At 61.5% G+C, this 57,671-nt stretch carries 49 protein-coding genes (2 of these 49 only partly in view); 22 read left to right on the plus strand and 27 right to left on the minus strand.

What is annotated here, in order from left to right; genetic code table 11:
• The 3 genes from VJ109_RS17065 to VJ109_RS17075 all read right to left on the minus strand — a co-directional run.
• On the minus strand, positions 1–340 hold the beginning of the coding sequence (locus tag VJ109_RS17065; RefSeq protein WP_324760558.1) for a DegT/DnrJ/EryC1/StrS family aminotransferase. It extends 755 nt beyond the left edge of the window; the window shows 340 of its 1,095 coding nt (coding positions 1–340); it begins with the start codon at positions 338–340; its stop codon lies beyond the left edge, outside the window.
• A complete protein-coding gene (locus tag VJ109_RS17070; protein ID WP_324760559.1) occupies positions 337–921 on the minus strand; it encodes an acyltransferase in 585 nt (194 codons plus the stop codon). The genes VJ109_RS17065 and VJ109_RS17070 overlap by 4 nt, the downstream gene beginning before the upstream one ends.
• A gap of 198 nt (positions 922–1,119) precedes the next feature.
• A complete protein-coding gene (locus VJ109_RS17075; RefSeq protein ID WP_324760561.1) occupies positions 1,120–2,427 on the minus strand; it encodes a sulfatase-like hydrolase/transferase in 1,308 nt (435 codons plus the stop codon).
• 461 nt (positions 2,428–2,888) lie between these two features.
• Here VJ109_RS17075 and VJ109_RS17080 point away from each other — a divergent pair, with 461 nt between their 5' ends.
• The 4 genes from VJ109_RS17080 (at position 2,889) to VJ109_RS17095 (ending at position 7,792) form a co-directional block, all read left to right on the plus strand.
• Positions 2,889–4,892: a hypothetical protein gene (locus VJ109_RS17080; RefSeq protein WP_324760563.1), complete on the plus strand. Its 2,004-nt coding sequence runs from the start codon at positions 2,889–2,891 to the stop codon at positions 4,890–4,892.
• Positions 4,889–5,824 (plus strand): DUF1616 domain-containing protein, encoded by a 936-nt coding sequence (locus VJ109_RS17085; protein WP_324760565.1) that lies wholly within the window; start codon positions 4,889–4,891, stop codon positions 5,822–5,824. Before VJ109_RS17080 ends, VJ109_RS17085 begins: the two co-directional genes overlap by 4 nt.
• Before the next feature lie 674 nt (positions 5,825–6,498).
• Positions 6,499–7,047, plus strand: a complete 549-nt coding sequence (locus tag VJ109_RS17090) for a DUF7344 domain-containing protein (RefSeq protein WP_324760567.1) — start codon at positions 6,499–6,501, stop codon at positions 7,045–7,047.
• A gap of 190 nt (positions 7,048–7,237) precedes the next feature.
• Positions 7,238–7,792, plus strand: coding sequence for a DUF7344 domain-containing protein (locus VJ109_RS17095; RefSeq protein ID WP_324760569.1), 555 nt, complete (start codon positions 7,238–7,240; stop codon positions 7,790–7,792).
• Between the two features lie 3 nt (positions 7,793–7,795).
• Here the strand turns inward: VJ109_RS17095 and VJ109_RS17100 are convergent, their stop codons facing one another.
• Positions 7,796–8,011, minus strand: a complete 216-nt coding sequence (locus tag VJ109_RS17100; protein ID WP_324760571.1) for a hypothetical protein — start codon at positions 8,009–8,011, stop codon at positions 7,796–7,798.
• A gap of 491 nt (positions 8,012–8,502) precedes the next feature.
• Here VJ109_RS17100 and VJ109_RS17105 point away from each other — a divergent pair, with 491 nt between their 5' ends.
• Both VJ109_RS17105 and VJ109_RS17110 read left to right on the plus strand, forming a co-directional pair.
• Positions 8,503–8,778: an ArsR family transcriptional regulator gene (locus VJ109_RS17105; RefSeq protein WP_324760573.1), complete on the plus strand. Its 276-nt coding sequence runs from the start codon at positions 8,503–8,505 to the stop codon at positions 8,776–8,778.
• Between the two features lie 586 nt (positions 8,779–9,364).
• Complete coding sequence (locus VJ109_RS17110) at positions 9,365–9,952, plus strand: hypothetical protein (RefSeq protein WP_324760575.1); 588 nt, start codon at positions 9,365–9,367, stop codon at positions 9,950–9,952.
• A gap of 70 nt (positions 9,953–10,022) precedes the next feature.
• On the opposite strand, the gene ddfA (VJ109_RS17115) is transcribed toward VJ109_RS17110, so the two are convergent.
• Entirely contained in the window at positions 10,023–10,280 is a 258-nt protein-coding gene (gene ddfA / locus VJ109_RS17115) for a DdfA family disk-determining factor (protein WP_324760577.1), read from the minus strand.
• 449 nt (positions 10,281–10,729) lie between these two features.
• Here ddfA (VJ109_RS17115) and glmS point away from each other — a divergent pair, with 449 nt between their 5' ends.
• Positions 10,730–12,541, plus strand: a complete 1,812-nt coding sequence (gene glmS / locus VJ109_RS17120) for a glutamine--fructose-6-phosphate transaminase (isomerizing) (RefSeq protein ID WP_324760579.1) — start codon at positions 10,730–10,732, stop codon at positions 12,539–12,541.
• 804 nt (positions 12,542–13,345) lie between these two features.
• Positions 13,346–13,597, plus strand: coding sequence for a DdfA family disk-determining factor (gene ddfA, locus VJ109_RS17125; protein ID WP_324760581.1), 252 nt, complete (start codon positions 13,346–13,348; stop codon positions 13,595–13,597).
• Between the two features lie 186 nt (positions 13,598–13,783).
• Here the strand turns inward: ddfA (VJ109_RS17125) and VJ109_RS17130 are convergent, their stop codons facing one another.
• Entirely contained in the window at positions 13,784–14,044 is a 261-nt protein-coding gene (locus tag VJ109_RS17130) for a hypothetical protein (RefSeq protein ID WP_324760583.1), read from the minus strand.
• 199 nt (positions 14,045–14,243) lie between these two features.
• On the opposite strand from VJ109_RS17130, the gene VJ109_RS17135 reads away from it, so the two are divergent.
• Entirely contained in the window at positions 14,244–14,453 is a 210-nt protein-coding gene (locus tag VJ109_RS17135) for a DUF1328 domain-containing protein (RefSeq protein ID WP_324760585.1), read from the plus strand.
• Positions 14,454–14,851: 398 nt separating this feature from the next.
• Here the strand turns inward: VJ109_RS17135 and VJ109_RS17140 are convergent, their stop codons facing one another.
• A complete protein-coding gene (locus VJ109_RS17140; protein WP_324760587.1) occupies positions 14,852–15,577 on the minus strand; it encodes a hypothetical protein in 726 nt (241 codons plus the stop codon).
• A 404-nt stretch (positions 15,578–15,981) separates the two neighbouring features.
• Here VJ109_RS17140 and VJ109_RS17145 point away from each other — a divergent pair, with 404 nt between their 5' ends.
• Entirely contained in the window at positions 15,982–16,941 is a 960-nt protein-coding gene (locus tag VJ109_RS17145; RefSeq protein ID WP_324760589.1) for a mannonate dehydratase, read from the plus strand.
• Between the two features lie 109 nt (positions 16,942–17,050).
• On the opposite strand, the gene VJ109_RS17150 is transcribed toward VJ109_RS17145, so the two are convergent.
• The 8 genes from VJ109_RS17150 to uxaC all read right to left on the minus strand — a co-directional run bounded on the left by VJ109_RS17150 (position 17,051) and on the right by uxaC (position 27,873).
• Entirely contained in the window at positions 17,051–18,799 is a 1,749-nt protein-coding gene (locus VJ109_RS17150) for a glycoside hydrolase family 2 protein (RefSeq protein WP_324760591.1), read from the minus strand.
• A gap of 291 nt (positions 18,800–19,090) precedes the next feature.
• Positions 19,091–20,275, minus strand: a complete 1,185-nt coding sequence (locus VJ109_RS17155) for an ABC transporter ATP-binding protein (RefSeq protein ID WP_324760593.1) — start codon at positions 20,273–20,275, stop codon at positions 19,091–19,093.
• 2 nt (positions 20,276–20,277) lie between these two features.
• Complete coding sequence (locus VJ109_RS17160; protein WP_324760595.1) at positions 20,278–21,192, minus strand: carbohydrate ABC transporter permease; 915 nt, start codon at positions 21,190–21,192, stop codon at positions 20,278–20,280.
• 3 nt (positions 21,193–21,195) lie between these two features.
• Positions 21,196–22,080: a carbohydrate ABC transporter permease gene (locus VJ109_RS17165; protein WP_324760597.1), complete on the minus strand. Its 885-nt coding sequence runs from the start codon at positions 22,078–22,080 to the stop codon at positions 21,196–21,198.
• A gap of 102 nt (positions 22,081–22,182) precedes the next feature.
• The gene (locus VJ109_RS17170; RefSeq protein ID WP_324760600.1) at positions 22,183–23,706 is read right to left on the minus strand and encodes an extracellular solute-binding protein; all 1,524 of its coding nucleotides are present in this window, start codon (positions 23,704–23,706) and stop codon (positions 22,183–22,185) included.
• A 225-nt stretch (positions 23,707–23,931) separates the two neighbouring features.
• The gene (locus VJ109_RS17175) at positions 23,932–25,422 is read right to left on the minus strand and encodes a family 4 glycosyl hydrolase (RefSeq protein WP_324760602.1); all 1,491 of its coding nucleotides are present in this window, start codon (positions 25,420–25,422) and stop codon (positions 23,932–23,934) included.
• 195 nt (positions 25,423–25,617) lie between these two features.
• A complete protein-coding gene (locus VJ109_RS17180; protein WP_276223487.1) occupies positions 25,618–26,403 on the minus strand; it encodes an SDR family NAD(P)-dependent oxidoreductase in 786 nt (261 codons plus the stop codon).
• Positions 26,404–26,508: 105 nt separating this feature from the next.
• Positions 26,509–27,873 (minus strand): glucuronate isomerase, encoded by a 1,365-nt coding sequence (uxaC, locus tag VJ109_RS17185; protein ID WP_324760606.1) that lies wholly within the window; start codon positions 27,871–27,873, stop codon positions 26,509–26,511.
• Positions 27,874–28,573: 700 nt separating this feature from the next.
• Here uxaC and VJ109_RS17190 point away from each other — a divergent pair.
• From VJ109_RS17190 to VJ109_RS17235, 10 genes are all read left to right on the plus strand, one after another.
• On the plus strand, positions 28,574–29,338 hold the full coding sequence (locus VJ109_RS17190) for an IclR family transcriptional regulator (RefSeq protein WP_324760609.1): 765 nt from the start codon (positions 28,574–28,576) through the stop codon (positions 29,336–29,338).
• A gap of 132 nt (positions 29,339–29,470) precedes the next feature.
• Entirely contained in the window at positions 29,471–30,409 is a 939-nt protein-coding gene (locus VJ109_RS17195) for a dihydrodipicolinate synthase family protein (RefSeq protein WP_324760611.1), read from the plus strand.
• A 50-nt stretch (positions 30,410–30,459) separates the two neighbouring features.
• Positions 30,460–31,533 (plus strand): mannonate dehydratase, encoded by a 1,074-nt coding sequence (locus tag VJ109_RS17200; protein WP_324760613.1) that lies wholly within the window; start codon positions 30,460–30,462, stop codon positions 31,531–31,533.
• An 88-nt stretch (positions 31,534–31,621) separates the two neighbouring features.
• On the plus strand, positions 31,622–32,470 hold the full coding sequence (locus tag VJ109_RS17205) for an NAD-dependent epimerase/dehydratase family protein (RefSeq protein WP_324760615.1): 849 nt from the start codon (positions 31,622–31,624) through the stop codon (positions 32,468–32,470).
• A 1,506-nt stretch (positions 32,471–33,976) separates the two neighbouring features.
• Positions 33,977–34,258: a DUF8028 family protein gene (locus VJ109_RS17210; protein ID WP_324760617.1), complete on the plus strand. Its 282-nt coding sequence runs from the start codon at positions 33,977–33,979 to the stop codon at positions 34,256–34,258.
• Entirely contained in the window at positions 34,255–34,437 is a 183-nt protein-coding gene (locus VJ109_RS17215; RefSeq protein WP_324760618.1) for a DUF8106 domain-containing protein, read from the plus strand. Before VJ109_RS17210 ends, VJ109_RS17215 begins: the two co-directional genes overlap by 4 nt.
• Positions 34,438–34,725: 288 nt before the next feature.
• Positions 34,726–35,199, plus strand: a complete 474-nt coding sequence (locus VJ109_RS17220; RefSeq protein ID WP_324760619.1) for a hypothetical protein — start codon at positions 34,726–34,728, stop codon at positions 35,197–35,199.
• Between the two features lie 1,296 nt (positions 35,200–36,495).
• On the plus strand, positions 36,496–37,365 hold the full coding sequence (locus VJ109_RS17225) for a universal stress protein (RefSeq protein WP_324760620.1): 870 nt from the start codon (positions 36,496–36,498) through the stop codon (positions 37,363–37,365).
• 177 nt (positions 37,366–37,542) lie between these two features.
• Positions 37,543–38,358 (plus strand): hypothetical protein, encoded by an 816-nt coding sequence (locus tag VJ109_RS17230; protein ID WP_324760621.1) that lies wholly within the window; start codon positions 37,543–37,545, stop codon positions 38,356–38,358.
• Positions 38,359–38,626: 268 nt separating this feature from the next.
• A complete protein-coding gene (locus VJ109_RS17235) occupies positions 38,627–39,814 on the plus strand; it encodes an ABC transporter substrate-binding protein (protein ID WP_324760622.1) in 1,188 nt (395 codons plus the stop codon).
• A 181-nt stretch (positions 39,815–39,995) separates the two neighbouring features.
• Here the strand turns inward: VJ109_RS17235 and VJ109_RS17240 are convergent, their stop codons facing one another.
• From VJ109_RS17240 to VJ109_RS17255, 4 genes are all read right to left on the minus strand, one after another.
• Entirely contained in the window at positions 39,996–41,528 is a 1,533-nt protein-coding gene (locus VJ109_RS17240; RefSeq protein WP_324760623.1) for a methyl-accepting chemotaxis protein, read from the minus strand.
• A gap of 176 nt (positions 41,529–41,704) precedes the next feature.
• Positions 41,705–43,177, minus strand: a complete 1,473-nt coding sequence (locus VJ109_RS17245; protein ID WP_324760624.1) for a methyl-accepting chemotaxis protein — start codon at positions 43,175–43,177, stop codon at positions 41,705–41,707.
• A 230-nt stretch (positions 43,178–43,407) separates the two neighbouring features.
• A complete protein-coding gene (locus VJ109_RS17250) occupies positions 43,408–44,469 on the minus strand; it encodes a thiamine ABC transporter substrate-binding protein (RefSeq protein WP_324760626.1) in 1,062 nt (353 codons plus the stop codon).
• The gene (locus tag VJ109_RS17255; protein ID WP_324760627.1) at positions 44,466–44,783 is read right to left on the minus strand and encodes a thiamine-binding protein; all 318 of its coding nucleotides are present in this window, start codon (positions 44,781–44,783) and stop codon (positions 44,466–44,468) included. Before VJ109_RS17255 ends, VJ109_RS17250 begins: the two co-directional genes overlap by 4 nt.
• Positions 44,784–44,909: 126 nt before the next feature.
• On the opposite strand from VJ109_RS17255, the gene VJ109_RS17260 reads away from it, so the two are divergent.
• Positions 44,910–45,929: an AIR synthase family protein gene (locus VJ109_RS17260; protein ID WP_324760628.1), complete on the plus strand. Its 1,020-nt coding sequence runs from the start codon at positions 44,910–44,912 to the stop codon at positions 45,927–45,929.
• Between the two features lie 50 nt (positions 45,930–45,979).
• Here the strand turns inward: VJ109_RS17260 and katG are convergent, their stop codons facing one another.
• The 8 genes from katG to VJ109_RS17300 form a co-directional block, all read right to left on the minus strand.
• Positions 45,980–48,112 (minus strand): catalase/peroxidase HPI, encoded by a 2,133-nt coding sequence (gene katG / locus VJ109_RS17265; RefSeq protein ID WP_324760630.1) that lies wholly within the window; start codon positions 48,110–48,112, stop codon positions 45,980–45,982.
• Positions 48,113–48,360: 248 nt separating this feature from the next.
• On the minus strand, positions 48,361–49,539 hold the full coding sequence (locus VJ109_RS17270) for an ABC transporter substrate-binding protein (protein WP_324760632.1): 1,179 nt from the start codon (positions 49,537–49,539) through the stop codon (positions 48,361–48,363).
• Positions 49,540–49,672: 133 nt separating this feature from the next.
• Positions 49,673–50,563 carry an ABC transporter ATP-binding protein gene (locus VJ109_RS17275; protein WP_434737295.1) on the minus strand — a complete coding sequence of 297 codons (891 nt, stop codon included), beginning with the start codon at positions 50,561–50,563 and terminating at the stop codon, positions 49,673–49,675.
• A gap of 5 nt (positions 50,564–50,568) precedes the next feature.
• Complete coding sequence (locus VJ109_RS17280) at positions 50,569–51,681, minus strand: FecCD family ABC transporter permease (RefSeq protein WP_324760634.1); 1,113 nt, start codon at positions 51,679–51,681, stop codon at positions 50,569–50,571.
• On the minus strand, positions 51,682–52,617 hold the full coding sequence (locus tag VJ109_RS17285) for an FAD-dependent oxidoreductase (protein WP_324760636.1): 936 nt from the start codon (positions 52,615–52,617) through the stop codon (positions 51,682–51,684).
• 2 nt (positions 52,618–52,619) lie between these two features.
• Positions 52,620–53,789, minus strand: a complete 1,170-nt coding sequence (locus VJ109_RS17290; protein WP_324760638.1) for an ABC transporter substrate-binding protein — start codon at positions 53,787–53,789, stop codon at positions 52,620–52,622.
• A 63-nt stretch (positions 53,790–53,852) separates the two neighbouring features.
• Entirely contained in the window at positions 53,853–54,866 is a 1,014-nt protein-coding gene (locus tag VJ109_RS17295) for a HEAT repeat domain-containing protein (RefSeq protein WP_324760639.1), read from the minus strand.
• Positions 54,867–54,954: 88 nt separating this feature from the next.
• A complete protein-coding gene (locus tag VJ109_RS17300) occupies positions 54,955–56,088 on the minus strand; it encodes a glycosyltransferase family 4 protein (protein WP_324760641.1) in 1,134 nt (377 codons plus the stop codon).
• Positions 56,089–56,161: 73 nt separating this feature from the next.
• Between VJ109_RS17300 and VJ109_RS17305 the strand changes: the two genes are divergently transcribed.
• Positions 56,162–57,671, plus strand: partial view of a Gfo/Idh/MocA family protein gene (locus VJ109_RS17305; RefSeq protein ID WP_324760643.1) — the 5' portion only. Its footprint extends 230 nt past the window's final position; only the first 1,510 of its 1,740 coding nucleotides appear in the window; it begins with the start codon at positions 56,162–56,164; the stop codon falls past the right edge of the window.

The raw sequence follows: 57,671 nt of genomic DNA on the forward strand, positions 1-57,671 counted from the left end.
CGCTGCGGGCCGCGTCCGGATCGAGATTGTACGTCCGCGGGTCGATGTCGGCAAAGACCGGTTCGGCTCCGACCAGCCGGACGGCGTTCGAGCTAGCGACGAACGAGAACGGCGTGGTGACGACCCGATCGCCGTCACCGATCCCGAGCCCGTCGAGTGCGGCGACCAGCGCCGCGGTCCCGTTGGCTGTGGCGACCGCGTGGTCCGTCTCACAGACGGTCGCAAACTCCGATTCGAACGCTCTGACTTCGGGGCCGTCCGCGACCCTCCCGCTTTCGAGGACGCGTTTCGCCGCCGCCTGCTCGGCCTCGCCGAACTCGGGGTCGGCGATCCCGATCATGCGAGGACGTTCCCCTCGCTCAGCTTCTCTGGGAGCGGGCGGATTTCCGCGGGCACGCCCACGGCCAGACGGTTCGGCGGGACGTCCTCGGTGACGACGGCACCGGCAGCGACGAACGATCCGCGCCCGATGGTCACGCCGGGGAGGATCGTCGCGTTCGCGCCGATCGAGACGTCGTCAGCGAGCGTCGCTCCTTCGAGCTCTGTCTCGACCCGGAGCGGGTACGAATCGTTCGTCAACACGGCGTTTGGCCCGACGAACACGCGGTCGCCGAGCGACGATCCCGGCGGGACGTAGACGCCCGTCTGGAGACTCACGTTCGAGCCGACGACGACATCGCCGTCGACAACGGATTTGGTCCCCAACACGACATCGTCACCGACCATCGTGTGTTCGCGAACGAGCGCGTCGTGTCCGGTCGTGACGTTGGCCCCGAGTTCGACATCGCAGTAGACCGTCGTTCCACTCCGGATACGGGAGCCCCGACCGACGAGTGCCGGACGCGCGTCGGCATCGTACTCGTAGCCGACCGTCGCGCCGGGGTCGACGGTGACGCCGTCCGCCAGTTCCGCCCGCGTCATCGGTGACCGCCCTCTCGATACGGTTTCGTCCGCCGTGGTCGTGGTTGTGTCGGTGGAATCATTGGGTATCTACCGCGGGGAGGATCGGCCGTTCGAGTGACGCCCCTCGGTGTCGGCTGTCACTACCCCGTTCGGTCCCTTCGTTATGCGTCGCATTCGGGCCGAACCCGGGCCACCAGGGAGTGGGACAAAACACGATCACAGTCGCCGGTCGGAGCCAGCGACGACTCGTGCTGCCTTCGAGACGGCTGCCATTTCGAGGCGGTGGCGTTGGACCCGATCCAGTCGCGAGCGGCTCTCGGCACACCGCTCGGGGTACTCGCTCGATACGTCTCGTTCCTCCTCGGGGTCCAGCGGGAGTTCAAAGAGCGATGGCTCACCGTCGTGTTCGAGATATTTGAACTGGCGATCTCTGATCGCCCGGTTGGTCCCACATTCACTGGTCGCGATGGCCGGGGCGTCAGTGAGTTCCCCGGGTTCGAATCGCCCGTAGCGGGCGATCGATAGCGCGACCTCGGGGATGGTCGCCAGCGATGTCGGGTCGGTGATGGTCGCTTCGCAGCGGCCATCGTTAACGATGTACGGGACGTGGACGTTCTCCTCGTAGAGCTGTCGGTGGTGGTGGCCGTAGTTGCCGTGGTCGCTGAAGGACTCGCCGTGGTCCGAATGGACGATCATCGCCGGATCGTCGTCAGCCAGATCAGTGCGGAGCCGGTCGAGGAAGGAATCGACCGAACGGACCGAATCGCGGTAACTCCGCTGCATCGATTCACAGGTCCGGTCGGACATCGTCTGCGCGCGCCCACGCATGACTTTCTCGGAACGGAGCGCGCTCGATATCATCCCGTAGAACGACTGTTCGTGTCTGTGCTTCCGTGCCGGGAGAAACGGGTAATGCGTATCGAGCAGGAACACCCACAGGAAGTACGGTTCGGAGAGTTGCTCCCGGACGGCCTCGATCTGGCCGTAATACGACTCCCAGGGGGTAAAGAAGGAACTCCCGGTGAGCAGGTTGAGTGTGAGTTCGACTGCTTTGTTGGAGTCGTCGACCCCTGGAACCCCACCGGCGAGTCGCCGAATCCAGCTATCGTCGGATTCGCCGGCGAGGTCGGCGAAGTGGTCGAACCCACGATCGAACCCCGATGCAGTCGACGTCCAGGGGTTCGGGCTGAACCCGGCCGTCGAGTATCCCAGTTCTTGGAACTGCTCGGCCACCGAGGTGTATCGTCCGAGATGGTCGTCGATCGCGGTGAGACGGCGTTCCCAGTGGGTGTCTCCGAAATACTCGTCGAGCGAGCCGAGTTCCCGGTGATGACCGGTGAACGCGGCCGGCATCGAGGAAAACGTCTGCGGACCGGGCGCGACAGCCGCCTCGAAGGAGGTGCCCGTCGAAGCGAGGTGGTCCATCGTCGGTGTGAGCCCACGATCGTCACCGAGAAACCCACAGTGGTCGGCGCGAAGGCTATCTATCGAGACGAGGACGACGTTGCGGGCAGTGTCACTCATGATCATGACACCTGGTTGATAGTGGGTCCATCTGCGCAACTGAACAAAGGGGGCGGGGTTGTTTTGTTACGGGTTACCATCCGGAATGCCGAGGGATGGTCCGGGCACCGACAGTCGTTGGGTTTCGGAACCACAGGATAGCGACGAAACGTATGGAGACCCTTACGGACGCTCGACGGTCACGATTACCGGAACGGCAAACCACGGCGAGGACGAGGCGGATACCCGGCCGGATTGGACAGCGTCACCGTTCTGTCTCCAGTATCGGCCCGCTAACCGCGACTGTGCTCGACGACACCACGCTCCCGAGACGGAGTAGGACGAACATTACAATCCCTGTTTTCGCTGAAGGGTCTGCCAATGTTACCGGAGATACCGACTGACACCGCTGCCGGGGCGAACCCCCCTCTTACAGCCGATGACCGCAACGCCGTCCCCGGTACTGCCGGACAACTGGTCCCATGAGCCACCACGGGCTTCCTGAATGGATCTCGACGAGCAGGAGAGACGTGTCCCTCGCTTGGATCGTCTCCGTGCTCTCCGTGCTCCTGCTCGGGCTCAGTCTGTTCGCCTCCCAGCCGTTTCTCCTCGTCATCCCGATCGCTGCGGGCGTGGGGAGCGGCCTGTATCTGCTGACCCAGTCCGACCGCGGGTCGGACGCCCTCTCCTGGGACAGCCAGCGCCAAGACACGTCGACCCCGAGACTGCCCCGAGCAGTCGCCGGCTACCTGCCGTCGATCGTGCTGTTGGGACTCTCCGGGCTGGTGCTCTCGATCAACCAGATCGGAACCCGGACCGCTCCCGTTTACCTGCTGACCGGCGCGATCGCGGTCGGGATCTTCGCCCAGATACTGTTTGTCGACGACGACCATCTCACGCCGGGGCTGGTACTCGCACAGTTGTTCCTGGCCGCACTCGTCATCCGGCTCAGTGCACTCTACGCGACACCGGGGTTCGTGGGCGTCGACATCTGGACACACGCAACCGTCTTCGTCGAGGGGATCGCGCGTGAGGGATCGTTAGCACCCCTCGCCGGTGACAAGTACGTCATGGCCCCGCTGTATCACGTCACCGGAGCGATCGGTGCGCTCCTGCTGGGGGGCGTACGCAACGGGATCTACCTGACGATCGGCGTCCTCGTTCCGCTGTCGGCGTTGTTCGTCTACGCGACCGGACGGATGCTCCTCTCCGCACGGTGGGCCTTGCTCGCGGCGGGGTTCTACACCTTCTCCGATCAGTTCATCCGCTGGGGACTCCACATCATCCCGACGAGTCTCGGGCTCGTCCTCTTTCTCGCGGCACTCTACGCGGTAACGAGAGTCCTCGCCGCGGACGCGGAGCTGTGGGCGGTCGGACTGTTACTCGTCTCCAGTCTCGCCATCGTCTTCACCCATCAGGTCTCGACGGTGATCGCGCTGGTCGTCCTCGGGGTTACAACGCTGGTCTCCGTCGTGATGGCGGTGATCCAGAGGGATTCCTCGACGGCCACTGGACTCCGGAAAGCGGTCGCACTGAGTGGTGTCTTCGTCACCGTCCTCGCGACGACGCTCCTGTCGTGGTCGATGACGCCCTTTACGGGCGGGACCTTCCTCTCGCGAGAACTCGCGATCATCAGGGAGTCGATCACCGAGAACGCCGGGTTCCTCAACCTCGTCAGTGGGAGCGACGCGGCCGCGAACAGTATCGGTCCCGTCGACTCCGGCGGCCTCCTCGCGGCAGCGATCCCGTACGTCGAACTGTTCGGGTTCGCAGTGTTGCTCCTGACGACCGTGCTGGGCGGACTGTACATGCTCTACCGCGCGGGGCCGGTCGACCTCACGTCGACGTATCTGCTGACCGGCGGACTCCTGTTTACGCTCACTTTCGGCCTCTCGCTGTTCGGGGTCCGCGCGCTGCTGCCCGGGCGCTGGATCGCGTTCCTGTACGTCCCGATGGCACTGATCGGCGCTGCCGGCCTGTACTACGTCTCCAGGAGTGCGTCTAGTCGTGTCGTGATCGCGGTGTTTCTCGTCGTCACGTTGGGATATCCGACGACGATGGTCGTCGCCGAGAAAGCGACGCTGGACAGCCCGGCTTTCGACGACGAGTATCCGCGGTTCACCTACACCAGTCCGGAGATCGCAGCCGTCGAAACCATCAGCGCGTCCGATCCCCCTGCCAGTGAGGCGACCATCGCGACGGATCACCCGTACGTGAGCCTCTTTCGCAGGGTCGGGGGGTATGGCTACGATGCGTCCATACTGGAGCTGGGACCAGCCGGTCCCGAAGACGCCGATGCGGTGGTCTATCGAACGTACCAGTCGACAAACCCGGTGACGTTCCATCGGGCGCCCACCGCCCCCGGCTTCGAACTCGGAGCCGACGTGGAAGCGAGTGTCTGTCCGGCGGGATGGAACAGTGCGTACACGAACAGCCAGGTGAAACACTGTACTCCGTCGTCGCTCACCGCGGAGGGGGACCGATGAGGGGACCCGGACGGGTGACCGACCTCTCGGTGGTCGGTCTGTTCGTCGTGGTCGCTGTCCTGGTCCTCACCGTCCTGGACGCTCCCCGAGCCGCAGTGTGGGCCGTCGCCATCCCGTTGGTTCTGGTTGCGCCTGGCTACACCATCGTCGCGGCGCTGTTTCCCGCCGGTCCGTCCGCGGGGCGATCGGCCGGCAGTCCGTCACGGTCGCCCGGGTGGGCCGCGCGAGTCGGGATGGTGCTGGTCACGAGTGTCCTCGTCGTCGCCGTCATCGGGGTTCTGTTGAGTTTGGGTGGCGTCCTTCGGCAAGTGCTCGTTGTCCGCGCGCTCGCCGCCAGCGTCGTCGTTGGCCTCGTGATCGCGTGGTACCGTCGCCGACAGATCGCCCCCGACCAGCGTTCGGACCCGTTTCTCGGGGTGCGATCGCTCCCTGACCGAACCGGTCTTTCGGGGTTCCAGACGGCCGCCCTCGCCGTCGGTATGGTCGCTCTCGTCGCCGCGGTGGCCGTCACGGGGGCGTCGCCGGAGCCGACCGAGTCGTTCTCGGAGGCGTCCTTGCTCGCAGGCGGGGAGACGGACGAACTCCTCGGCTCGAACGGAACTGTCACGTTCGTCGCCGGCGAACCGAACGCGGTCCACCTTCGGATTCAGAACCACGAGGGGACGGAGACGACGTACCACATCGTCGGAACGCTCCAGCGTGTCGGGCCGAACGGCACCGTGTTGGACTCACAGCGTGTCGACAGTGGACAACGGACCGTCTCCGCAGGCACCAGTGCGGTGCTCCGCCGACAGGTCTCCCCGCCGACGACCGGCGATAGGGTCAGGTTACAGTATCTGGTCTACACTGGGTCGGTTCCGAACGATCCCACCGTCGAGAACGCGTCGCTGACGCTCCGCCACTGGATCGAAGTCGAAGCGAGCCAGCAGTGACCGGTCGCCAGTAGTCCGATCACGGTGCCGTCGGCGACTCCGCTCTCACCACTTGGTTCGTCGAGATCCGACGCTGAGAGCGTCGATAGCACCGTCGACATCGCCATCGGACCGGCGTTCCCATCCGGCGGAACTGACTGTTCCTGGCTCGCGGGGTGGGTCTGCCAGTGAGTCTCCTGATTGACCGGGAATTGCGGTGCTTACCTGATTATTCCAGTGACTACTCCGGTGAAAGGTCTCAATTACAATGATGAACCCGTGTGTCCGAACAGATGGAGTCGGACGATAGCAACCAGTTGTCGGCCGATTCCGTTGGTTCTACCTCTCCCCCCACCCCCACCCCATCGCCTTTCGATCGGCGACATGTCTCGATACGAGTGACGGCAGCCCGATCTCGATCGGAACTATCAGCGAGAGAGTTAGTGCCGTAACCGCATGTCCAGTTTCGAACAGGCCGGTCGATCGGTAGTGTATCGACCCCATTCTGTTACTCGTTTTCTCAAAAAATCCCCTCCAATGAAAATGTTACATATTGACATACAAGGGTGGTCTATACGTGGATGTATCATGCCGATCCTGACTGAGAGCGCTGTCTGATGGGGGTATTGACGGTGAACACGAGGTCAGGGTCGGGACCGAGAGCGGGTGGAGCTGCGCAAGGGGAGAACGCGATTATGAACATCAAACCAAACATCCAAGGAAAAGGCACGGGAGCGGATCGAACCAGTGGAACGACCGAGACCATGGCTGACAGTCAGTCGGACAGGGAGGAAGAGTCACCTGTGGATAGCATCCCCGCCGAAACAGTGTCTTCTCCAGTCCAGATCGACCAGGTCTTCGAGATACTGAAGAACGATCGTCGGCGTGCCGTCCTCCGGTACATGAGCGAGGTGGATTCGGAGGTCCGTCTGGGCCAACTCGCCGAGCAGATCGCCGCCTGGGAGTGTGATAAGGACGTGTCGCAGATCACCTCCAGCGAACGCAAACGAGTGTACGTCGGGCTCTACCAATCACACCTGCCGAAGATGGCGGACGTGGGGGCGATCTCGTACAACAAGCCGCGCGGGAAGATCGAGCCGGGCGAACACATGGCCTTCTTCGTGGAGTACCTGCCCGCGGAGTGTGACGGGACGGAGAGCCGGTGGACCGTCTACCATCAGGCAATCATCGTCTGTGCGGTAGTCCTGAGCATTGCCCTCGTCGCCGTCGCGATCGCGCTGTGACGACTGGCCACCTACTCTTGTTCCGGGCGGTCCGGAACGACCCCAGTTCTCTCGAAGCGTCACCGGGATCGACACGACAGTAAGTCACTGCTACCCCGATAACACCGGCCATAACAATACCGTATTCAAGTCACTGTATCGGTATGAAACCGCTCGAAGAGACGAGACCACAGGGCATCTCACAGTGATTATGAGTGTTCCTGACTCGGAAACGCTGACACCCGATGATATCTTCGAGATACTCAGCAACCATCGCCGCCGGATGGTCCTCTATTATCTCCGCAAGGACGGGGGATCAGTAGAGGTGCGAGAGCTGGCCGAAGAGATCGCAGCGATGGAAAACGACACCAGTGTCACGGAGCTGACGAGCCAACAACGCAAGCGTGTCTACGTCTCACTCTATCAGACACATCTCCCGAAGATGGACCAGATGAACGCCATCGAGTACGACAAGGACGCCGGCACGGTCCAGCTCACCGATCAGACGACCAACATCGACAGATATCTCAATACCAGCGAGCAGACGACCTATCCCTGGACGTTTCACTACGTAGTCCTCGGTCTCCTCTCCGGACTCACAGTTACCCTGTCCCTGCTTTCTGTGCCCGTTTTCTCCGGGATCCCGCTGGTGTGGCTCGGTCTCGGTATTTTCGCCCTGTTCGCGGCTTCGGCAGTCATCCAGGTTATCAAACGGAACAGGGAGACGGATATTCCGTTCGAACTGAGCCAGTACGAGCAGGAGTGACTGTCACCGACAGTCGTCGAGATCCCGGACGCTCCGGCCGTCGGCGATCATGAACTCCGAATCGGTCAGATGCTCCTCCTCCCGCGGGAGGAATATGTATTTCTCTCCGCCCTCCTCGACGGAAACCACACTCAGCGGCCGGTATTCGTACCCTAGGTCGTCGATCGGATCCGGGTCGTTTGCGACCTGTTCCCAGGCGTCCCTGGGAGTACTACTCATCGTCCTCGATCCGGTATCGTGGCTGTACTCTCGCTCGCTCTGGTGCCGTCTCGGTACCGTTCAAACTGTCTCTGCTCCGGAACCACTGCTTCATACTGGTAGGCTGTGCCTATCGAATTTAACAGTTCTGGCCCGATAGATACCCGATTGTTACGCGTTGGCCATGGATCAGTCACCGGATCGGGTCGCCGACGGATCCCGACCGGACCCTTTCGAATTGGCCGCCTACCGCGTCTAGTCTATCCATACGAACACGGGCAAGTGTGTTCGGTACGAACACAGTGAGTAAGTGCCGTATACCTGAATACCCCCCGGTCTAAACAGAAGTATCCACAGACCGGACGGCGTGACCGTCGAGCGCCACAGCGAAGACGGTCGTGACAGCAGTTACGCATGATCCGAACTCTCTACCGTCGACGACCGCCGGCATCTGCGCCCGTACCGAGTCTCCTGACCACATCTGCCGGAGTGACACTCCACGTGGAGTCACGATGAGCGACGATTGGGGGATTGTCGGGTACGTGGTCAGCTCGAAGTACCGTGTCCTGGTGTTACAGCGACTCATCGACTCGCCGGCACCGCCGTCGACGATCGCCACCGACGTGAACTGCCCAGTCTCTCACGTCTCGCGGGCTCTTCAGGAGTTACGCTCCCGTGGCCTGGTCGACCTGCTCGTCCCCGAATCCAGAAAGAAAGGGCGGATCTACGGCGTCACCGACGAGGGACGGTCGGTCTGGGATACGATCGAATCCGAGAATCTCGCCTGACCGGGACAACATACGCTCGTGCCGGTCAAGACTTCCATCCCGAACCTGCTTTCTCAGGGTGTGGTAATCGACTCCCGTCTCTCCGATCACCCGAATCCACACGAACATCGCGGAGGGGGATGCTCGACACTCAGTCGTCGTCGGGTATCAGCATCTCCGGGGTACGCTTGTGCTTGGGCGTTGCTGCGAAGTCGCTCATCCGTTGTCTATCACTCTCTGTGAGGTAACGTACCATACTCCTACAGAAGAGGGGTGGTTAGATTAGTAATTTCAACATATACGGCGCTCTCGGCGGAACGGCCCACCTACTCCAACTGCTCGTTCAGGCGATCGGACAGCCACCACCGATGGACTGTTCATTGCCACGCCCGTGACGAACAGATCCGCCGGCCCACTTACTGAAACTCCCGGGCTGGAAGGCGATCGCTCCATCACAGAGAGCCACATCGTCGCCGTTCTGCCCGTCCCGTGGACGATCGGGAACAGCGTTCTCCGTCGAATCTGACTAGCTATCGTCTCACGTCGCCACCGGATTGCTTCGATAGAGAGCGCCTAACAAATACCGACTCGGGAGGACCGGAGAACGATGTCGGACAACGACACGCCGAAACTGGGACGACGACAGGTACTGCGCACAATCGGGTCCGGAACGGCACTGAGTGTCGGTGGGCTCGGCGTGTTCGCCGGTAACGCCACAGCTTGGGACCGAAAGGACGTCGACTTCAAGGGCTGTTCAGAGGTCTGGCTGATCGTCGGTGCGGACGATATCGCTCACGATCCGCCGACGGTCGTCCGCGTCGTCGTCGCACGGCCCGACGGGTCGACCGACTGTCGTGACGTCGAACTCACCGCCGAAAATACGAGCCAGATCCCCGGTCAGTACGGTGACGCCCCCGTGCGGAAGGTCACAGCCGAGGACGGCGAGAAGGTCCTGGGTGTGATCTTCTACAACTATCGATCCGCGGATCGCTTCGCTTCGGCGTCCTGTATCCACACTAACGACCACCGGTGTGTGTCGACACCGGGGACGCCATCGCTGGAGGATGCGCCCTGTGTGCAATCGGCCAGAGAAATCGGTGGGTACGACTGTTCGACCACTGAATCGGGACGTGGCAGGAAAGGTCGGCCGGGGAACGCTCGTCCCGGACGTGGCCGGCGTCGCGATCGAACGTAATAGGCTCCCGGAGTACGCCATCCGGTTCTTCGAACCCTGCTGAACGGTTGCTACGCCGGAACAGACCTTTTTATTGTTCGTCGCTGCATTCGGCTCGGTTGCGACTGCTGGTGGCGTCCAGCTTATGAGCCGTGATGTATTCGCTGTTCTGAATCGTGACACGGCACTCGCTGTATATAAACGAGACCTCGCCACCGGGGCGCTGTTCCCCGTTCTCTCGCGGTGCGAACAACGCATCGAGCGCGTCTGGATCAATGATCTCCGCCAGCGGTCTCAGCGATATCGGATCGCGACCGACCACGGCACTCACCACATCGACAACGGCCATACTTACTGACTCGCCCGGTCCTATTTCTCGGTCCATACGACACGCACGGTCCGGCCACCCAAAACAGGGCGACTTTTTAACCCATATTATAACAACAGAGAACCCTCTCCGCGACTGACCCTTCAGAACCCCGTCACGGAGGCGACCGGCACGGCGGAGTGATCGGTTACAATCGACGGACGGGACGGGTTCGAATCGGCTCGTGACCGCGGTCGCGTTGGACTTCGGGTATGACCATGTTACTGGATCAGTGGCTGCTCTGCAGTCAACAAGCCCGTTCATAACAAAGGTAATCTCAGGCTTGTCGACGGTATGCGCTTCAAAAACGCAGCCTGTCCGCCCCTCCGGCCGAACCGTCGTCGCTCGGGAACGAACTGTCCCGCGACTGCCGACACCGGCCGGCCTCACCGCCAGTCACAGACGATCGCTCCCAACGGGCTGATCGTCTGATGTGTGGGATCACCGCCCGCGTCGGAACCGATGACTCGCTGGACGCCCTGCTTGCGAGCCTCAAGAACCTCGAATACCGGGGCTACGATTCTGCCGGAATCGCCGTCCAGAACGGGACGGGCATCAAGGTCAGCAAACACGAGGGCGAGGTCGCACAACTGGAGTCCCAACTCACGTCCGGGGACGTCTTCGGCGAGGTCGGCATCGGACACACCCGCTGGAGTACGCACGGCCCGCCGACCAACGAGAACGCACACCCACACACCGGCTGTCAGGGCCGGGTCGCGGCCGTCCACAACGGGATCATCGACAACTACACGACCCTTCGTGAAGGGCTACAATCGCGGGGACACGAGTTCACGAGCGACACCGATACGGAAGTCATCCCGCATCTCGTCGAGGAACGGCTCGCCGACGGGATGGCCCCGGAGGCCGCGTTCCGGGAGACAGTCGCGCAACTCGACGGTAGTTACGCGATCGCGATCATCATCGACGACGATCCGACCGTCTACGCGACGCGAAACGGCTCTCCCCTCGTGATCGGTGTCGGCGAGACAGCGAACTACCTGGCCAGCGACGTACCGGCCTTCCTGGAGTTTACCGACCAGGTGATCTATCTCGAAGACGACGATATCGCCGTGATAACGCCCGACGATTATCGGATCTCCGACGGGAACGGTTCCTGGGTCCCTCGTCCTGTAGAAACTGTCGACTGGGACCCCGAGGACGCCGAGAAAGGGAAGTACGATCATTACATGCTCAAGGAGATCCACGAACAGCCCACGTCGCTTCGCCAGACCCTCCACGGGCGGATCGACGGTGACGACGTGATCCTGGAGGAGTTCCCTCCGGGCACGTTCGAGGGAATAACTCGTGTCCAGTTCGTCGCGTGCGGGACCTCCTATCACGCCGCGATGTACGGAGAGGGGTTGCTCTCGGAGTGGGGGGTGGACGCGAACTCCTTCATCGCGAGCGAGTACGCCGCCTATCCGGCTCCAGTCGACGAGAACACGCTGGTCATCGGTGTCACCCAGAGCGGTGAGACCGCCGATACGCTGGAGGCGCTTCAGCGTGCTCGCGACCGCGGCGCACGCACGCTCGCGTTGACGAACGTCATCGGTTCGACAGCTGCACGGACCTGTGACGACGCCCTGTTCATCCGTGCTGGTCCCGAGATCGGTGTTGCAGCGACCAAGACCTTCTCCTCGCAGGTCGCGACGCTCGTACTCCTCGGTGAACGGCTGGTCAGGGATGTCACCGGGGAACCGACCGACGAGCACAGCCAACGCCTGGCGGCACTCGAATCGCTTCCGGGAGATGTCGAGACGGTGATCGAGAACTCGCAGGCGGCGGCGGTCAGTCGGCGCTGTCTCGGTGATACCGGTCACTTCTTCGTCGGTCGTGGAAGCGCCTACTCCGTCGCACTCGAAGGTGCGTTGAAGTTCAAAGAGATCACGTACGAACACGCCGAGGGGTTCGCGGCCGGCGAACTGAAACACGGCCCGCTCGCGCTGGTGACTCCCGAGACACCCATCTTTGCCATCGGGACGGGCCGACACCAGAACCGGTTAGAGAGCAACGTCCGGGAGATCCAGACGCGCGGAGCCCCCGTCATCGCCGTCGCACCCCGAACAGACTCGGAGCTGGCCGATACCGCTGATGAATTCCTCCCCGTTCCGGCGACGCATTCGGCGCTGGTAGCGATACTGGCGAACGTCCAGCTCCAGCTCGTCGCCTATCACGCCGCAAACGAGATGGACCGGTCGATCGACAAACCACGGAATCTCGCCAAGAGTGTCACTGTCGAGTAACTGAACCTCCGTGAGATCGCTGTCCCCGAGCAAAACGGGTTCACCGTATCCAGTCCGTTGCGCGTCACATTGTCACACCCTAGGAGTGACTGCGAGGAAATAATATCAGTTTTAGAAGATACCTGTGTAGAACATAAGTCTATTTGCGTATAAACTGGCATGGCAAACGAGGTACTGTTCTGATCCACGGGCGGACACAAGGCCGATCTACGGCAGCTCCCGACTGTAGCTACGAATCAATTCGCGGTCGACGGGAAGCGTCTCCGTCTACACGGCTCGGATGTTGGCTATACAGCGCTGTCGGCCAAACCAACGAGATGCTGTATGGAACTGCTCTCCGATGGCGACGAAACGGGCAAACCGGTGAAATCTGACCGGGCGGTAACGCCGACAGCAACTCGACGCCGTGGGTCTCGTCGGTGACGGTGATTTTCTCGATCCCACTCCGGCCGGAGGCGGCTATCGGTTTCAGATCCCCTCACATACCAATCCGATGCTATTACATATACATTTAATAACAGAAAACCGAAAGTATTCGTTTCCAAATAGCTTGTAGTCACGTCGAGAGAGACAGCCCAGGAGCGGAGCCTCCGTGAGTTACTCCCACCGTTCACGCGGGAATGCGCTTCTCGAAGTGAGGACGACCGTCGGTGTCCTCGCTAGCCGAAGTCATCCTGTAATAAAATACGATATACAAAACACCCAATCGTCGCAAAACCGGAGTTACGATTACAATTATAAATACAATCCCGAAAGGATTTGAATTCACAGGCTTTTACTGCATCTACTGCTGACTGCTGACTGATGGAACTTCAGACGAGTGACGGTCAGGAAGCGGAATTTGAATTTGTGGGGTCGTCTACGAGTGAAGCAGTAGTGCAGGCGGTTGCCGAGGCTGCCGGCACGGATCCGACTGAACTTCCGCCATTATACGATCAAGTCGACCCGGACGCATTAGAGAAACTGTTCCGGAATCCGTCGAACGGGGTTGTCGCCTTCGACTATCACGGATATACGGTTGTCGTTCGTTCAGACGGGACAGTTCTCCTCAAGTAGCGGTCCTTCAGCGGTCGGAGCACACCCCACACCGATCACTGTCCGCAACACGTCATGCCTGAAGCGAGCCGGACCCATCGGGCGGAATGGGCACAGTCCCAACCGAGTCTCGACCCAGGTATCAGTCGCTATTCGACAGCCTGACGCGGGCGACAGAACGGGGACCGACACGATGTCGAGAGTGATCTACGATTCCCAGACGAGTTCGAGAGCAAGATGCGCGTCGCAGTCGTCCGCAGAAGAGTCGTCGCCCTGGACAGCGTCTTTCTCACCGTCGATGCTGTTGCTACAGCGTCCTGTCGAGACGATCCGTCCGATAGAGACGTTCGAGCCACATTTCGGACAATCGAGGAAGATCCCGTCCTCGCCCTCGTGAACCGAATCGGGTTCGATCATCATCCGGGAGCCGTCCGTCCGGTCATCGCTCTTCGAAGCTTGGTCTGCCATGAGTTACCACGTCGGAACCGAGCCGGATAAGTATGCCCAGGGTACTCGCTGTCGCACTGTACAGTACGCCGGGCGATCGGTGGAGAGCGCCGAACCAGCAGTGACGACAGGAGTATCCGCACTGTGTTTCTAATAATCAAAACCACTTCTCGTGTGAAAATGTCACCTGATGAAGTGGTTGCGCCCCGAACCTCACGATATGGCGTTTCAACAGGTATTGGAGAGCGGAGTACAGTTCGTCCCGCTGCAGTTCGGGGGCGACCTCATCGGCCTCGCGATACTGTTCTTGATTCTGGCAATCGTCGCCGCAATTATGGGCGCAGGCGGTGTCGCCGGTGTCAGTATGGACATCGCCAAGTGGTTGGTGATCATCTTCGTGGTTCTCGCCGTGGTCACGTTCTTCCTGTGACGGCGGCGCAGCGTCGGTGTCCGTGAACGTAATTGTTTCGTGTCAACGGATATCGAACCGTCCGCACGGCTATATGGTGCCATTCACTCACTCTCGGTATACCATATACAATCCTATCCGGAAATTTTACAAATACAAATGAGGTCTAATCGAAGATATCAATTCGTAGTGGACTATTTAATTCTATATCGCACAGAGTAGCACGATACTGTGATTGTTTGATCCTATTCGATAGCTGGTTCACAGATCTACGGACAGACACTCTCCGTTCCATGCCTTCACCTTGTTGTCCCAAGAACGTGGAGACACTCTTGGAGGCCCGTGATCGGTGTGGGTCTACGGCTCTCCCCTCGCTTGCACCGTCACAGGATGGCCCATGTGGGGGCGTGCGTGGTCACTCAGACTGTCCGCATCGACTCGATGAGACGCCTGTGGGCGGCGGCGAGGGCCTCCTGGCACACGACTCCTTCGTCGGTGGAGCTGACACCGATCGTAACCTTCACCCGCACGGTACCGGAGCCGCTCGGCAGCACCACCAGGGTTCTGCTGTATGGCAGTTCCTCGTCCTCCGGCCAGGCGAACACGTGCACATCCGGCCCGACATCGTACTCCTCGGTCAACTCGGGGTTGTCCTCGTTCTCCACTATCTCGTCGACGCTACTTTCCAAGTATCCAAATTCCTCGGTATCGTGTACCCGGATCACCGTTGCACCCTCGTCGAACTTTATTCGCAACCGGCTCGCGATGCCCACCTCCGTCCCCACGACCTCTTCCTGCGGGATATCGAAGCTCACATACGGATCCTCGTCGGGCCACTCCCGGCTCGTGTACGACATGGGCACCGACGGACAACCGCTGCCACCGCTGGCTCCGTCGTCCTGCTCCCACGGGAGGTCGGCGGACTCGTCGCTTGACGCGGTGGTCGCTGATTCCGTCGGGGTGTCGCCCACGTCACCGTTCGACCCGCTAGCCTCGGTATCGGTCGTGTCGTCCTCGCCGCCCGGCGTCTCTTCATCACCGTTGCCTCCGCAGCCTGCGAGGGTCGCAGTGGTGATCGTTCCAAATACGGCGAGCAACTGTCTTCGCGTCGATTCCTCGGATGTCGGTCGTTTTCCACTCATCATCCGACGATTCGTGGCCGGCCATACAGAAGGGGGCGCTAAACACTTAGCGTGTGACCACACATAAATGGAAGCGATATTTTAGTTTGCTCCGCAGATGTTTGGAACCCTCTCTCCACGAATATCATCTTTGATCGAGCATCGAATTGCTTCACGGAGTTCCGAGATCGCGGTGAGTGAAGCGTTCTATGACATCCTCTGTTGTCGCTGTATGCACCGTCGAGTTCGCCGGTTTTGTGTCTCCCTTTCCAGTGATCTAGGGGACGATCTCCCACCTGTTTGAATACACCTGTCTCTCTATCCAGGGCGGGCGATCCCGGACAATTTCAGGGGATAACACAGCGCTCACGACAGTCTTTCCATCGAAGACGAAAAATTATATGCCAGTGAGGGTCCTCCCGGACCGTATGGTCCGACCAAGCCTAGTGCTTCCGCCGGAGCCCGACGAGCGGTGGGAGCTCGCAAAGCAGATGGGAGTCACGGACGCGGTTATCCACCCGCTGGAGATCGGCGACGACAAGACGAACTGGACCTTCGACGAGCTCCGGCAGTTACAGAACTGGTTGGAGGGGGACGGTATCGAATTCTCCGTGCTCGAAGGGAGCGTCCCGCTGACAGACCGGATTCGCCTCGGACTTGCTGGACGAGACGAGGATATCGACGAGTTCAAGCAGTTCCTCCGGGATTGCGGCGAGTTGGGTATCCCGGTCGTCTGTTACGACTGGATGGCCGGGGTCCGTTGGGCTCGGACGGGTGCACACGTCGAGTCCCGAGGCGGCTCACTCGTCACTGAGTTCGATAACGCGAAGATGCAGGGCGGTCCGCCGGTCCCGGCCGCAGAGAAGAGCCACGAGGAGATCTTCGACGCCCTGGCGTACTTCCTGGAGGAGGTCGTTCCGGTCGCCGAGGAAGCCGGGGTGAAACTGGGACTCCATCCGGATGATCCGCCCCGCGAGACGGTCCGTGATGTGCCACGGATCGCAAACAGTGTCGAGAACTACGATCGGATCCTCGACGTGGTCGATAGCGAACACAACGGTGTGACGTTCTGTCAGGGCAACTTCGCCGCGATGGGCACGGACATCCCGTCGGCGATCCGGCATTTCGGTGACCGAATCAACTTCGTCCACTTCAGAGATATCGAGGGCGACGAAGACGCGTTCGTCGAGACGTGGCACGATGACGGGCCGACGGACATGCACGCCGCGATGGCCGCGTACGAGGAGGCCGTCGGCGACGAGGTCCCCATGCGCCCGGACCACGTCCCGACGATGGCTGGGGAAGACAACTCCAACCCCGGTTACCACACGAAAGGCAGGCTGTTCGCCATCGGATACATGCGTGGCCTCCTCGATTCGGTCGAGTGACACCGCGGTCCACGTGACCATCCGGGGCGCTCTCGTTCGCTCGCGCACAGGGAGCAAAACTGGTCTGCGGGACGCGGAGATCGGAGACGCGGTCGCCTCGTCAGTGGAGTCAGGACTTCGGGACCTTCCCAGAACGGTAGAACCGTCGCAAGACGTCGAACGCCTGTTTCTTGCGCCCGTGCTGGTCGATGATGCCCTTTCGGTTGTATCCACGCTGGTACTCGTTCTGGCGAAACGGGGCTCGGAAGTCGAACAGAATCCACGGTGACAGCCCGGCGATCTGGTCGTTGTCGGCGATCGCGTCGATCTGCTCACGATAGATCTTCGCCTGGTATTCCTCCGTCCACCGGTCGTCCTCACTACCGTGATTCCCCCACTTCGCACCGGCACCCATCTCGGAGACGACGATGGGTGTGCCGTCCGACTGCTCCTGGAACTGTTCCATATCGGCCGCGTCGCCGTAGTACCAGCCGTAGTACTCGTTGATACCGGCGACATCGAGATGGGCCGAAAGCGGGTCGTCGAGGACGAGACCGTCAGCACGCTCGTCGACGAAACACGCTGCCGTCACCAGGCGAGTGGTGTCAAGGTCACGGACGTACTCGGCCATCTCGGGAAGCACCTCGTTGCGTGTGGCGTCAGTGTGGTCTGTCTCGTTGGCGATCGACCAGAGGATGACGGAGGCGCGGTTCCAGTCACGTTGGATCAACTCCCGGAGTTGCTGTCGGTACAGTTCCCGGACGCCCTCGTCGCCGAAGTCGATATCCCAGTAGGCAGGGACCTCCTCCCAGAGGAGAATCCCTTCCTCGTCGGCCAAGCGGGCCATCTCTTCGGTGTGGGGGTAGTGCGCGAGCCGCGCGTAGTTACAGCCGAGTTCGTTGAGCCAGTCGAACCGTTCGCGGACGGCCTCGCTATCGAGTGCCCGCCCCTTCCCGTCGGCTTCCTCGTGTAACGACACACCCCGGAGACACACTCGCTCCCCGTTGACAAGCACGTCGCTGCCGTTGACGGTGACCTCGCGGAAGCCGACCCGGTCCGAGACGGTATCGTCACCGTGTCGCAGACGGACTGTGTACAGTGTCGGCTCGGCAGGGTGCCAGAGGTCGACGTCGGAGTCAGCGAGCGACACCTGGCCGCGAAACCGGGAGTCGCCGTCCGTGGTGAGGTCGGTGGCGACAGACAACGCTGGAATTTCGACGGTCACCGGGCCGTCAGGATCGCCGTCGACCCAGGCCGTCACGTCGATATCGACGTGCCCGTCCGACAGTGTCGTCTCGATCTTGAAGTTCCGAACAAAGGTGTTCGGCACGTTGACGAGTTCGACCGACCGGTTGATCCCGCCGAAGTTGAACCAATCGGTCGCTTCGTTCGGGATCCCGTCCTCGTAGCGGTTGTTGTCCGCGAGCACCACGAGGTCGTTCGTCCCCTCTTGCAGGAGATCGGTGACCTCGAAACTAAACGGCGTGAATCCCCCCTCGTGGGTACCGACGCGCTCGCCGTTCAACCACACTTCGGCCCTGTAGTTGACGGCACCGAACCGGAGGAACGTCCGACCGTCGTCGGCACCGAGCGAGCGGTCGAACTGTGTTGCGTACCAGACCCATCCCTCGAAGTGGCGGAACTCCGGGAGCTCTTCGCCCCAACTTGCGGGGATTCGGACCGACCGTCCGTCGGTGATGTTGAAATCGGTCGGCCGATCCGAAGCCCGGGACGAATCGGGCTCGTAGATCTTCGGGACCGTGACGTCTTCGCCCGCGAAGTCCTCGAAGTAGTTCTTGTATATCTCGTACTGGTCCGGGATCGCTTGCCAGATACCGTCGAGTACCGCCGTCTCCCGAGGATACGCTAGCAGTTGCATTGTCAATCGGACTCACCCCACAGACAGATAAATAGGTGCCGAAGTCGACGAACGGTTCGACTCGGACGCATCGGTGCGATCGCAACCGAGCCCCACTCCGCTCTCTCGTACCAATTGAAACGAGTTACACACGGATCCCACTGCGGACGTGGAATCGGGTATGCAGTGGCTACTATAGCCGTGGCTGTCCATCTGAAGCGTCTCCGCAGCGAAGACGGTCGTCCCCGGTTTCCGAGACCGCTGTCAGCCGGGTCCGTCTGTGCGGACAGACGGTCGCGTTGCTGAGGTCCTTCAGTCGCCCGTTTCGGCCTGTGTCGTACTCGCCTCACTCTCACCGGCCATCTCCGCGATACGGTGAGTGAGCGCGTCGCCTGTCTCGTTGTCGAACAGGTGGATATTCTGTCTATCCAGTACGACCTCGATGTCGTCACCTTCGGCCATGTCCGAGTCGGGATCGATGCTCATCAGCAACTGATCGTCGGTCGCGGTCTCCTGGGACATCGAGGTCTCGCCATCACCTAACAGCAGGTAGACGAAGATCTCGTCACCCATCGGTTCTAGCACGTCCGATTGTGCCCCGATCGTGCCACTGGGATGGGCGAGTTCCGTCGCCTCCGCTGCTGGGTAGACGTCCTCGGGTCGGACACCGAGGGTCACGTCGTCGCCGGGACCGATCCCCTCGATGGTCGCTGGGTCGAATTCGACCGAGAAGTTCTCTGTCTCGATCGCGTTGCTCGAAACGGTGCCCTCGACGAGGTTCATCGACGGTGAGCCGATGAACCCGGCGACGAACAGGTTGTCTGGCTCGTTGTAACAGGTCAGTGGCGCGGCGATCTGTTGGAGTTGCCCGTCGTTCAGCACCGCGATGCGGTCGGACATCGTCATCGCCTCCTCCTGGTCGTGGGTGACGTAGATGATCGTGGTGTCCAGTTCCTTGTGGAGGCGCTGGAGTTCCGTCCGCATGTGGACTTTCAGTTTCGCGTCCAGATTCGCCAGCGGTTCGTCCATCAGGAACACGTCCGGTTCACGGACGATCGCCCGGGCGATGGCGACGCGCTGGCGCTGTCCGCCGGACATTTCGTCCGGCATCCGATTGAGCATATCCTCCAACTGGACGATATCGGCCGCCCGATCGACGCGGCGGTCGATCTCGTCCTGGGGGTAGTCTCGGAGTCGGAGCCCGAAGCTGATGTTGTCGTAGACGTCCATGTGGGGAAACAGCGCGATGTTCTGGAACACCATCGCGATGCCACGATCTTTCGGCGGAAGGTTCGTCACCTCCCGGTCGTCGATGTAGATCGACCCCTCAGTCGGGATCGTGAGACCGGCAATCGTCTCCATCGTCGTCGATTTCCCACAGCCGGATGGACCGACGAAACAGATGAACTCGCCATCGGAGATGTCGAGGTTCATGTCCTTTACCGCAGTGACGTCTTCGTAGCGTTTCGTGACGTGTTCGAGTTTGAGATCTGCCATTGTTACTCCTTGAGTGCTCCTGAGGTTAGTCCGCTGACGATACGTTCTTGCGCGATCAGGACGAGGACGACGATCGGGATCGTCGCGACGAGGCTCGCTGCGGCCATCTCCCCGTAGTTGACCTGGAACCGCTCCTGGAAGCGGATCATGCCCCAGACCAGCGGTGCGCCGTTACTAACCTCACCGTCGTTCATCAGGAACGAGAAGAAGAACTCGTTGTACACCATGATGAACGTGAGGACGCCCGCAGTCGCCACTCCGGGTGCCGACAGCGGCATGATGACCCGGAAGAGCGCGCCGAGGCGAGTCGTTCCTTCGATGCGTGCGGCGTCCTCCAGCCCGTCGGGAATCTGGGCGTAGAACGTCGTCAGGATAAAGATCGACAGCGGCATCATGATCCCCAGTAGCGGAATGATGATCCCGAAGTGCGTGTTGAACAGGTCCGGCGGGTAGACGCCGGCCACACCGACGTTTCCGGTCAGCAACCGGAACAGCGGGATCAGGTACGACGCAGCCGGGAAGTAACTGATCGCCAGGATGACCAGCATCAGCGGTCGGCGGAAGCGGAACTCCATGCGGCCGAAGACGTACCCCGCGAGACTGGCGAACAGCAACACTAACGCGGTCGTCACTGCCGAGATGATAAGGCTGTTGAGGACGTACCAGTGGAACGGTGTCGTCCGGAAGATCTCGACGAAGACGCCGATGTTGAACCCCTTGGGCAACAGCCAGATGTTGGACATGTTACCGGGGGAGGTCAGTGCGATGACGAACAGCCAATAGATGGGGAACAACGAGATGAGCAGGAACGCTCCGATCCCGATATACAACAGATACCGGTAGACCGTTTCCGGGTTGCGCATACTGTAGTCAGCCCATCTCGAAACGAGCCCGCCACCTGCGTTGTTGTCAGCCATGAGTTAGACCTCCCTGTATTTGAGTAGGTATATCGACACGACAGTGCCGATGATCGATGCAGTGATGAACGCGACAGAAGCGGCGTTCGCGTAGTTCCCAGTGTCGAACGACTGTACGACCATACAACTCAGCGACGGGACGACGGAACAACTCGCGATCGCCTCGATCTGGCCGTAGATACGCATCGCCCCGATCGTCCGGAACAGTAGGGCGATCAGCAGCGACGGCATCACGAGCGGGAACGTCACGAGCTTGAACCGCTGCCACGGCGTCGCACCCGAGACTTTCGCGACGTTGTACAGTGACCGGTCGATGCTCTGCAACCCGGCCAGCACGATGAGCGCGATGAACGCGGACTGCTTCCAGACGTCCGCGATGATGACGACAACGAGTGCCGTGAGCCCGTGAGACAGCGCGTTCCGTGAGAGATACGGGAGCCAGGCTGTCAGTTCGGTCGCGAACCCGAGTCCGGGCGTGAACATGATGTAGAAGATCATCCCCTGGATGACGATCGGGAAGGCCCACGGGATGATGATCGCCGCCCTGACGAACCGCCGACCACGGAACTGCTGGTCGAGGACGAGTGCCATCCCGAATCCGAGAAACGCCTCCAGTATGACGCTGACGAACGCGAAGATGAACGTCACGATGAGACCGCTATTTATCGGGTCCTGAAGCGAGAGGAACGGGCTCGGGAGGATCGCGTCGCGCTGACCGGAGAGAATCTGCACGTAGTTCTCCAGGCCGACGAAATCGCCGTATAGCCCCGACAGCGAGTTGGCGTGCAGCGAGATCTCGAAGGTGTAAATCAGCGGCCAGATCGCGAGCGCCGTGACCGTCAGTAGGGTCGGAAGCAGCAGTAGATACGCGAACCGAGTATCACTCATGTTCGCGATCCGCTTGACCGCGATCTGATAGAGCGCCTTTATCGGGTTTCGGCTGTGGTTAGAGGCCGACATAGTCTCTTGAGATATAACTCGCCTGGTGGTCTACGAGTACTGCCCTTCGATCGACTCCAGGTCACTCGCACAGTCCTCCATGGCCTGTGCGGGTGCCTTCTCCTGCCGGTAGACCGCGTTGACGTTCTCCGAAATCGGCGACCACTCCTGGAGCCACACTTTCGAAGCGGGGCGCGGAATGACGTACTTCGCCGACTCGACGAAGGTGGGCACGTAGGAACCGAGGGCGGTTTCCTCGACCACGCTGGATTCGAGGACCGCCGGTTTCGGCGGGACGTTCCCCTCCTGATCGAATCCAGTGATGTAGAAGTCGTCGGAGACAGCGGATCTGATCACTTCTTTCGCCGCCTCGGTCTTGTTCGAGAAGCTGTTGATCGCGTACGACCAGCCACCCAGCGCGGAGTTCCCTGCGACACCGGTGTTGTCGTACTTGCTCGACGCGTTCTCAGCGTACGGAAGGACCATGTAGCCGAGTTTGTCGGCACCGAGCTCGTCGACTGCGTCCCACATGAACCCGCCCCAGTTACGATGCATGACCGCATCGCCCTGGAGGAAGGGGTTGAGCGAACCCTGGTACTGCCATCCGGAGATCTCGGACGGGGTGATACCACCCGCAAAGCCGTCGTCCTGAATCGCGTGCTCGTCGTCGCTCCCGTAGATGAACCGCCGCATCATCTTCAGCGAGTCGATGACAGGCTCTTCGGTGACGGTGATCGGACGGTCCCCGACGGGCCCATAGAGGTTGTCGCGCCCGCCGAAGTACGCGCCGCCCCAGCTCGTCATCTGCTCGTTGAACGGACAGCAAGCGAGCGTCTGAGAGACGTTTCCTTGCGTGGTGAATCCGTACGACGTGTCGTTTTGCTCCTGAAGATCCGCGGTCACCTGCGAGAGCTCCTTCCAGGTGAGCCCTTCAGTCTGCCAGTTGTTCTCATCCGGCGAGTAGCCGGCCTCCTCGGCCCAGTCCTTCCGATACATCATCCCCGCGATATCGATATATCGAGGAACTGCGTACTGATCGCCGGTTTCGAAGTCCTGTAGCGCGTCGACGACGGGGCTGAAGAACTCGTTTTTCACCTGATCTACGAGGTCAGGCATCTCCTCGGAGAGGTTCAGCAGGTAGTCCCGTGAGATGAACGGAGCGGCCCAGCCGGTGTCCATGTCGATGATGTCCGGACTGGCACGTTCCGCACTGAACCATTTCTGGTACTGGCTGCGAGTGCGATCGAACGGGACTTCGGTGAACTGTACCTCGATATCGTCCGAGAGCCCGTTGCTGTGCATCGCCTCCTTGTACGCGTTGAGTATGTCGTCCGAGACTTCCCCGTCGACCGACAGCGCCCAGTTGACAGTCGTGGCCCCGGTGTTACTGCTCTGTGTATCGGTCGTACTGCCGTCGCCGCCGGACCCTCCGTCGCTGCCGCCGTCGCCACCGCTACCGCCGTCGCCACCACACCCGGCGAGGCCTGTAACGCCTGCAACGCCGGTCGCCGCGACGAATCGACGGCGTGAGATTCCGTTCGAACCACTACGTTTTGATGAGTTTCGTTCCGACATCACAAACTCACTGTTCCTCCCTATCATATAAAAACCTACCGGAAGAATATGTATGTCACCTTTCCCTCGTAGGATACGAACCAACGCGAAGCGCTCATTGAGAGCGTGTGCTGCCCACGGGTCCCACAGATGTCCGTCGGTTTTGCGACGAACGGGAAAGAGAGCCGTTCGGCGCTGGAATCCGGATGCCCTACAGACTCTCAAGCTGGGGACCGGGGTGACCGACTATTCGAGGTCGAACTTCGGGGATTCGTTCAGCGTCTCGGAGTCGCCGAGGTTCCAGTCGTCTAGGAGCGGCTGGAGCGCGTTACACATCTCGGCGAAGAGGTCCCTGGCAGTCTCCGTCTGGAGCGTCTTGACCTGTGGATCGTTCAGGAAGCCCTGGAACGCGTAATCGACGTCGTAGCCGTCGAACGCGGCCTCGATGATCGTCTCCTGGTTGTTGATCTGCTGGGTAACCTGTGTCTGGACCGGCCGGGGCAGTGAGCCGCTGACGATCGGCCGAACGTTGTTCTGGGTCACGACCGCGTTTGTCTCGACAACGGCGTCTTCCGGAGCGTCTAGCATCTGGCCGTTGTTGGGGAGGTTCACGTGAGTCCGCATATCGGAGAGACCGGCGAGTGCCTCCATGAGTTCTGTAATCACTTCCCCTGTCTCGGAGAGGTCGAACTCCTTCTCACCGTCCATGAACTGTTGCACCGTGTCGGCCTCGTCGTCCCATCGGGCCAACCGATACGAACTCGGCGTCCGGAGGACGCCCCACCGGTTCAGGTCCTCCGGCATGTCCTCCTGGAGGAACCACGTCGCGAACTCGACGAGGTGGCGGTCGCCCGCTGCAGGCAACACCCCAAAGCGCTTGAACAGCTCGTAGGTGATCTGGTTGTTGTCCTGGAACCCGGGGTGCATCGAGTGGGAGGTGTCTTCCAGTTCTGCTCGCGTGTACTCCCGAACGACCCCGTCTTTCTCCATGTACTGTTCAACGACGGGGAGCAGTTCGTGGCCGTTCCAGGAGGCCTCGTCTACCCACGTGAAGTGATTGACGCCCTGGACGTTGACCTCGATCTCGTCCCGGGACGGCTTCGGAACGTCGAACTGGTCCTCGACGATCTCCGCCAGAAGTTCCTGTGCGTGGAACACTTCGTGACAGAGCCCGAGCGCGTTGATATCCGGATACTCCTCGTACAGCGTTCGGGTGACGTAGGTCACCGGGTTCGTGTAGTTCAGCACCCACGCATCGGGACAGTGTTCCCGAACCGATGCTGCGATATCACGGTAGACGGGGATCGTCCGCATTGCACGCATGATCCCACCGGGGCCGCTCGTGATCGCGACGGCCTGATGGATTCCGTACTCCTGGGGAATCTCCAGGTCGTATTTCATCGACTCCGTCGGCGGGTACTGCGTCGAAAGGATGACGAAATCAGCGTCAGTGAGGGCTTCTTCCCGTGATTCGACGGCACGGTACGTCCAATCACCGACTGCGTCCTCACGCTCCTGTACCCAGTTTCCGAACTCCTCGTTTCGTTGTGCGCTCTCGTAGTCCGTGTCGTACAGCACGACTTCCCCGGACATGGTCTCGTCGAGGGCGAGTTCCTTGGTTAGATTTCTCGCCCACAGCCGGCTCCCTCCGCCGATATATCCGATCTTCACATCGTCCGGATCGACGGGTGCCTCGCTTGATACCGGTAGTTCCTGCTGGTCTGTAGTTCCGCTCATATTGGTTCAGCAGCTAGTCGCGGTGGCAGAAATAAATAGTTTTTGTATGGCCCGACGGCAGCGGATTTGCGGTTCGGAACGTGTCCTGAGAGCACTCGATATCGGCCGTGATGTGGCCGGTAGACAGCCCACGGAGGTCGTCTGCTGGAGTCCACACCGATAGACACCACTGATCGGTGTCTGGCTGGACTGGAATTACGCCCGGCCTTCGTGGTACCGCCAGGCGTCTGAGGTCCACCCGCCGTCGGCGTGGAGCACTTCTCCGGTGACGAACGTGTCGTCCCGGGCGAGGAAGGATACGCAGTTGGCCATCTCCTCGATCGACCCGTAGCGGGCCATCGGCGTCCGGCGTTTGATGTCCGTGTCGGTATATCCCGCGGATTCCTGCGTCTCGTCCGTAATATCCGTATAGATGAACCCCGGGGCGAGCGCGTTCACCGAGATATCGTGTTCGGCCCACTCGACGGCGAGTGTCCGTGTGAGGTTGATGGCACCGCCTTTGGCCGAACAGTACGGTGAACGCAGTGCGAATCCCATGCCGCCCATCATCGAGGCCACGTTGACGATTGCGCCGCCATCGCTGTCGATCATCTCTTTGGCGGCGAGTTGCGAACAGATGAACGTGCCCGTGAGGTCCACGTCAACAACCCGACGCCACGTTTCAATGTCGAACTCCTCTGCCGGATCGGTCTCGACGATCCCGGCGTTGTTTACCAGAACGTCGAGCGAGCCGAACTCTTCGACAGTGGCTTCGACCATCGCGGCCACCTCGTCGTAGTTCGAGACGTCCGCCTGCACAGCAACGGCCTCCCCGCCGTCGGCTTCGATCTCGGACACGACTTCCTCCGCTAGATCTGCTGCGGATCGGTAGTTGACGACGACAGACGCACCTTCGTCGGCAAATTTCTGTGCGATTCCCCGCCCGATTCCGCGGGATGCACCGGTAACAATCGCAGTTTCGCCTTGGAAAGACTGACTCATACATAGGAGCGTTGTCCGAACTCCTATTTTTATTTTTCCCTGTGTGTCCCGACAATCGAATCATCGCGCCTCTCGAAACGGGATACCGGGAGAGGGGTGGACAAATTAAAAGTTATAGAGTGACTTCGGGCGGTCGTACGACAGGTGACGCCCCAGCTGTGTCGCGTGTTCTGTCGGCATCTGCCCCCGTTCGACCATCTCGCCGAGCGTGTTGGCCAGCACCCGTCGGAACATCTCGAACCGGGAGCTAAACGACATGAGTTTTCGTGAGTCACTGACCATTCCGGCGTGGTTTGCCAACAGATCGACGCTCCCGACGTGGCGTAACTGTTCCTCGATCCCGTGTGGGCTGTCGTTGAACCACCACGCGGGACCGACGCTGACGTTGGGGAAGGCCCGCGTGAGCGTCGTGATCGAGGGATAATGTGTCGGATCGACCGTATAGAGGACGATCTCCATCTCGTCGTCGAACCGGTTCAGGAAGTACCGGAGGTTCTCGGTCAGTTCGATCGTCTGTGTCGAGACGTCACCGCCGGCGTCGGCGCCGACGGTCTCCGCGAGCGAGTCTCGGTAATCGCGGACCGGTCCGATGTGTAGTTGCGTGACCCAGTCTTTCTCGGCGTTGAGTTTCCCGACCGCTTCGATGAGAAACGCCTGCAAGTCCCGCAGTTCTGTCTCGGTGAGGTTGTGCCCGTCGTGTGCCCGCCGGTAGACAGTCCGTGCCCGTTGTCTGCTAACTGGACGGGACACCGGTTCGGTCAGGCTGAGATCACTTGCCCGGCATCCGTGATCGTGGAAGTAATCGTGCGTTTCGGCCAGCGCATCGAGGAATCCCGAGAGTGTCGATGTATCTGTTCCTGTCGATGCAGCCAGTTCCTCGACGAATGCGTCCCAGGCGGCGTCCTCGACGTGAACCGCTCTATCGATGCGCCAGGTCGGACACACATCGATCCCGTCCAGCTCTGTCGCCGCTCGTTCGTGTTCTTCGAGATCCGAGGTGGGATCGTCCGTCGTACACAGCACTTCGACATCCATCTCGTCGAGGAGTCGCTGTGGTCGCATCGACGGGTCGTCGAGTTGTTGTTTCGTTTCCGTCCAGATCTCTTCAGCGGTGTCCGCAGAAATCGGTTTGTCGATACCGAACTGTCGGCGCAGGTCGAGATGAATCCACTCGTAGGTGGGGTTTCCAGCGAGTTCAGGGAATATCTCCGCCAGGGCAAGCCACTTTTCCTTGTTGGAGGCGTCACCGGTGATCTTTCGTTCCGGGACGCCACGCTTTCGCATCACCGACCAGACGTAGTGATCCGTACTGCCTTCGACTTCCCAGATGTCAGTCCATCCCTCGTCAACCACGATTTCCTCTAGGTCTGCGTGGCTGTGAGGATCAACGATCGGGAGATCACGAATACTGTCGTATATTTCCACCGCAACGTCTGAATCGAGGAGGTAGTGGTCATCGATGAATCCCATGTATCGGCGTGGCAATCACTCACGTAAAAATGTATCGAGAGGTGGCTCGGTAATCAGGTTCTCAGCTATCGAATCAAGAGATAGATGCACTCACACGGACGCTTACAGCGGATGTATCATGGATAGACATGTGGTAACTATTAACAAGAACGTGGTGTGGGAGATATTTATCTACTTCGACCCGCGTAAATTAGTCCATCGTCGACGGTTATTCTCTATGAGAGAATGTACCTGCTTACGGCTCCATACCAAGTGGGGAACGGGGGCACAAGACGAGATATGCCCCATAATATAACAGGTGTACGTTTATGATCTCAAGATCGGTTGCTCGTTTTCGTGGTGACTCCGTTCGCTATCTCCCCTCACAAACCGGGGTAAGAGTACGGTAGCTCCGCGTAGAGCGGAGATTCGAGCCTATCGAACTAACTTCCCGAACGTTTAGTCACAGCGTTGGAACGAACAATAGCGCTGGCACCGAAGACCGCTGGGTGTCCGGACGCAATCCCTGGATTCGGATACAGTTATAATATGTGTACATTCATTATTCGATCCGTTCTATGAACGGTTTTCAGATAATAATGAAGAATAGTCACATCTACTTCTCAGTTGAGTACGACGAATTCAGCAGTTCTCAGGCCTATATCAAGGGATTCGACAATAGTGAACAAGAACTAAGTGTCTATGCCATCTATCGTGATCTATGCCGACAAACACACCGCGAAAAATCGGGGCGGTCCACAAGACCTGTAGGATACTCGAAATCCTTCAGGAGCGGGACGAAGCGGGTATCACCGAGATAGCCGAGGCGATGGATTTCTCGAAGAGTGCAGTCCACGGCCACCTCGCCACGCTAGAAGACGAGGGATTCGTCGTCAAGGACGGTCATCAGTATCATCTCAGTCTCCGGTTTCTCGATATTGCCGAATCGGTGAAAGGACGAGTGGCGAAGCGTGAGATCGTCCGTGAACAGGTCCGAATGCTCGCGGAACAAACCGGGGAGGTCGTCCACTTCGGTTCCGAGGAGAACGGCCGCGTCGTCTATCTCTCCAAGTCTAAAGGGGACGCCGCCGTCGAAACCGCTTCGCAGGTTGGAAAGCAAATGCCGATGCACTCGACATCACTCGGGAAGGCAATCCTGGCGGAACTGCCCCACGAGACAGTAGAGAACATCATCGAGCGACACGAGATGACCGAGCGGACGGAACAGACGATCACTGAACCGGATGCGCTGTTCGACGAACTCGAAACCACCCGTGAACGTGGCTACTCGATCGATGACGAGGAGAACCTTCCAGGTGTCCGCTGTATCGGGATGGCAGTGACCGACCCCGATGCCGGAGTGTTCGGTGCGCTCAGTGTGTCAGGCCCCTCCCAGCGGATGACCGACGACCGAATCGAAAACAAACTCTCGGAGATGGTCGCACAGGCAGCCAACGTCATTGAAGTGAATTCGATGTACTCGTAGGGTGTCGTAGGCCCCCAGCGATCACGAGGGCAGCGTGAGCCAGAACCGGTCTATAGATACCAGTATGAGTCGGCCGCTAGCTGCTCGATCTTGGAGGTAGGTTTAAATACCGGCAATGACATGTTGTGGACAATGCCATTACAATTCGACACGGTCAAACAACGCCTCCGAGGTGTCTCCGTCGGTCTTCTAACTCCATTTGACGGAGATGGGGAGATAACGCACTGGCAAATCGAGGAAAACGCACAGGAACATTACAGGAAGGGAATCAGGACGTATCTGACTGCGGCGAACATCAGCGAGTTCCACTCACTGTCCCAGCAGGAGCGGGTCGGCGTCACCGAGACCAGCGTCAACGCATTACCGTCCGATGCCTGTGTTCTCGCGGGTGTCGGCGGAAGCACGGAATGTGCGCAAGACCTGATCCGGCAGTATGATCGGATCGGCGTCGATGCGATGATGGTCATGCCGCCGGACCACACCTATCTGCACGAACAGGGCGTGCTTGAGTACTATCGCAGACTGGCGGCCGTGACGGAGACGCCGCTGGTCCCGTACGTTCGAGGGTTCGACCCCACGGTCGAGTTCTTACTCGATCTATCGCGGATGGAGAGCGTCGCAGGCATCAAATACGCACTCGATGACCCAGTCAAACTCGGCACTGCGACGACCAGAGGTCCGGACGACGTGGTGTGGGTTGATGGGCTGGCTGAGCCATACGCTGTCTCCTACTGGGCGGAAGGCGTCGAAGGGTTCTCCGCGGGAGTGAGCAACTTCCGTCCCGAGGTGGGATTAGCCCTGTTCGACGCCCTTTCCGACGAGAACTGGAGCCGAGCCCGGGAACTCAGAGACATCTGTCTCCCATACCAGCAGTTCAGAGACGAACCGGGACAGGACAATGCTATCCCGGGTGCGGTCAGCGTCCCGGCGGTAAAGCAAGGACTCGAACTCGCGGGGATGTACGGTGGTACAGTCCGTGAGCCGATCTGCCCCCTCACGGAGCCGGAGGTAGAGCAGGCAAAAACCCTCTACAACCAACTCGACGACGATATCAGCCAGCTAATCGAGTGAGGGATCGGAGCACAAGAATATATAACACTCCCACCGAACCACAGTAATATATGACACAACGCACGACAGACGGTTCGGGAACGCCGGCGTTACGGGCCGGACTCCGGACCAGAACCCTTTCCGACGAACGGCTCGAGTTCTGCCGTCAGATCGGTGTCGAAGATATCTTCCTCGATCACCGGGACCCCCGCGGGGATGTCTTCGCCGACGAGGGAAGTCACGACGAGGAAACGATCACCATCGACGAGGGCGTTGTCCCGTCAGTCTCGGATCTCGTCGCGGCCCGGAACCGAGCCGAAGACGCCGGGCTCCGGCTGATGGGGATCCAGTCGCTCAGCTACAACGTCTACGGGAAGATCATGTTGGGGGTGGATGGGCAGGACCGACAGTTAGAGACGATCAAGCAACTCGTTCGCAACGTTGGGCAGGCCGATATCCCGATCCTCGGCTATCAGTGGAATCCACGTGGGGTCGTCCCGATGCGGACGTCCCAAACAGTGCAGCTCCGGGGTGGAGCACGTGGCCGTGGATTCGATATCGACGATATCGACGAGCCGTACGAACGGGCTCCGGAAGTCGAACGCGAGTACGACGAGGCAGAACTCTGGGACAATTACGAGCGGTTCCTCGAAGCGGTTCTTCCCGTTGCCGAGGAAGCCGGTGTCACGCTGGCGCTCCATCCAGCGGATCCGCCCACGGTTGAGCAGTTGGGTGGGATTCCGCGGTTGTTCCGGAACGTCGAAGCGTTCGAGCGAGCGATGACCGCAGTTCCGAGCGACAACCACGGTCTCAAGCTCTGTCTGGGTTGCTTCTCGGAAATGCCGGAGACGGATGTCACCGAGGTCATCGAACGGTTCGGCGAAGACGATGACATCGTCTTCGTACACTTCCGTGATGTCATCGGTACCTGGCCGAGTTTCACGGAGACGTTTGTCGACGACGACCGGAGCAACTTCGACGCGCTGACCGCCATCAGGGCGCTGCAAGACGTCGGGTTCGACGGCGTCATGGTTCCCGACCACGTCCCGACGATCACCGGAGATACGGAGTGGGGACACCGGTCTCGTGCGCACGCTGTGGCCTACCTCAACGGGCTGCTCGAATGCTCCCGGCGCTCTCCCTGAGATCGATGCACCCCTCGTGGAAAGCCGCAGCATAAACAGACGGCGATAGACACTAACTGTATATGAAACGACAAACGTCCTCCCCGCCATGAACGTTCTTGTTACTGGTGCCTACGGACGCTGTGGCACTGCGATCATCGATCGTCTCGACGGCCGGTCCGAGTACGAGTTTACGTACTTGAACCGGTCCGATCGGTCGTCGGACCATCGGTACGGGCAGTTCGATACCCACGTTGCCGATATTACGGAGTACGAGGCGATTCGTCCAGCGTTCGACGGACAGGATGCCGTCGTCCACCTTGCTGCTTACCCATATATCGACGGGGACTGGGCTGATGTCTTCGAACCGAACGTCGTCGGGATGTACAACGTACTCGAAGCGGCCCGCGATGCGGATGTAGAGTCGTTCGTGTTCGGGTCGACCAATCACGTCCAAGGGATGTACGAGGAGACGCTCGCGCCGGAGCTGTACCGTCCGGATTTTCCGTTGAAGATCGGCCAGAACGATCCTGTTCGGCCGGATTCGTTCTATGCGGCGACGAAGTCATTCGGCGAGGATCTCGGCCGCTATTACAGTGAATCGGTCGGCACGCCAGCGCGGTTCTACGCGCTCAGAATCTGTACGGTACTGCCATACACGCACGATACCCCTTACGGTCAGGCAGAGCAAACGGTCGCGGATGGCGATCTGACCCGAGACAGTCAGGAATACCGGCGGTTGGTCACACGTACGAAGGCGATGTGGCACTCCCGGCGTGATTTCGCACACCTCGTCGACTGCTGTCTGCAGGACGACGATGTCTCCTATGGAATCTTCAACGGAGTGAGCGACAACGACCGACGATGGTTCTCTATCCGTCACGCGCGTCGACGGCTCGGATACCAGCCAATGGATAACGGTGAAGCGTACGAATGCCCGGGGAACAACCACTCGTAGTTATCGAGAATCAGTACACACCCGAGCGTACCGTTTGCGATCGGCGTGGAAACCGCTTCAATTGGGACGGGGACGAACTATCGTCCGGGTCCGGGTAACTCGAACAGTGAACACAGCGCTTCCTATCGAAATCTTGATGCCAAGTTCCGGAGAGAAAAACGCCGATAGAACTCAATGGGCGTTATTTTGGACTCGATACGGTTGATTGAGGGATTGATTCCGGAACACGGGAGGAGGAACGTCCGTCCGGAAAGACGGCCTGTTGAAAAGGATCGATGTGCGCGCATATCAAATAGCTACGTATAAATCCCGGATTATCGTCGTATCGAGGGATATTTCATGTCTATATGGGCCTATATCGCGTAGTATGAGCGAGAGCTGAAACGTAGTGAGAGAAGAGTGAGGAAGCGATGGCTGTTCGAGCTGATGTGTCACTGCCCGAAAAGTTGCGTGTCGGCCTGACTGGTTCACCGGAAATCCGTGCGTCAGGCTACTGTATAGTGGTCACACCGGGATGTGGAGTGTGGGTTCAGCCCCCGCGAGTAAGTCGACGCCTTCGCGAGTGTCTGTGACTCTCCCCCACCGCGCTGACGGCGGTGATCACCAGTGAGTTCCCACCGTTGGTAGTTCATAATACAGAACCGGGACACAGCGTATCGGTGTTGCCAGAGGTTCGGTGCCTCCACACTGGTGGCAGGCTGTGTCCCTACGTACCGGTACGCCGGAATCCAGCATAATTGTTGCTCTGGGGCCGAGTTAGCTCGATTCACGACGATGGCTGGACCCATCGTCCGCTATACTCAGACTGGGTCGAGTGATGCGGGAGCTACACACGCGGGGAGATGGATAGCCATCGCGAAACGACATCCCCACGGAGCCACCCTGGGCGCCGTCATATCAGACGAAGAGGGCCGGGCGGTTGAGCGATGGGAGTTAGTACGGCGGGATTGCTGGAAGACGGCGCCCATTGGAACCGTTCCAGACCAACCAACAAAACCGCTGCTATGAGGGGACTATACCGATCAGGAGTCCTCCCCAGGAAATCGATAGGTTACCGCTCAGGAGAGAGCACGGGGTGCCATGGCGACCCCGCGGTCGGCGGTGGAAGTGGTCAGGGTTCCGGATACGCTGGGGGTGTGTGGGAACGGGATGTGAAGCGGGGACCGGAACCCAACAGAGTGATGTAGCCACTCCCAGGATACGGTTTCCGGACCACCGGATGCCGAGGACGCGAATCGATCCCGCAGTATCTCGTTCGTCTGATCGACACGCATCGGCTGTCGCTGTTCGAACGACTTCGGGAGTGACCACGTGGACTTCGTCAACGGTGGATGGAGTTTACATCCTGTTAACGCCCTCAAAATACAGTGTAAAACCTTTCGAGCATTTTGTGTCGGTTTCGAACCGGTTTCACCCATCCGTAAAAAGTGGTAAAACCACCGGATGAATAGTAAAGCGATCCGAATCCACACTGACGGTCTGTGCTTTATATGGGGTAGCCAGTGCATGGCTGAAGTACGCGATCCAGTCATGTCCACCGCCGATCCCTCCATCCCACGCCTGCCCGCCGGGGCATCGAACCTGCAAGCACTCCTGGCGACGGTCGCCGAGACGCTGCTGTCCGTCTTCCGAGGTTTCGCTTTCTGGGCAACCATCCCGCTCCCCCTGGTCATTGCGGGGACGCTCGCGACGAACGTCGTCGCGACTCGGCCGCTTCTGGTCGGTAGCCTGGTCGTCCTGAACGTTGTCTGTGCCGCTCTCGGTCACAGCTACTCCCCGAGTGTATGAACATCTGCAAGCCCTCCGTTCCGGACTCCCAGCCACACCACTCGAAGCGCACGTTGTTCTGCCGGTCCTGCGAACACGCGAGCCCCATCGATGGCGACTGGATCATGGACGACTCGGTCCATCATGAGCGGCGTCTCTGTCCCCGCTGTGGCGCCGTCGTCGATCAACCCGCGATCTGATCCGACAGTACAGCGCCTTCCCGTTCGGATGGCCGTCTGCTGATCGCGATTCTTTGCGCCCCAGGAAAGCGCCTGGAGTAGCCTCCTCGCATCGCTCAACCGCCCGGCTACCGGCATTCCAGCGGCGATCGAAACGAAGCCATCAACGCATATCTCCGTCGAGAGTTCGAGAAGGCCGGTCACGAGTTCCGTGTCGCTCGACCGGACGCGGGATCACGGAACCCGTTCGCTGCTGTCTTCGGCGCGCGGTCGGCTCTCGTTGTCGACGAAACGCTTCGTGCCCTCGGCATGGAGGGCTTACGATACAGACAGATCCAGGACCGTATCGATAGCCTCCACCGAGAGTGGAGATGGCAGCGACTCGAAGGTGGCGGGCTCATCGCAAACGGTGCGATGATGAACGACATCGAATCCACGGAGCTTCTCAGACAGTTCCTCGTCGATCGGCTGGACGAGCGGACCGTCACACCGTTTATTTATACTCGGCGTGACCGAGCAGGTCGGACAGCCGCGTTCGTCCAGTATCTCGACTGGCTCCACGCAAACGAACTGATCACGCGGGTTCACGCCGCCGGGACACAGGCTCGGCTTCTTGAGCGCCGTACCGACGCCGAAGTCGTTCAACATGACGAATCGACGCCGGTCGAGACAACCCTCGATTCCGCTCTCGAAGACGGCCGCCCAGTATACATGATGGGAAATACGGTCGCAGAATTCATGCGCCAGTTGACCGACGAGATAGCTCAGCGGGTAGATGCGTAAAGCCCACAGCGTGCCCCATTCGAACGGGTTACGTCAGGCAAACCATCGCGAATATTCGCACCTGTTGAAACGATTCACAGGTCGTGATATCCGGCTACTCCCCTCGTACAGCTGCTTATTCACTCGCTCTCTGTCCCCGATCGGGGACCTCATCCCACTTTGTGTCGAAATATTCTCCCTTCTCGACGACGTGCTCGTCCCTGTCCCAATTAAGAACGCCTCTCGTCTCTAATTCTCGGAGCGAGAGGTGTGAAAACCGGAGTCGGAGCCTCGCCACAGCCACATTAGCCGATGGGGGTTGCTCCTGAAGTGGTGTAAACGGTCGCATCATGCTCGATAGCGGATTCTCTCTAATTAACCCCCCCCTTTTTGCGTTGTGAGTAATTCAGTGAATCCGCCGGGATTCGAATCAACGATAGCGGGGGAGGGCGTCGATTCTCCTTCGCCACGGAATTTGACGGGAGGTACGCGACCACCCAGTCTGAGACCGTCTCGTTCCGCTACGATGAGCGACCGACTTCGGAAAAAGTCCCTCTGACCGTCCGGCCGCGAAAACGTACGACCGACGCATACAGAACGGGAGGACCGTCAGCCCGCCACCGATCCCACAACGTAGCGCCATACCGGTGAGTGTGATCGACTGTGCCTCATCACTGAGTGAGAACATCCCAAAACGTCACGAATGCGAAAGAGCGGACGGTCAGAAGTGGGAGAGGAGGTGGAACGGGAGATGTCGACGGGAGCGGGACCGGTCTCGGTACTGTGAAGCGAGACGATACGACCAGTACAAGCCACGGGAGAAAGCCAGGTCGTCGAAACCCGGCCAGCCGGAGTGCCTCTGACAGAGCACAGCGATGCTGCATCCTACTACCGTTCGGAATAGCATAAGAAGGGCAGTTACACCGATGTCAGTGGGATCACACACCAACATTCCGTTCGTCGTGAGAGATGGCCGACTGCTGGCAGACGGGCGGGTCTCAACGGAGCGGTACCCCATCGCAACGACGCCCGGGGACCGCTCCCCAGTTCGTTGGCGCTGGTGCGGTAAGGTGCTGGTCGAGTGGCCAGCCTTGGCTATTCCTCGTCGGGCTTGCGTCGCTGATTGGACCAGAATTACCATACAGTGAACCCCCGTCGAGTTATTTCGAGGCTGTTACAGCGACAAACACCGGCCGACCCGAACCAACGACAGTTCTCAATACTCCCGACTGAGCCTGGTGGTGTCCGTCGGCAAACGGTACGATACGTGGCGTGCGAACTGTTTTGTGACTGTTCGCCGTAGCCGCCGCTAGTGACATGTACGATTCGATCCTGCTCCCGGTCGACGGCAGCGAACACGGGGCCAAGGTCGTCCATCACGCGGCCGAACTCGCACAGTGGACGGAGGCAACGATTCAGGTGGTGTTCGTCGCCGATACGACTCGCGACAGCGTTACCGTCGTCGACGGCAACGTCGTTGACGCACTGGAACGGGAGGGAGAGACCATCGTCGCGGATATCGCGGCGACACTCGAAACCCTCGGTGTAGAGCACGGGACCGATGTCGTTCAGGGCAGTCCAGCCCCGACAATCGTCGACTACGCTGAGCGATACAACTACGACCTGATCGTCCTGCCGACTCACGGCCGGACCGGCATCTCACGCTATCTGCTCGGGAGTGTCACGGAGAAAGTCGTCCGCTTGTCCGATATCCCCGTCCTGACTGCTCGAATGCAATCCGATGAGCAGTTGCAGTTCCCATACGAGACGATTCTCATCCCGACTGACGGAAGTCCTGCGTCGACCGCTGCCGCCGGGCATGGTCTCGCTCTCGCGGCGACGCTCGATGCGACAGTACATACCCTCTCTGTCGTGGATGATACGTCGCTGGGTCCTGACGTTCGCTCTGCGATCCCGACAGATGAGCGCGAACGTCTGGCGACTGAGGCTGTCGAAAACGTGGACGCAGAAGCTACTGAGTACGCCCTTTCGAACGTCCACACGTACGTTGAACACGGATCGCCTGCGGAGGTGCTCAAAGAGCATATCGAAACGAACGACATTCACGCCGTCGTGATGGGGTCCAGTGGCCGCCGTGGCGTCGATCGGATTCTGCTTGGGAGTGTCGCGGAAAAGACGGTCCGATCCGCGCCAGTTCCGGTCATCACCGTCCACGAACAGTCGTAGTCGACTGGGTTGGCGTGGCAGAACACCGATCTGTAGTCGGGAAATTCGCTCTCAGGATTGTGGATTCACCACCATCTCTCGCAGCACGAAACCGCCGAAGAACCCCTAGTAACCGAACCCATCGTCGGAATTCTCGACCCACAACAGTTAATAGTATAAATCTCCTGTCACACCATCGTGAATGATTGGAGCGATCGGTTAGCATCCGGCTCAGAGATTCTGCGCCAGCAGGCAGTTCGAATTCCACTCCCAAATGTGGAGGCAGAACGGGACTTCCATCAAAACATGATGCGGATTGCAGCCGCCGGCGACCGAAAGAGCGAGTTGCTCGACGACCCGGATGTCCCGTTGACGGAAGTCTACGAGGACGAACTGGACGAAATGCGACAGAGTTTCGAGCATCGCTTGCAACAAGTCGCTGGCGAGGACTACTACGATATCGCGACCGCGTATCTCGACGGGGAACGTGACGACTGGATCGGGGCACTCGCAGCGTATTACCTGGAGTGTTATTATCGGTTACAGGAACGGTATACGGTCGACGAGCAGATCTTCTTCTTGGTGATCCTCCGATACCCGGAGTGTTTCACTGTGAACCTCAGTTTCCTCACCGGTACCTTCGGCTCCGACGCAGTTAGCTACGAGTCCTCCACGCACGTCGATGCCGACCTCGACGAGCACGAGCGGGAACAGCTCCACGGCGACTGCCAGTACACACAGCACCGGGCTGCGCAATACCTTCGGGAGAACGTTGATTGCATTCGAGACGCTGTCCCCGACCCGGATACTACCCCGTTCGAACAGCGCCAATACGGTGGGTTTGTACATATCACGGGGAGAAACGGGTCGACGTTTAACGAGATTCTGGAGTCCCTCTCGCCGGACCCGGACCGGTTCGATGCGACGCCATCGACACCTGGCCTCGTTCCGGAGGGACCAGCGGCCAAGCGAGCCAAGCAGGAGTACCTCACCGATACTGAGGTCCTGATCTGAGCGGTGGCTCTCTCTATCGACCGATCTGAACGTTCGAATCTGAAACTTCGTGAGAGAGACACACCCTGTATTCAGCGGTACTGTTGAATCCTATCTCCGACTGTGAGTTTCAACAAAGCTGACCGGCTCGAAACAGCCCTGCAACGACACGCTCTCGATTTCATCGACGGAGAGCCACCGATACGTCCACGCCTGTGATCTCCCGCCGAAGAATTTCGGCTGGCCTAAAAACCGGAACTGTTTTGTATATTTAGGCTGGCCTAATAATATGGCAGACGATCCTAGCGGTCATGAGGCCCCGACGCGGCGTGACTACATGAAGTACGGCGGCGCAGTCATCGGCGGCGGCCTACTCGCGGGCTGTACGGCCGATAGCAGGTCTGACGGTGACAGCGGGCCGACGGACACCGGGACGGCGACAGACGCCGATACCGGGTACTCGGTAACGATGGAACCAATGGGAACCGTCGAGTTCGAGAAACCGCCGAAGACGTGGCTTGCGTTCCTCAGTACGTACGGTGATATGGGTATCGCCTTAGGGAAGGCCGATGGTCTCCGTGGCTTGTGGAATCCAGAAACGATGCCGGCGACGTTTTACGACTCTCTGCCGGGCGTGGATGTCTCGTTTGCGGACATCACACCGATCGCAGTGAACGGTGAGTTCGACAAGGAGGTTTTCTACGAGTTGGACTGCGATGTTCATCTGACCGATCCCAACTGGCTCGGTCTCCTATCCGACGATTGGAACGAGGCTGATGCCGATGAGATCGCCACCCAGGTCGGCCCGTTTCTCGGGAACTATATCCGGCGACGTGGGGACGACTGGCACGACTACCAGTACTACTCGCTGTACGAGGCCTTCGAGATCGTCGCGGAGGCCTTCGACGAGCGAGAGCGATACGAAGCGTTCGCCACGATCCACGACGAGATGCAGGCGATCATTAACGAGAGGCTACCGCCGTCGGAGGACCGACCGACTGTCGGATTAGTGTCGGTTAACTCTGATTTCGAAGCAGGATCGTTCTCCGTCTATTCAGTCCAAAACTGGAACAATCACAAGCAGTACCAGGATTTGGGGATGCGCGGGGCGTTTGATGCCCACATCGAAGGAAACGGGGACTGGGATTACGAGCAACTGCTGGAAGTCGATCCGGACGCGATCGTGTTCCAGTACGGCTTCTCGCACGTCTCGACTGAGGAGTTCGAGTCCCGAATGGAGACGATGCGTACGGATCCGGTCGGCAGTCAGCTCGCAGCGGTTCAGAACGACCGCCTGTACCGCGGTGGCAGCGCTTACCAGGGGCCGGTCGTCAACCTCTTCCAGACGGAGGCGGCGGCACGGCAGTTCTACCCCGAGGCATTCGGCGAGTGGAACGGGATAGAGACGCTTCGTGAGGGCTCACTCACGCTGTTCGACCGCCAGCGCGTCGCGGACATCATCAACGGCGACATCTGACGTACCCGGAACGGTCCCGACGGACGGGTGGTAGCCGGCAGCGTCGCCGGTCCCGCGGCGGACCACCACCAGCTACCGGCCGAGACTGTCTACGGGGAGTCGACCCGCAGAGAAGCCCTGTGCCGGCCAGGGCGTCGCGGTCGGCGTGGCGATCCTCGCTCGAAGCTGTGTCCAACGGACGCTACTGGTCGCCACGGAGCCGCTGGACCCCGCTATCCAATTCGGCGATGGCATCGGTCTGGTCGTCCGTCGCAGCGACGATATCGTCTGCGGCAGCCTCGGTGTCCGAAGCGTGTTCGCGTGCCGTTTCCAGTGTCGACGTAAGCTCCTCGACTGTCGCTGCCTGATCGTCGGTCGCACGTGAAACCTCTCCGATACCGTCTGCCGTTTCCTCGATAGCTGTCGCGATATCTTCGAACGCGGTCAGGACGTCCTCTATCTGGTCGCTAGCGGTCGCTATCTGTTGATGGGACTGCTTGGCTGCCTCGATAGTGGAATCAGTTTGCGCCTGCAGTCTGTCGATATCGTTCGTGATCTGTTCGGTGTGTTGTCGCGTCTCGTTGGCGAGGGCTTTTACCTCGTCCGCGACCACGGCGAAGCCGTCCCCCTCCTTGCCAGCACGGGCCGCTTCGATGTTTGCGTTCAGTGCAAGCATGTTCGTCTGGTCCGCTACTTCGGAGATCACCTCAACGACGTTCTCGATGTCGTCCATACGGTCACCTAGATCGGTGATGGAGTCGACGAGTTCGTCGCCGATCTCGATGACCTCATCTATGGCGGTGTGTGCGTCGGATGATGCGTCGAGCCCCTCGTTTGCGGCTTCACGGGCCCGTTTTGCGGATTCGTCGACCTGTTCGGCAGTCGCAGCGACTTCTTCCATGTTCGCTGAAAACGTCGACATCTCGTTGACACTCTCCGTGAGGAGTTCGTTTTGTTCGTCGACGTTGTCGGCGATATTGTCCGCGGCAGTGACCGCCCGCTCGACGGACTCACGGAGTCGAGTCGCCTGCTGGTCGACATCGAGTACGATCTCTTGGAGGTTGTCAGCCATGCCGTTCACCTCCTCGACCACCTCCAGCAATTGAGAGTTGATCACCTCGTCGTCCGTGAACGAGGCGCGGGCGTCAAGATCGCCGGCTGAGAGGGCTCGAAGCGTTCCGGATACCTCGTCGACGAGAGCCTCGGTTGCTTCCTGACGGCGGCGCTCCTCGGTCAGGTCTTGGAGCATCTCGACGGCCCCTTTCAGCTCGCCGTTCTCGTATATCGGCATCACGGTAATACTGGCGAAATGCTCGACGTTTCCGCTGTGGTCCGTGACGCGGTCCTCTTTGACGTAGAGATTTCGAGACTGGTCCTCCACCTCAAGCCCGTAGACGTCGTCGGCCGTCTTCGGTGCGGCGAGCACCTGCTCTATCATCGTTTCCTCGTGGGTATCGTAGAGGAGCATACCGATGTCTGAGCGATCGAGTGCCTCGTCGGCGGAGATGCCGGTGAACTCCACCATGTCGCGGTTCCATGCCCTAATGACACCATCTGGATCGATCATGAATGCGGCCTGTGGGATACCATCGAGCAACACGTGTGCGGTAACGTCGGTCCCGCTGGTGTCCACTACTGCTTCGTCTGCCGACGGCGGGTCAGTTCTCTTCTCATCGCTGTCGGTCTCTTCCCGAACCCCGCCGTCGGTTACAATGATATCACCGTCCCTATCCACTGAGTTACATCGTTCCCGCGATAAATTACGTCCCATCTGAGCCAGCTAGTTGGTTCGATTAAAAATAGCTTCTCTGCTGAAAATCACATCTGATAGTTTTAGACACGTTCGTACCTTCCCAGAGCGTGCCGGTGCCGACAGTGAACGCGAACGCCGCGTGACAGTCTCGGGCTGACTCAGCGAGTATCGTCTCGTTCGATAACCACGGAATCCTCCGCACTGTTCGTGTCTATCTGTTCGACGGTCTCTGCAAGCTCTTCGATAGCGGTCTCGATATCCGAAACGAGTCGGGATTGTGTTTCGTTCGCTTCGTCAACCGTCTCGATTTCTTCCGAGACCTGCTTGGCTCGGTCGGTGGCCGAATCGATGATACTCGCCACTTCTTCGGTCCGAACCGCTTGGTCATCCGTGGCCTCGACGATGTCTTCCATCCCGGTCGACGTGTCGTTCACGACCTCGACGATCTGTTCCTGGTTGTCGACCAGCGTCCGGATCGCGCTAGTGCTATCGTGGATCTCTGTCGTTACCGATTCAATGCTTTCGATGGTTTCGTCGGCCTCCTGGCGCGTTTGGTGGATGATATCTTCGATACGCTCTGACTCGGCCTGGACCTCCTCGGCGAGCGATTTCACTTCGTTGGCAACGACGGTGAACCCGCTCCCGGACTCGCCGGCGCGCGCCGCTTCGATATTCGCGTTCAGCGCGAGGATGTTCGTCTGATCGGCGATGTCGTTGATGACCTCGACGATATCGTCGATCTCGGCCACCTGTTCGGCGAGCGTATGCGTCCGCTCGGCCACGTCGTCGCTGCTCTCGGCAACGTCTTCCATCCGGCCGATGACATCCGTCCCGGATTCAGTGTTCTCGATAGCGAGCTGTTCGGCTTTCTGTGCCCGTTCGTTGATCTCCTTTGCTGAGGCGGCTATCTCCTCGACCGTCGCCGAGAGTGAACCGACCTCGCTCGATACCTCCTCCATGTTGTCGACCTGCTCGCCGGCGAGCGAGTCAGCAGTGTCAATCGCATCCTCGACGCGATCGGTCGTCTCCACAGCTTCGTTCGCGAGTGTCGCAACTTCGTTGGACACCTGCGACTGCGCGTCGGTGATCGTCTGTTGCTGCGTCACGAGTCCAGTAACGTCCGATGTCGTCTCGAACCCGCCGATAACCTCACCCTCCGGGTTTCTGAGCGGAACACCGCTCGAACGGACCCATCGCTGACCGTCCATCGTCGGGATCTGTCGGTAGTTCGCTTCGCGTCGGCTTTTCCCTTCACGGGCGACGGTCTGTGCGAAGGTTTCGTCGTCGGCCGATATCGGGAAGGCCTCGTGGGTCTTCTTCCCGAGAACGGTCTCCTTCTCGAATCCCAATCCGGATTCGGCTTCCGAGTTGAAATACGCCACCGTATCGGTATCGTCGACGACGAACCCGGTCTGGGGAAACTCCTCGATCACCTGTTCGAACAGTCCCCGCCAGTAGTCTCTCTCGTACCGGAGACGTTCCAGTTCGTCTGTCGTCTCCGGTTCGGGCTGGATGTTCCCGGCGGACGTGTATTCGGACCCACTCTGTGCGTCTTTCACACTGGCACCTCCGTCCGGACGTGGCTCAGTCGAGTCGCCTTCCCCGTTGCTCTCGTCGCTCGGTTCTGTCATTACCCTCACTGTCCGGGAGAGGGTATTAAGCGACACTCTTCGAGAATCACAGATGATACTCGAAACCGCCGATAATGTTTAAAAATCGAATATCTTCGCCCGGAAGTAAGATCGTTGTCACGTACCCTCTCCCGCTCGCTATTTCATCCGTTCGAGATGCTATTTGGCAAGATCACTGTCGGTGGTCCGTATTCCGTGGTGTTCGGAGTGCATACTCTCCTGACGGAGTCCTACTTCTCGGCGACTTGCCTGCTCCAGTCCTCTCGCCAGGTGTCGAGGTTCTCCGCGAGCGCGTCGTAGCCGAACTGGATCGGTTGCTTTGGCTCGTGTGCGTACTGTGCGAACTCCTCGGGCAGCGAGGCGTTCGAGACGGTCGGTAGACCGACGTTCTTGACGGCGACTTCCTGCTGGACGGCCGGATCGAGCATGAACGAGGTGAACGTATCGACGAGTTCGCCCCGATCGGTCGCCGCGAACTTCGCCGTCCCGTCGACGTATGCGTACCCTTGGTCGTTGGGGAAGGCGATCTGGTGGCGGCTCATGTCTTGGTTCTCGGCCGCGGCATACACCTGGTCCGTCGAGTAGGAGACGACCATCGGTTTCTCTTCCTCCGAGTAGGCAGCGTAGGCGTCACCCCACGAGCCCAGGATGGTGACGCCGTTGTCCATGAGATCGGCCCAGTAGTCGAGGTAGCTGTCCGCACCCACGGTGTTGATCGTCCACAGGAGAAAGAGGAGGCCGGTCGTCGTGCTCTGGGGGTTGGCGAGCAACAGCGTGTCGGCGTACTCCTCGGTGGTCAACGCTTCGAGCGTCTCCGGGGGTGAGACGACGCCCTCGTCGTAGACGAGACTGACGTAGGACGCCCCGGTCGGGATGACGCGGTTCTGTGGGTCGAACTCGTAGGCGTCGACGACGTTGTCGCTGTTCTCGACGGCCCCGGTGTCGTAGGAGGTAAACAGCGGGTCGTCGAGTTCCTGGTCGGCGTTGACCAGGTCCGGTGGGGTCACGCCGACGAAGGCGTCAGCACCCAGATCAGCGCCCTGTTGCTGGCGCTGGAAGAAATGCTGGAGGCCGCCGTCGGGGACGACCCACTCCAGCGTGAGGTCGTGACGGGACTCGAACTCCTCTTTCACCCAGTCGCCGGCGCTCGTACTCGGCGCGTCGATAAAGGAGTTGTACGTCCCGATCCGCACGGTGTCGTACGACGGTGACGAGGACCCCCCCATACAGCCGGCGGTCCCGAGCGCCGCGGCACCCCCGACTGCCTTGAGGAACGAACGGCGCCGTGTCATCGCTGACTCCGTGCTGGCCGGCCCAGGTGTGTCTCGACCCGATCGACCTTCTCCTCGACAGCCAGCGTTTCCTCCCGGAAGTGGTCGATCTTGAGATTGGTGATCGTCCGCGAGGCGTCGACGGCCTCCGTGGCGGCCTGTGCCGCGTCGAACACCTCGCTCAGTTCTTCCGCCTGGATCGTCGTCTCCATCGGGTTCGTCTCGTACTCGACGTCGAACGCCTCCAACGCGTCGATCGCCTTCGCGATCTCGGCGTCGAAGTCCGCGTCCGCGTCGTCCAGCGGCGCGACAGATAGCATCGCAGTGACGGTCATCACTGGAGAGTGGGGCCACTCGGTGATATAAGTCGGTGATCCGCGGATCGGACAGTCCTGCGACAGGATTCGCGTTGTGCCATCGAGACGCAGGAAACTTGTCCCAGTCACACCCAGAGCGAACCGATGACCGACCGGGGAAAGATCGATAGCCGGGTGTTCGCGGAGGTGATCGCCCCGAAGTTGGGGGCACAGAGAGACGACGTGGCGCTGGGACCGCGACACGGCGTCGACTTCGGCGTCCTCTCGATCGGGGACCAGGCCGTCGCGCTCGCGACCGATCCGATCTCGATCTTGCCGGCGCTGGGGTTCGAGCGTTCGGGTCGGATCGCCCTCGATATCGTCCTCACCGACGTGGCCGTCTCGGGGCTGGCGCCGACACACTTCGCGATCACGCTGACGCTCCCGACCGAGATGACCGACACGCAACTCGCAGCCACCTGGGACGGGATTCACCAACACGCGCGCGATCTCGGAGTCAGCATCGTCGGCGGCCACACGGCCAGATACGAGGGCGTCGACTACTCCTGGGTCGGCGGCGGGACGGCGCTGGGGGTCGGTAGCCACGACGACCTCGTCCGGCCTGACGGTGCCGATCCTGGCGACGACATCGTGATGACGACCGGGCCGGGCACGGAAGTCGCTGGCCTGTTTGCGACCTTGTTCCCGTCAGCGCTTGGCCTCCCGGCCGAGACGGTCGCGACGGCTCAGGAGCGCGTCGAGGACATCTTCGCCGTCAGCGATGCGCTCACCGTCGTCGACGCTTGCGACCCGACGGCGCTGCACGACGCCACGGAGGGCGGCGTGGTCGGTGGCCTCACAGAGATGGCGACAGGCGCAAATGTCGTCTTCGATGTCGAGCGATCGGCTGCCCCCGTTCGCCCGGGTGTCGAGGCGGTCTGCCGGGCTGTCGATCTCGACCCCTGGTACATTTCGAGTGCGGGGACACTCCTGGTGACTGCACCGCCGGCGGAGGCCCGGCGAGCAGTCGAGGTGCTGGAAGCGACCGGGACGCCGGCGGCTGTCGTCGGGACGGTCCACGAAACTACCGAGGACGACTCCGGTCTCGTCCTCGACGGTACCCGTGTGGAGCCACCGGCTTCGGACCCAGCCTGGAACGTGATGGCGGAACTCTCGGAGCGGTGACCGACGAACACGATACACCGTCGGGATGGCCCTGATCCGGGCCGAGCAGCTTATTCGAGGTCGAAGCGGTCCAGCGTCATCACCTTGTGCCAGGCGTCCACGAAGTCCTGGACGAACTTCTCTTCGGCGTCCTCGGCACCGTAGACCTCGGCGACCGACCGCAGTCGGGAGTTCGACCCGAAGATCAGGTCCAGACGGGTGGCTTCCCACTCCATCTCGCCCGTCTCACGGTCGTACCCCTCGAACAGTTCGCGGGCCTCCGAGACTGGCTCCCACTCGATGTCCATCGTGAGCAGGTTCGTGAAGAAGTCGTTGGTCAGCGTCCCGGGCCGGTCGGTGAGGACACCCAGGTCCGTGTCCTGGTGGGTCGCACCGAGTGCTCGCATGCCGCCGACCAGCACCGTCATCTCGGCGGCGGTGAGATTCAGCAGCTCCGCCTTGTCGACGAGCAGGTCCTCGGCTCGTTTGTCGATGTCGTCGCCGAGGTAGTTCCGGAACCCGTCGACCTTCGGCTTGAGCGCCTCGAAGGACTCCTCGTCGGTCTGTTCGGCCGTCGCGTCGACGCGGCCGGGTTCGAATGGCACCTCGATGTCGTAGCCGGCTTCGGCCGCCGCCTGCTCGACGGCAGCGTTCCCGCCCAGCACGATCAGATCGGCCAGCGAGACCTTCGTCCCGTCCGAGCGGGAGTCGTTGAACTCCGCCTGGATCTCCTCGTAGGTCTCCAGTACCGTTTCGAGCTGTTCGGGCTCGTTCACGTCCCAGCTCCGCTGTGGGTCGAGCCGGACGCGGGCACCGTTGGCCCCGCCGCGCTTGTCGCTGTCACGGTACGTCGACGCGGACGCCCAGGCAGTCTTGACGAGCTGTGGGGTCGAGAGGTCGGCGTCCAGAATCTCCGCTTTCAGGTCCTCGGCGGCGTCCGAACCGATGGTGGCGTAGTCGGCGTCCGGCAGGGGGTCCTGCCAGATCATCTCCTCGTCGGGGACTTCCGGACCGAGGAACCGTTCGGGCGGCCCCATATCGCGGTGGGTCAGCTTGTACCAGGCTCTCGCGAAGTTGATCCCGAACTCCATCAGGTTGTCCTGGAACTCCTCCAGAATCTCGCGGTAGTCGGGGTCGCGCTTCAGCGCGATGTCGGTCGTGAGCATCATCGGTGTGACCTCCTCGTCGGGATCGTGGGCGTCCGGCGCGTTCTTGACATCGTCGTCGACCGGGGTCCACTGCCAGGCGCCGCCGGGACCCTTCTGGGCCGCCCACTCGTATTCGAGCAGGTTGTCGATGTATCCCATGTCCCAGTCGATCGGCGAACTGGTCCAGGGGCCTTCGATACCGCTCGTGATCATCGCGCCCTCTTTCGCGCCGTCCTGTTCCCAACCCAGGCCCTGTTGTTCGATGGGGGCGGCCTCGGGTTCGGGACCCATGTTCTCTTCGGGGTCGTCCGCACCGTGGACCTTCCCGAAGGTGTGACCGCCGGCGATGAGTGCGGCCGTCTCCTTGTCGTTCATCGCCATGCGGGAGAACGTCTGGCGGATGTTCTTCGCGGACAGTTCGGGGTCGGGGTTGCCGTCGGGACCCTCCGGGTTCACGTAGATCAGCCCCATCACGGACGCGCCGAGCCCCTCCTGGATCTCACCGGCCTCGTCGAAGCGCTCGTTGGCCTCCCACTCGTCTTCGGGACCCCAGTCGACTGCCTCGTCGGGCTTGTAGGCGTCCTCGCGGCCGCCCGCGAAGCCGACCGTCTTGGCACCCATCGACTCGATGGCGACGTTCCCCGCCAGGATGATCAGGTCGGCCCAGGAGAGCTTGCTGCCGTACTTCTGTTTGACCGGCCAGAGCAGCCGCCGGGCCTTGTCGAGGTTCGCGTTGTCGGGCCAACTGTTGAGCGGCGGGAGCCGTTGCATCCCCTCTGCTGCGCCGCCGCGGCCGTCGCTGGTTCGGTAGGTCCCGGCGCTGTGCCAGGCCATCCGGATGAACAGCGGTCCGTAGTGATCGTAGTCGGCCGGCCACCAGTCCTGCGAGGTCGTCATCACGTCCTCGATGTCTTCTTTGACCGCTTCGAGGTCGACTTTCTGGAACTCCTCCGCGTAATCGAACTCCGCTCCCTTCGGGTCGACCTGCTCCGCGTTCCGGTCGAGAATATCGACGTTCAACTGGTTTGGCCACCAGTCACGGTTTGTCTTACTCATCAACCAGTAATTTGTCCTATCGCCTGTTAAGCTTGTCCAAATCGGAAACGAATTCTTCGTGCTACCCAAAGTAAAGTTGTGCATCGGATGAAGTCGACGGCGGCGCTCCCGTCCGGATTCGGGTGGGATTGGTGGTAGTTCGACCGATACGGGACTGGCCGTTCTCGGGCTCGAAACGACTCCGAGAGAGACGAACACAGCCGCCTGCGGTGAGAAACCGATCGTATGGCTGTGCCGACAGATTGTGGTTAGTCGTCGACGCCCTCGGTGATGATGCGAGCGAGGCGGTCGCGGTCGAACAGTTCGTCCTCAGGGAACAGTTCGGGGAAGTATCCCTTCGCGTACCGCTCGATCATGAACAGGTTGTGTAGCGGGCCGCTGTAGATCGGCCCGCCACGGAACACGCGGTCGTTCTGGACGGCCGTCAGTTGGCTCCCGATCTCGTGGTCCTCCAGGTGCGAGACGACCGCGTCCTCGAACGCCTCCCGTGTCAGCCCCGTCTCGTGGTACCGGACCAGCAACGAGTCCGGATCGACCTCCAACAGCGCCTCGTAATCGATGGTTCCCGTGTCGCTGGTCGACAGCCCGTCGATGTCCGTTCCGGCGAACGCGTCCGAGAGTCCCAGCGTGTGGAAGTGCTCCTTGTTCGCGCCGTTGCCGGAGAGGCGGTACGGGGAGAACTCCTCGGGCGCCTTCCCGCCGAACACGAGCGCGGCGTTGGGGCGGTCGTCCGGTGCGGGCAGCCGGGACTGGACCGTCGCGACGAGGTCCGCGTGCATCGCCTCGATCGCCTCGAACCGCGCCCGCTCCTGGAAGACTTCGGCGACCTTCTCGAAGGCCTCGTACAGCGAGTAGTACCGGTAGTCGTGCCAGGCGTCCGTCCGCCGGAAGATGACGTTCCCCAGGAACGGAGCGACGTTCCCGCGGATCTCCGCGAGGTCCTGCTGGCCCCAGGCCTGGAACCAGTCGGTCAGTGCGTTCGGATCGATCAGGTGGAGGTCCGCGTCGATCTCGTAGAACGGCTCCTTCGAGATCCCGTCGTTCCACAACTGCGTGAGGTCGTCGAGGTCGATCGAGACTCCTGCCAGTTGTTCGTAGTGGATCGTCTTGTACCGGCCCCGATACCAGATCGACTGGGCGGTGTCGGCCTGACCCAGCGCGACCAGCATGTCGATGTAGTCAGCCGTGAACGGGGCGATGGTCTCGGGGACCGACTCGAACTCGACGGTCCCGACCGGCTCCATCGTCACCGAGTAGCCCTGCTGTCCGGTCGTCGTTCCGGCGGTCGCTGTCTCACCGGTTGGGGTCGACTCCGAGCCGCTCCCACCGGTACAGCCCGCAAGCAGGCTCCCGCCGATGACTGCGCCGCCGTATTTGAGTGTGTCTCGCCGCGTCGCTTGTCTTTCGTGATTGTCTTCTACCGGCATAGATTTAGGTCAGCCTAAAAATAGTAAAACCCTCCGGTCTCGCGGTGCGTTCGGGCCGATGCTGTGAGTCCGCCAGTATCGAAAATCCCGTTTTGCGAGGCCGCTGGTGGGGTCTCGGCCGCCAGAGTGGGTATCAGTCCGCGTGGCTGTCTGCCTGGTCGCCTTCGTGGCGCGCACGGAGTGGTTCGATCCGCGGTCCACGGGGCGTCTGCTCGACCTCGGCGTCGATCTCGAACACCTCGGCGAGCAGTTCCTCGGTCACGACCTCGTCGGGTCTTCCTCTGGCCTGGATCTCACCGTCGCCGATGGCGACCATCTCGTCGGCGAGCCGTGCTGCCTGCTCGATGTCGTGTAACACGACGACGATGGTGATGTCGCTCTCCTCGCGCAGCGTCTCGATGATCTCCATGACCTCCAGCTGGTGATGGAGATCGAGAAACGTCGTCGGCTCGTCGAGCAGGAGCACGTCGGTGTCCTGGGCCAGCACCATCGCGATCCACGCCAGCTGTTTCTGGCCGCCGCTCAACTGCCCGACCTCGCGGTCGCGCAGGTGCCCACAGCCGGCCAGTTCGATCGCCCGGTCGACCGCCCGCTCGTCGTCCTCGGTCGTGCCCTCGAAGAACCCCCGATGGGGATACCGGCCGTGATAGACGAGATCCTCGACGGTGATGCTGTCCGGTGAGGCACTCTCCTGTGAGAGCAGCCCCAGCGTCCGTGCGAACTCCTTCTTGTCGAACGACTGGACAGCCCGGCCGTCGACACGGACTGTCCCGGAGTCGAGCGAGAGCTGGTCGGCCAACCCCTTCAGGAGCGTGCTCTTGCCCGAACCGTTCGGCCCAACCAGTGCCGTTACCTTGCCGGCCGTGGCCGAAATGTATTCGCTGTCGATCACCGGATCGTCGCTAGTCGGGTACGAGAGGACGAGTTCCTCTCCCTCGACGATCCCGCTGTCGACGCTGCTCTCACTGCTTTGTGCTGTCTTCGAACCGTCCGATTCCGTTTCGTTCGATCGCGGTTGTTCCAGTGTCATCAGATCTCACCCATCTGTTGTTGCTTGCGCATCAGGTAGAGGAAGTACGGCCCGCCGACCAGTCCCGTCACGATCCCGACGGGGATCTGGACGGGGCTCAACGCGAGCCGGGCACCGACATCAGCTCCGACCATCAGCGCGGGGCCGGCGAACACACAGCCGACGACGAGTTTTCGGTAGTCGCTGCCGACGATGTTGCGGACCATGTGGGGGACGATCAGACCGACAAACCCGACGATGCCGGCGACGGCGATGCTGGCCGCGGCCGCCAGGACGGCGACCCCGGAGAGGGCAAACCGGACCTTCTCGACGTCCATCCCCAGCGACTCCGCCGTGCTCTCCCCGAGCAACAGAACGTTCAGCTGTCTGGAGCTGAGCAGTGCCAGCACCATCGCGACGGCGGTCCAGGGGAGGGCCATCCGGACCTGTTCCCAGTCCGTACCCGTCAGGGAACCGGTCGTCCAGGCGATCGCCGACTGGACGACGCCGATGTCGTCGGCGAAAAAGAAGAATGCCGTCTGGAGGCTTCCGAAGACGGTGCCGACGATGACGCCAGCGAGGATCAACCGTACCGGACTCGTGCCGTTCTTCCAGGCGATCGCGTAGACGATCAGGAACGCGACCGCGCCGCCGACGGAGGCGATCAACGGCAGGAACGCGGTCAGGCCCGAGAAGACCACGAGCGTCAGGAGGATCATCAGCCCCGCACCGGAGGAGACCCCGAGGATGAACGGGCTGGCGAGTTCGTTCCGGGTCACTGCCTGGAAGATCGCTCCCGAGACCGCGAGGTTCATCCCGACGAGCATGCCGACGAACACGCGGGGCAACCGGATGTTCCAGACGATGAGGCTGCGTCTGTTCATCTCCGGGACCTCCCCGCCGAGGATGAACGCCTCCCAGGCGTTCGCGTTCAAGATCACGTTCGGGTTGAAAACGGCCTGCCAAGCCTCGACGATCGTCATCGAGAACGCGCCGAAACTCACCTGGATCAGCCCGCCGACGACGACCACCGCGAGACTGCCGAGACAGAGACTGAACAAGCTCCCGTCGAGCCACCAGAACAGCCGTTCGCGCCAGCCATCCGCCTGCTCGGTCGGCGCTCCGGTCGCCATCTATCCGGTCACCCCCGTCTCGTCGAGATACGCGCGCAGTCGCTCGTCCCCGATAGCCTGCAGCACTCGATCGGTGTCGAGGTGGTCGACGAGGCGGTCGATCCCGCGGTCCCGTCGTCGCTCGATCTCCTCGTCGGAGAGACGTGTCTCGAACGCTTCGTCGATATACTGTTCCCGGAGATCGGTCAGACGCTCCTCGGGGAGATCGGGGTCGTCGGGGACCTCGTCGTGGAACCACTCGCGCCAGCGGTCCCGGTCGGTCCACTCGCCAGAGAACTCCGCCTCGGGACGCATCCAGTCGTACCGTTCGGCGACGCCGTCCGGGTATCCCCGCTCCCGTCGGTGGTCGGCCAGCAGCGTCCGCGCGACGTGGGCGCCCTGGCCTGCACTGATCACCGCCTGGTCGTTGCGGTCGCCGGTGGGAGCGGCGACGTACAACCCCTCGATCGGCGTGCGACCGTCCCGATCGGGGTAGTCGGGATCGAACCGCTCTTCGGTCTCGCCGTGGTGTTCCCGTTCGGTGAACATCTCGCCGTCGGCCAGGGGACGCAGATACGACCCGTCGTACCAGGCCGCAGCGACGACGGCGGAGGTGATTACCGCCCGATCGTCCTGTGTCTCGACGACGAATCCGCCGTCGGGCGCTCGTCTGACCCGTTCGACAGTGTCCTCGACGACAGTTCCCCCTACCGCAGCGACGTGGTCGGACAGCAGCGAGCGGAACGTATCGACGCCGATACCACCGGGGAAGCCGGGGTAGTTCTCCAGGTACGCACACCGCGGGAGCGCGGCCGGCCCCCTGTCGAAGACCACCGTATCCAGTCCGTCCCTCGCGGTGAAGACGGCCGCCGAACAGCCCGCCGGGCCGCCACCGACGACGACCACGTCGCGGTCCCGACCCGGTTCGTCCGTCGACGCTGTGTCTTCGGTGCTCACGATCAGATCGCCCCCGTGACGATCTCTCCGATCCGTTGGCGGTCGAACAACTGCTCGCCCCCGAACAGTTCCGGGTAGAGTCCCCTCGCGGCCGTTTCGAGCTGGAAGAGGTTGATGATCGGCCCCTGGTAGGTCATCCCACCGTAGACGACCCGGCCGGTGTCGACGGCGGTCAGTTCGGACGCGATCGGGTGGTCTCGCATGTGGGCGGTGACGTTCTCGTCGACCCACTCCTGTGTGATCTCGCCCGAGAGCCTGATCGCGATGACGTCAGGATCGATCTCCAGTAACGTCTCGAAGTCGATCTTGCCGCCGCCGGCCTGGGCGTCGGTGACGCCGGCGTCGGCAAGCGCGTCCGTGACCTCCAGATCCCGCCAGTGTTTGGACTGTGTCCCGGCGCCGATCCGGTACGGCCAGAAGGCTTCCGGCGGGTCGCCCGCGGGTACCAACACGGCGACGTCAGGCCGCTCGGACGGGAGACGGTCCCCCACGTCGGCGACCACCTCGTCGTGATACTGTTTGAACGCGTCGTACCGCGCCCGTTCCTGGAAGAGGTCTGCGACCTTCTCGAAGGCCTCGTACAGCGAGTAGTACCGGTAATCGTGCCAGTCGTACACCCGGGTAAACGTCGTGTTACCGAACCACGGCGCGACGTTCTGGTCGATCTCCTCGACGTCTTCCCGATCCCACTGGAGACGGTTGACCATGAAGTTGGGATCGACGACGTGGACGTCCGCGTCGAGTTCGTAGAAGAGTTCCTTGTCGGTCCCGTCCTGCCACAGTTCCGTCAGTCCGCTCTTGTCGACCGAGACGCCGGGTATCTCTTCGTAGCGGTGTGCGCCGAACCGGCGACGGACGCCGATCGCAGAGAGGCCGTCGGCCTGTCCGAGTGCGACCCCCATATCGGCGTAGTCACCGGTGTACGGGACCCACGTCTCGGGGACCGACTCGAACTCCACAGTTCCGACCGGCGAGATCGTCACTGCGTGCCGGCCGTCGTCGGAGGCAGTCGCCGTTGCGGTCGGCGTCGTACTGTCTGTCACGGCCGACTCCTCGCTCGTCCTCCCGCTACTCGAACAGCCCGCAAGTACCCCACTCCCGAGGACTGCGCAACCGTCTCTCACGAACTCCCTGCGCGTCGGTTGGGGTTCCCCACCGGGATTCTGTTCCATACCTTTAGGCTCGCCTAATAAGTATAAAAACCCCTCGAACTTTAGGTCGGCCAAACTGTGGGGCTATCGTGGGGCTCCACACTGTGGACACATCGGTGGCCCGCAGTCGGGGAGTTCGAGTCCACAGTGTGGACATTCCCTCTCGCTGTCGGGCGAATTGATCGCCTCGGCGATGTCGTCTGTCCCCGCTCGAACGCTATCCACGGTCCCGACGCCGTCCGGTGGAGAGGTATCCTGACCGTCGTCGAGACTTTTCCGCAGAAACGCGACGCGCTCGGTCGAGAACGCTGGTGGGTCATCGTGGACCGGTTCGATCCCGTCGATCTCCGCGAGGGGTTCCGATCCGTGGTCCGAGGCGGCGACCAAAGCCAGTGCTTCGGCCGCGCGCCCGCGAACGTAGGGGTTGCCGTCGTCCAGCCGATCCCGGAGCGCGTCCGTCGCGGCTGTCACCGCTTCCGGATGTTCACACCCGATCGCGACGATCGCCGTACAGAGGTGATAGCGGACGAGTTCGCTATCGTCGTCGACGTGATCGGCCAGCGACTCGACGTGGTGTCGGAGCCGCCCCGGATCGCCCAGTGTGACGTACGCGAGCGCCTTGGCCAGCTTCTCTTTGACCTCCGGCTCGTCGAAGGAGAGTCCGACGCGAAAGTCCGCCAGTATCTCGGGGTCTCCGACAACGTCCGGGTGATCGAGCGCGACGTAGCCCAGTGCCTCCACACACCGTGCCCTGACGTAGTAGAACTCCCCGTCGTCGGCTACCCGCGACGCGACCGTCCCGACGACCGGGACGACGACGGCGGGGTCGGACCGCGCGAGCGCGACGAACAGTTTCGCGGTCGTCAGTCTGACAGCCCGGTCGCTGTCGGTCAGGAACCGGGCGAACGCTTCGGTGAGCCCGTCGAACAGGGACGGTCGGTCCTCGGCGATGTTCCGGACGGCTTGAAGGGATCGCTTCCGGATGTCGGAGTCGGCTTCGGTCAGCCGGTCCAGCGACGCGATGGTCTCCTCGGGCGGCGCTTCGCCCAGTTGCTCGGACAGGCGGTCCGGGGCGGGCGGCTGGTCGGAGTCAGTCATCGGCAGGGTCGTGTGTGAGCGGCTTCCACGACCAGTCGCTTCAATCCGGTGGTTCGACCGCGATCCCAGCGCCCGGGTCGGGACCGGATCATCCGGCCTCGGCGGCCTCGTCGAGCTGTGTCGCGACGACCGCCCGGACGCGCTCGTGGAACCGATCCACGGCAAACCGGTCCGGCGGGAGTCGCGGCCGGGCATCGGTCTCTACCGCGCCGGCGAGCAGGTCGGCCGCTTCCTCGACGGTCCCGTACAGGCGGTCCGCTGCGCCGTCGACCACGTCGCGCTGGCCGCCGGAGTCGTGGGCAAACGGGACCATACCGGCGGCGACGTACTCCGCCAGCGCCATCCCGAAGTGTTCGCCGCGCTTGGGGTTCACTCCATAGCGATGCCGGCCCAGCAGCGTCTCCAGGCGCTCCCGCGGAACGGCCACCTCCAGTGTGACGTAGGCCCGGCGGTCGACGGCGGCCTCGACGCGCTCGACGTAGGACCGGTAGGCGTCGGGGGCCGACCCGACCAGGTGGAGGTGGATGTCGTGGCCCCGATCACGGACTCGATCGACCACGTCTATCGCGTCCAGCGTTCGGTTGTCCGGGGCGATCCGGCCGACGGTCACCACGCCCCGCTCGCGCTCAGACCAGGGCTCGCCGGGGATCGGATCGACCGGCGGATGCAAGACTCTCGCCGCTCGGCCGTAGCGCGCGGCGAGGTGGTCGGCTGTGTACGACGAGTTCGCCAGCAGCGCCGCGTCCTCCGGCAGCCGTCGGTCGGCCAGTCCCGCCATCCGCGTCCAGACCCGGCCCGCCACTCCGTCGTCGTGGACGCCGTCGGGGCCTGGGACGTGGCCGTTGAACTGCGGGAAGTGGACGTACTGTACCGACGGAATCGGGAGCGCGAACTCGTTCGCGGTACTGACCGCCAGGTCGAACGCGTCCGCGTGCCGGCGGAACCACCGGTCCAGGACGACGCTCCGGAACGCCAGTTGCGGCCCCCACCGGTCGTCGATCCGCGAGAGCAGCCCCGCGAGCGGCCCGCTCCCGGGCAGCGTCTCGACGGTCACGTCCGTGCTGGTCCCGAACAGCCGGTTCAACGCCGCGAGCGGGGTCGTCGAGATCGTAAACAGCGTCACGTCGTGGACGGCCTGCAACGCCTCACAGACGTGCAGACAGACGGCGTCGGCGCCGCCGTTGAAATCCAGCGTGTTGTGCAGGACCGCCACCCGTGCCATACCACTGGGTCGGGGTGAGACTGACTAAAACGGTTGGGACTGGACTTTTTTCCGCGAGGTCCCTCTGGGGGGTATGGAGTGTCTCGTCGTCGGCGCGGGCTCGGTCGCCGGGCAGTACCTCCCGGAACTGGCCGACCGGGCCGGGCTCACCGTCGCTGCCGTCTGTGACCGCGACGAGGACCGCGCGCACAGCGGTGCGGCGACCGTCCAGGGCCGAGCCTACACCGACATCGAGACCGCCCTGTCGGCGGAGGCGGCACCGCTGGTGCTCAACCTCACCAGCCACGCTGCCCACGCCCCGGTGACACGCCGGGCGTTGCTGGCGGGTCGGCACGTCTACACCGAAAAACCACTAGCACTCGACGCGCCGACGGCGAGGGAACTGGTCGACCTCGCGGCCGAGCGCGGACTGGGGCTCGGCTGTGCGCCGACGAACCCATCGAATCCAGGACAGCGACGCGCCGCGCGGTTGCTCGCCGACGGCCGAACGGGACGTGTCCGGATCGCTGACGCGACGGCCCACGTCGGACGGGTCACGGAGTGGCACGACCGCCCCGAGTCGTTCCTCTCGGTCGGGCCGCTGTACGACGGAGCCGTCTACCCGCTGACCCTGCTCGTCGCCTGGTTCGGCCCCTTCGAGAGGGTCGTCAGCGCCGACACGTCCCGACCCTGGCCCGACCGCGAGCGCCAGCGACCCGATGCCCCGACCCACGTCGAGGCCGTCCTCGAACACCGTGACGGGCCACGCGTCCAGTTGACTGCCAGCCTCTACGCGCCACACCGAGCCCGTGAGTTCTACGGGCTGGAACTGCACGGCGACGACGGCTCCGTCTACGTCGACGACACCGGCGCACAGACCGACAGCGACGACCGCGTCCAGTTCGGGCGAGTCGGGAGGGACTACACGCCGGTCCCACCGACGAGACCGGAGCACCCTGGGACCTACGCCGACGGCCCGGTGGCCCTCGTCCGGTCGATCCGGCGGGGCGATCCGGACCGGACCACTGCTCGACGTGGCGCCCACGTCGTCGCCGCCTGCGAGGCCATCGAAGGCGTCGCGGAGCGCGACGATCCGGTCTCCCTGGACGGTGCGGGTGTCACGCCCGAGCGCGTCCCGGCACCGACGTACCGCCTCCTCAACACTCCGCCCGCAGAGGCCAGCCTCCGGCTCCCTCCCGTCGGCGCGTTCGTCCGCGACGGGACGGCTGAGAGGGTCGAGGAGGTGCTCGACAGCGGCTCCCGGCTGCTCGCCGTCGAGCCATCGGGGGCGCGAGTCGTCGGGGAAGCACTCGCCGGGCCGGGGACGGCCGACCGTGGGTCGCTGCACCTCGCCGGCGTCGTCCCCGAGGGGACCGGGGTCGAACGCGGTCTCGACCGCATCGCCGGAGCACTGGGTGGTCCGGTCGACTCGCTGCTGCTCTCGAACCCGACGAGCGACCGGCTTGGGACGGCATCTGGACTCCGAGACGCCGGTCGAGTCCGGGTCGTCGGCCCCGTCGGGACGGCCCCGGAGACCGCCACGGAGTGGCCCCTCGTCGGAGCGACCGCACCACCGGACGGGCCGACGCTCTCTGCACACCACC

Origin of the sequence: Haloarcula montana (assembly GCF_035666295.1) — an archaeon.
Lineage (GTDB): Archaea > Halobacteriota > Halobacteria > Halobacteriales > Haloarculaceae > Haloarcula > Haloarcula montana.

What these genes read in the sequence shown, in the direction of transcription:
- VJ109_RS17070 (WP_324760559.1), bottom strand. Translation starts at nt 921, where the DNA reads ATGACGCGGGCGGAACTGGCGGACGGCGTCACCGTCGACCCCGGCGCG.
- VJ109_RS17075 (WP_324760561.1), bottom strand. Translation starts at nt 2,427, where the DNA reads ATGAGTGACACTGCCCGCAACGTCGTCCTCGTCTCGATAGATAGCCTT.
- VJ109_RS17080 (WP_324760563.1), top strand. Translation starts at nt 2,889, where the DNA reads ATGAGCCACCACGGGCTTCCTGAATGGATCTCGACGAGCAGGAGAGAC.
- VJ109_RS17085 (WP_324760565.1), top strand. Translation starts at nt 4,889, where the DNA reads ATGAGGGGACCCGGACGGGTGACCGACCTCTCGGTGGTCGGTCTGTTC.
- VJ109_RS17090 (WP_324760567.1), top strand. Translation starts at nt 6,499, where the DNA reads ATGAACATCAAACCAAACATCCAAGGAAAAGGCACGGGAGCGGATCGA.
- VJ109_RS17095 (WP_324760569.1), top strand. Translation starts at nt 7,238, where the DNA reads ATGAGTGTTCCTGACTCGGAAACGCTGACACCCGATGATATCTTCGAG.
- VJ109_RS17100 (WP_324760571.1), bottom strand. Translation starts at nt 8,011, where the DNA reads ATGAGTAGTACTCCCAGGGACGCCTGGGAACAGGTCGCAAACGACCCG.
- VJ109_RS17105 (WP_324760573.1), top strand. Translation starts at nt 8,503, where the DNA reads ATGAGCGACGATTGGGGGATTGTCGGGTACGTGGTCAGCTCGAAGTAC.
- VJ109_RS17110 (WP_324760575.1), top strand. Translation starts at nt 9,365, where the DNA reads ATGTCGGACAACGACACGCCGAAACTGGGACGACGACAGGTACTGCGC.
- ddfA (WP_324760577.1), bottom strand. Translation starts at nt 10,280, where the DNA reads ATGGCCGTTGTCGATGTGGTGAGTGCCGTGGTCGGTCGCGATCCGATA.
- glmS (WP_324760579.1), top strand. Translation starts at nt 10,730, where the DNA reads ATGTGTGGGATCACCGCCCGCGTCGGAACCGATGACTCGCTGGACGCC.
- ddfA (WP_324760581.1), top strand. Translation starts at nt 13,346, where the DNA reads ATGGAACTTCAGACGAGTGACGGTCAGGAAGCGGAATTTGAATTTGTG.
- VJ109_RS17130 (WP_324760583.1), bottom strand. Translation starts at nt 14,044, where the DNA reads ATGGCAGACCAAGCTTCGAAGAGCGATGACCGGACGGACGGCTCCCGG.
- VJ109_RS17135 (WP_324760585.1), top strand. Translation starts at nt 14,244, where the DNA reads ATGGCGTTTCAACAGGTATTGGAGAGCGGAGTACAGTTCGTCCCGCTG.
- VJ109_RS17140 (WP_324760587.1), bottom strand. Translation starts at nt 15,577, where the DNA reads ATGATGAGTGGAAAACGACCGACATCCGAGGAATCGACGCGAAGACAG.
- VJ109_RS17145 (WP_324760589.1), top strand. Translation starts at nt 15,982, where the DNA reads ATGGTCCGACCAAGCCTAGTGCTTCCGCCGGAGCCCGACGAGCGGTGG.
- VJ109_RS17150 (WP_324760591.1), bottom strand. Translation starts at nt 18,799, where the DNA reads ATGCAACTGCTAGCGTATCCTCGGGAGACGGCGGTACTCGACGGTATC.
- VJ109_RS17155 (WP_324760593.1), bottom strand. Translation starts at nt 20,275, where the DNA reads ATGGCAGATCTCAAACTCGAACACGTCACGAAACGCTACGAAGACGTC.
- VJ109_RS17160 (WP_324760595.1), bottom strand. Translation starts at nt 21,192, where the DNA reads ATGGCTGACAACAACGCAGGTGGCGGGCTCGTTTCGAGATGGGCTGAC.
- VJ109_RS17165 (WP_324760597.1), bottom strand. Translation starts at nt 22,080, where the DNA reads ATGAGTGATACTCGGTTCGCGTATCTACTGCTGCTTCCGACCCTACTG.
- VJ109_RS17170 (WP_324760600.1), bottom strand. Translation starts at nt 23,706, where the DNA reads ATGTCGGAACGAAACTCATCAAAACGTAGTGGTTCGAACGGAATCTCA.
- VJ109_RS17175 (WP_324760602.1), bottom strand. Translation starts at nt 25,422, where the DNA reads ATGAGCGGAACTACAGACCAGCAGGAACTACCGGTATCAAGCGAGGCA.
- VJ109_RS17180 (WP_276223487.1), bottom strand. Translation starts at nt 26,403, where the DNA reads ATGAGTCAGTCTTTCCAAGGCGAAACTGCGATTGTTACCGGTGCATCC.
- uxaC (WP_324760606.1), bottom strand. Translation starts at nt 27,873, where the DNA reads ATGGGATTCATCGATGACCACTACCTCCTCGATTCAGACGTTGCGGTG.
- VJ109_RS17190 (WP_324760609.1), top strand. Translation starts at nt 28,574, where the DNA reads ATGCCGACAAACACACCGCGAAAAATCGGGGCGGTCCACAAGACCTGT.
- VJ109_RS17195 (WP_324760611.1), top strand. Translation starts at nt 29,471, where the DNA reads ATGCCATTACAATTCGACACGGTCAAACAACGCCTCCGAGGTGTCTCC.
- VJ109_RS17200 (WP_324760613.1), top strand. Translation starts at nt 30,460, where the DNA reads ATGACACAACGCACGACAGACGGTTCGGGAACGCCGGCGTTACGGGCC.
- VJ109_RS17205 (WP_324760615.1), top strand. Translation starts at nt 31,622, where the DNA reads ATGAACGTTCTTGTTACTGGTGCCTACGGACGCTGTGGCACTGCGATC.
- VJ109_RS17210 (WP_324760617.1), top strand. Translation starts at nt 33,977, where the DNA reads ATGGCTGAAGTACGCGATCCAGTCATGTCCACCGCCGATCCCTCCATC.
- VJ109_RS17215 (WP_324760618.1), top strand. Translation starts at nt 34,255, where the DNA reads ATGAACATCTGCAAGCCCTCCGTTCCGGACTCCCAGCCACACCACTCG.
- VJ109_RS17220 (WP_324760619.1), top strand. Translation starts at nt 34,726, where the DNA reads ATGGAGGGCTTACGATACAGACAGATCCAGGACCGTATCGATAGCCTC.
- VJ109_RS17225 (WP_324760620.1), top strand. Translation starts at nt 36,496, where the DNA reads ATGTACGATTCGATCCTGCTCCCGGTCGACGGCAGCGAACACGGGGCC.
- VJ109_RS17235 (WP_324760622.1), top strand. Translation starts at nt 38,627, where the DNA reads ATGGCAGACGATCCTAGCGGTCATGAGGCCCCGACGCGGCGTGACTAC.
- VJ109_RS17245 (WP_324760624.1), bottom strand. Translation starts at nt 43,177, where the DNA reads ATGACAGAACCGAGCGACGAGAGCAACGGGGAAGGCGACTCGACTGAG.
- VJ109_RS17250 (WP_324760626.1), bottom strand. Translation starts at nt 44,469, where the DNA reads ATGACACGGCGCCGTTCGTTCCTCAAGGCAGTCGGGGGTGCCGCGGCG.
- VJ109_RS17255 (WP_324760627.1), bottom strand. Translation starts at nt 44,783, where the DNA reads ATGACCGTCACTGCGATGCTATCTGTCGCGCCGCTGGACGACGCGGAC.
- VJ109_RS17260 (WP_324760628.1), top strand. Translation starts at nt 44,910, where the DNA reads ATGACCGACCGGGGAAAGATCGATAGCCGGGTGTTCGCGGAGGTGATC.
- katG (WP_324760630.1), bottom strand. Translation starts at nt 48,112, where the DNA reads ATGAGTAAGACAAACCGTGACTGGTGGCCAAACCAGTTGAACGTCGAT.
- VJ109_RS17270 (WP_324760632.1), bottom strand. Translation starts at nt 49,539, where the DNA reads ATGCCGGTAGAAGACAATCACGAAAGACAAGCGACGCGGCGAGACACA.
- VJ109_RS17280 (WP_324760634.1), bottom strand. Translation starts at nt 51,681, where the DNA reads ATGGCGACCGGAGCGCCGACCGAGCAGGCGGATGGCTGGCGCGAACGG.
- VJ109_RS17290 (WP_324760638.1), bottom strand. Translation starts at nt 53,789, where the DNA reads ATGGAACAGAATCCCGGTGGGGAACCCCAACCGACGCGCAGGGAGTTC.
- VJ109_RS17295 (WP_324760639.1), bottom strand. Translation starts at nt 54,866, where the DNA reads ATGACTGACTCCGACCAGCCGCCCGCCCCGGACCGCCTGTCCGAGCAA.
- VJ109_RS17300 (WP_324760641.1), bottom strand. Translation starts at nt 56,088, where the DNA reads ATGGCACGGGTGGCGGTCCTGCACAACACGCTGGATTTCAACGGCGGC.